Annotated in this window: 49 protein-coding genes (1 of these 49 cut by a window edge); 30 read left to right on the plus strand and 19 right to left on the minus strand. The window is 71.9% G+C overall.

All coding sequences use genetic code 11. The features are described from left to right. Positions 1–23 precede the first annotated feature (23 nt). The 4 genes from E0493_RS18765 to E0493_RS18780 all read right to left on the minus strand — a co-directional run bounded on the left by E0493_RS18765 (position 24) and on the right by E0493_RS18780 (position 4,663). Positions 24–983: an esterase-like activity of phytase family protein gene (locus E0493_RS18765; protein WP_160938792.1), complete on the minus strand. Its 960-nt coding sequence runs from the start codon at positions 981–983 to the stop codon at positions 24–26. Then, the gene (cobT, locus tag E0493_RS18770) at positions 980–2,851 is read right to left on the minus strand and encodes a cobaltochelatase subunit CobT (protein WP_160938793.1); all 1,872 of its coding nucleotides are present in this window, start codon (positions 2,849–2,851) and stop codon (positions 980–982) included. The genes E0493_RS18765 and cobT overlap by 4 nt, the downstream gene beginning before the upstream one ends. A 104-nt stretch (positions 2,852–2,955) precedes the next feature. Next, entirely contained in the window at positions 2,956–3,963 is a 1,008-nt protein-coding gene (gene cobS, locus E0493_RS18775) for a cobaltochelatase subunit CobS (RefSeq protein ID WP_160938794.1), read from the minus strand. A 91-nt stretch (positions 3,964–4,054) separates the two neighbouring features. Continuing rightward, positions 4,055–4,663 carry a J domain-containing protein gene (locus E0493_RS18780; protein ID WP_160938795.1) on the minus strand — a complete coding sequence of 203 codons (609 nt, stop codon included), beginning with the start codon at positions 4,661–4,663 and terminating at the stop codon, positions 4,055–4,057. Between the two features lie 96 nt (positions 4,664–4,759). Here E0493_RS18780 and E0493_RS18785 point away from each other — a divergent pair, with 96 nt between their 5' ends. Both E0493_RS18785 and E0493_RS18790 read left to right on the plus strand, forming a co-directional pair. Continuing rightward, on the plus strand, positions 4,760–5,044 hold the full coding sequence (locus tag E0493_RS18785) for a BolA family protein (protein ID WP_160938796.1): 285 nt from the start codon (positions 4,760–4,762) through the stop codon (positions 5,042–5,044). Between the two features lie 19 nt (positions 5,045–5,063). Beyond that, on the plus strand, positions 5,064–6,695 hold the full coding sequence (locus tag E0493_RS18790) for a tetratricopeptide repeat protein (protein ID WP_160938797.1): 1,632 nt from the start codon (positions 5,064–5,066) through the stop codon (positions 6,693–6,695). A 36-nt stretch (positions 6,696–6,731) separates the two neighbouring features. On the opposite strand, the gene E0493_RS18795 is transcribed toward E0493_RS18790, so the two are convergent. Continuing rightward, positions 6,732–7,301 carry a DUF2889 domain-containing protein gene (locus E0493_RS18795; RefSeq protein ID WP_160938798.1) on the minus strand — a complete coding sequence of 190 codons (570 nt, stop codon included), beginning with the start codon at positions 7,299–7,301 and terminating at the stop codon, positions 6,732–6,734. 110 nt (positions 7,302–7,411) lie between these two features. Further along, the gene (gene aroB, locus E0493_RS18800) at positions 7,412–9,115 is read right to left on the minus strand and encodes a 3-dehydroquinate synthase (RefSeq protein WP_160938799.1); all 1,704 of its coding nucleotides are present in this window, start codon (positions 9,113–9,115) and stop codon (positions 7,412–7,414) included. A 53-nt stretch (positions 9,116–9,168) separates the two neighbouring features. On the opposite strand from aroB, the gene E0493_RS23175 reads away from it, so the two are divergent. The 3 genes from E0493_RS23175 (at position 9,169) to E0493_RS18810 (ending at position 11,355) form a co-directional block, all read left to right on the plus strand. Next, entirely contained in the window at positions 9,169–9,315 is a 147-nt protein-coding gene (locus E0493_RS23175) for a hypothetical protein (protein ID WP_202397216.1), read from the plus strand. 25 nt (positions 9,316–9,340) lie between these two features. After that, on the plus strand, positions 9,341–10,243 hold the full coding sequence (locus tag E0493_RS18805; RefSeq protein WP_160938800.1) for a site-specific tyrosine recombinase XerD: 903 nt from the start codon (positions 9,341–9,343) through the stop codon (positions 10,241–10,243). Positions 10,244–10,398: 155 nt separating this feature from the next. Continuing rightward, entirely contained in the window at positions 10,399–11,355 is a 957-nt protein-coding gene (locus E0493_RS18810) for an acetyl-CoA carboxylase carboxyltransferase subunit alpha (protein WP_160938801.1), read from the plus strand. An 86-nt stretch (positions 11,356–11,441) separates the two neighbouring features. Here E0493_RS18810 and argJ read toward each other — a convergent pair whose 3' ends face one another. Both argJ and E0493_RS18820 read right to left on the minus strand, forming a co-directional pair. Next, on the minus strand, positions 11,442–12,680 hold the full coding sequence (gene argJ / locus E0493_RS18815; RefSeq protein ID WP_160938802.1) for a bifunctional glutamate N-acetyltransferase/amino-acid acetyltransferase ArgJ: 1,239 nt from the start codon (positions 12,678–12,680) through the stop codon (positions 11,442–11,444). A 98-nt stretch (positions 12,681–12,778) separates the two neighbouring features. After that, positions 12,779–13,717, minus strand: a complete 939-nt coding sequence (locus E0493_RS18820; protein WP_160938803.1) for a peptidylprolyl isomerase — start codon at positions 13,715–13,717, stop codon at positions 12,779–12,781. Positions 13,718–14,015: 298 nt separating this feature from the next. Between E0493_RS18820 and secA the strand changes: the two genes are divergently transcribed. Then, positions 14,016–16,751: a preprotein translocase subunit SecA gene (secA, locus tag E0493_RS18825; protein ID WP_160938804.1), complete on the plus strand. Its 2,736-nt coding sequence runs from the start codon at positions 14,016–14,018 to the stop codon at positions 16,749–16,751. 225 nt (positions 16,752–16,976) lie between these two features. Here secA and E0493_RS18830 read toward each other — a convergent pair whose 3' ends face one another. Further along, positions 16,977–18,134 (minus strand): N-acetylmuramoyl-L-alanine amidase, encoded by a 1,158-nt coding sequence (locus tag E0493_RS18830; RefSeq protein ID WP_160938805.1) that lies wholly within the window; start codon positions 18,132–18,134, stop codon positions 16,977–16,979. Positions 18,135–18,898: 764 nt separating this feature from the next. Between E0493_RS18830 and E0493_RS18835 the strand changes: the two genes are divergently transcribed. Next, positions 18,899–22,066: an Rne/Rng family ribonuclease gene (locus E0493_RS18835; protein WP_160938806.1), complete on the plus strand. Its 3,168-nt coding sequence runs from the start codon at positions 18,899–18,901 to the stop codon at positions 22,064–22,066. A gap of 49 nt (positions 22,067–22,115) precedes the next feature. Then, positions 22,116–23,120, plus strand: coding sequence for a bifunctional GNAT family N-acetyltransferase/(deoxy)nucleoside triphosphate pyrophosphohydrolase (locus E0493_RS23825; protein WP_160938807.1), 1,005 nt, complete (start codon positions 22,116–22,118; stop codon positions 23,118–23,120). A 30-nt stretch (positions 23,121–23,150) separates the two neighbouring features. Here the strand turns inward: E0493_RS23825 and E0493_RS18845 are convergent, their stop codons facing one another. Then, positions 23,151–23,894: a sulfite exporter TauE/SafE family protein gene (locus E0493_RS18845; RefSeq protein ID WP_160938808.1), complete on the minus strand. Its 744-nt coding sequence runs from the start codon at positions 23,892–23,894 to the stop codon at positions 23,151–23,153. A 149-nt stretch (positions 23,895–24,043) separates the two neighbouring features. Here E0493_RS18845 and E0493_RS18850 point away from each other — a divergent pair, with 149 nt between their 5' ends. After that, entirely contained in the window at positions 24,044–24,808 is a 765-nt protein-coding gene (locus E0493_RS18850; protein WP_160938809.1) for a competence/damage-inducible protein A, read from the plus strand. 278 nt (positions 24,809–25,086) lie between these two features. Here the strand turns inward: E0493_RS18850 and E0493_RS18855 are convergent, their stop codons facing one another. The 5 genes from E0493_RS18855 to E0493_RS18875 form a co-directional block, all read right to left on the minus strand. Further along, positions 25,087–25,986, minus strand: a complete 900-nt coding sequence (locus E0493_RS18855; protein WP_202397217.1) for an NAD(P)-dependent oxidoreductase — start codon at positions 25,984–25,986, stop codon at positions 25,087–25,089. A 15-nt stretch (positions 25,987–26,001) separates the two neighbouring features. Further along, positions 26,002–27,114, minus strand: a complete 1,113-nt coding sequence (locus tag E0493_RS18860) for an Ldh family oxidoreductase (protein WP_160938810.1) — start codon at positions 27,112–27,114, stop codon at positions 26,002–26,004. Between the two features lie 23 nt (positions 27,115–27,137). Beyond that, positions 27,138–27,815 (minus strand): RraA family protein, encoded by a 678-nt coding sequence (locus E0493_RS18865; protein WP_160938811.1) that lies wholly within the window; start codon positions 27,813–27,815, stop codon positions 27,138–27,140. Between the two features lie 96 nt (positions 27,816–27,911). Continuing rightward, entirely contained in the window at positions 27,912–28,877 is a 966-nt protein-coding gene (locus tag E0493_RS18870) for a M14 family metallopeptidase (protein WP_160938812.1), read from the minus strand. 147 nt (positions 28,878–29,024) lie between these two features. Continuing rightward, positions 29,025–29,798: a DsbA family protein gene (locus E0493_RS18875; RefSeq protein WP_160938869.1), complete on the minus strand. Its 774-nt coding sequence runs from the start codon at positions 29,796–29,798 to the stop codon at positions 29,025–29,027. An 853-nt stretch (positions 29,799–30,651) separates the two neighbouring features. Here E0493_RS18875 and E0493_RS18880 point away from each other — a divergent pair. Next, positions 30,652–32,157 (plus strand): gamma-glutamyltransferase, encoded by a 1,506-nt coding sequence (locus E0493_RS18880; RefSeq protein WP_160938813.1) that lies wholly within the window; start codon positions 30,652–30,654, stop codon positions 32,155–32,157. Between the two features lie 150 nt (positions 32,158–32,307). Beyond that, entirely contained in the window at positions 32,308–33,471 is a 1,164-nt protein-coding gene (locus E0493_RS18885) for a pyridoxal phosphate-dependent aminotransferase (protein ID WP_160938814.1), read from the plus strand. A 404-nt stretch (positions 33,472–33,875) separates the two neighbouring features. On the opposite strand, the gene E0493_RS18890 is transcribed toward E0493_RS18885, so the two are convergent. Beyond that, the gene (locus E0493_RS18890) at positions 33,876–34,502 is read right to left on the minus strand and encodes a hypothetical protein (RefSeq protein WP_160938815.1); all 627 of its coding nucleotides are present in this window, start codon (positions 34,500–34,502) and stop codon (positions 33,876–33,878) included. Positions 34,503–34,537: 35 nt separating this feature from the next. On the opposite strand from E0493_RS18890, the gene E0493_RS18895 reads away from it, so the two are divergent. The 7 genes from E0493_RS18895 to E0493_RS18925 all read left to right on the plus strand — a co-directional run bounded on the left by E0493_RS18895 (position 34,538) and on the right by E0493_RS18925 (position 42,812). After that, the gene (locus tag E0493_RS18895) at positions 34,538–35,368 is read left to right on the plus strand and encodes an aldo/keto reductase (RefSeq protein ID WP_160938816.1); all 831 of its coding nucleotides are present in this window, start codon (positions 34,538–34,540) and stop codon (positions 35,366–35,368) included. 156 nt (positions 35,369–35,524) lie between these two features. Further along, entirely contained in the window at positions 35,525–37,534 is a 2,010-nt protein-coding gene (locus tag E0493_RS18900) for a proton-conducting transporter transmembrane domain-containing protein (RefSeq protein WP_160938817.1), read from the plus strand. Then, positions 37,531–38,490 (plus strand): respiratory chain complex I subunit 1 family protein, encoded by a 960-nt coding sequence (locus E0493_RS18905; RefSeq protein WP_160938818.1) that lies wholly within the window; start codon positions 37,531–37,533, stop codon positions 38,488–38,490. The genes E0493_RS18900 and E0493_RS18905 overlap by 4 nt, the downstream gene beginning before the upstream one ends. A gap of 12 nt (positions 38,491–38,502) precedes the next feature. Beyond that, complete coding sequence (locus E0493_RS18910; RefSeq protein WP_160938819.1) at positions 38,503–39,186, plus strand: hydrogenase-4 component E; 684 nt, start codon at positions 38,503–38,505, stop codon at positions 39,184–39,186. Beyond that, positions 39,183–40,670 (plus strand): proton-conducting transporter transmembrane domain-containing protein, encoded by a 1,488-nt coding sequence (locus tag E0493_RS18915; protein ID WP_160938820.1) that lies wholly within the window; start codon positions 39,183–39,185, stop codon positions 40,668–40,670. The genes E0493_RS18910 and E0493_RS18915 overlap by 4 nt, the downstream gene beginning before the upstream one ends. After that, positions 40,667–42,169, plus strand: coding sequence for a hydrogenase large subunit (locus tag E0493_RS18920; RefSeq protein ID WP_160938821.1), 1,503 nt, complete (start codon positions 40,667–40,669; stop codon positions 42,167–42,169). Before E0493_RS18915 ends, E0493_RS18920 begins: the two co-directional genes overlap by 4 nt. 94 nt (positions 42,170–42,263) lie before the next feature. Continuing rightward, positions 42,264–42,812 (plus strand): NADH-quinone oxidoreductase subunit B family protein, encoded by a 549-nt coding sequence (locus E0493_RS18925; protein ID WP_160938822.1) that lies wholly within the window; start codon positions 42,264–42,266, stop codon positions 42,810–42,812. A gap of 240 nt (positions 42,813–43,052) precedes the next feature. On the opposite strand, the gene E0493_RS18930 is transcribed toward E0493_RS18925, so the two are convergent. Beyond that, on the minus strand, positions 43,053–43,283 hold the full coding sequence (locus tag E0493_RS18930) for a hypothetical protein (RefSeq protein ID WP_160938823.1): 231 nt from the start codon (positions 43,281–43,283) through the stop codon (positions 43,053–43,055). Between the two features lie 135 nt (positions 43,284–43,418). Next, on the minus strand, positions 43,419–43,844 hold the full coding sequence (locus E0493_RS18935; protein WP_160938824.1) for a DUF1489 family protein: 426 nt from the start codon (positions 43,842–43,844) through the stop codon (positions 43,419–43,421). Positions 43,845–44,054: 210 nt separating this feature from the next. Between E0493_RS18935 and E0493_RS18940 the strand changes: the two genes are divergently transcribed. The 6 genes from E0493_RS18940 (at position 44,055) to E0493_RS18965 (ending at position 49,300) form a co-directional block, all read left to right on the plus strand. Further along, positions 44,055–45,089 (plus strand): aspartate-semialdehyde dehydrogenase, encoded by a 1,035-nt coding sequence (locus E0493_RS18940; RefSeq protein ID WP_160938825.1) that lies wholly within the window; start codon positions 44,055–44,057, stop codon positions 45,087–45,089. Between the two features lie 124 nt (positions 45,090–45,213). Next, positions 45,214–45,507: a hypothetical protein gene (locus tag E0493_RS18945; protein ID WP_235913882.1), complete on the plus strand. Its 294-nt coding sequence runs from the start codon at positions 45,214–45,216 to the stop codon at positions 45,505–45,507. 186 nt (positions 45,508–45,693) lie between these two features. After that, entirely contained in the window at positions 45,694–46,140 is a 447-nt protein-coding gene (gene sdhC, locus E0493_RS18950; RefSeq protein WP_160938826.1) for a succinate dehydrogenase, cytochrome b556 subunit, read from the plus strand. A 10-nt stretch (positions 46,141–46,150) separates the two neighbouring features. Beyond that, on the plus strand, positions 46,151–46,549 hold the full coding sequence (gene sdhD / locus E0493_RS18955) for a succinate dehydrogenase, hydrophobic membrane anchor protein (protein ID WP_160938827.1): 399 nt from the start codon (positions 46,151–46,153) through the stop codon (positions 46,547–46,549). Between the two features lie 129 nt (positions 46,550–46,678). Next, positions 46,679–48,499, plus strand: coding sequence for a succinate dehydrogenase flavoprotein subunit (sdhA, locus tag E0493_RS18960; protein ID WP_160938828.1), 1,821 nt, complete (start codon positions 46,679–46,681; stop codon positions 48,497–48,499). 18 nt (positions 48,500–48,517) lie between these two features. Beyond that, positions 48,518–49,300, plus strand: coding sequence for a succinate dehydrogenase iron-sulfur subunit (locus E0493_RS18965; protein ID WP_160938829.1), 783 nt, complete (start codon positions 48,518–48,520; stop codon positions 49,298–49,300). Between the two features lie 94 nt (positions 49,301–49,394). Here the strand turns inward: E0493_RS18965 and E0493_RS18970 are convergent, their stop codons facing one another. Further along, a complete protein-coding gene (locus tag E0493_RS18970) occupies positions 49,395–49,667 on the minus strand; it encodes a DUF2171 domain-containing protein (protein ID WP_160938830.1) in 273 nt (90 codons plus the stop codon). A gap of 159 nt (positions 49,668–49,826) precedes the next feature. On the opposite strand from E0493_RS18970, the gene zapE reads away from it, so the two are divergent. The 6 genes from zapE to E0493_RS19000 all read left to right on the plus strand — a co-directional run. Further along, the gene (gene zapE / locus E0493_RS18975; protein WP_160938831.1) at positions 49,827–51,014 is read left to right on the plus strand and encodes a cell division protein ZapE; all 1,188 of its coding nucleotides are present in this window, start codon (positions 49,827–49,829) and stop codon (positions 51,012–51,014) included. 34 nt (positions 51,015–51,048) lie between these two features. Further along, the gene (locus E0493_RS18980) at positions 51,049–51,510 is read left to right on the plus strand and encodes a hypothetical protein (RefSeq protein ID WP_160938832.1); all 462 of its coding nucleotides are present in this window, start codon (positions 51,049–51,051) and stop codon (positions 51,508–51,510) included. Positions 51,511–51,651: 141 nt separating this feature from the next. Further along, entirely contained in the window at positions 51,652–52,605 is a 954-nt protein-coding gene (gene mdh, locus E0493_RS18985) for a malate dehydrogenase (protein WP_160938833.1), read from the plus strand. A 79-nt stretch (positions 52,606–52,684) separates the two neighbouring features. Further along, a complete protein-coding gene (gene sucC / locus E0493_RS18990; protein WP_160938834.1) occupies positions 52,685–53,881 on the plus strand; it encodes an ADP-forming succinate--CoA ligase subunit beta in 1,197 nt (398 codons plus the stop codon). A 2-nt stretch (positions 53,882–53,883) separates the two neighbouring features. Then, on the plus strand, positions 53,884–54,774 hold the full coding sequence (gene sucD / locus E0493_RS18995) for a succinate--CoA ligase subunit alpha (RefSeq protein WP_160938835.1): 891 nt from the start codon (positions 53,884–53,886) through the stop codon (positions 54,772–54,774). A 233-nt stretch (positions 54,775–55,007) separates the two neighbouring features. Continuing rightward, positions 55,008–56,242, plus strand: partial view of a 2-oxoglutarate dehydrogenase E1 component gene (locus E0493_RS19000; RefSeq protein WP_160938836.1) — the 5' end (the start) only. The gene runs 1,636 nt beyond the window's last position; only the first 1,235 of its 2,871 coding nucleotides appear in the window; the start codon lies at positions 55,008–55,010; its stop codon lies off the right edge, out of view.

Raw genomic sequence — 56,242 nt, forward strand, 5'->3', positions numbered from 1 at the left:
ATTCAGTCAGGCCGGAAACCGCTCTAGCCCAGGGTGAACAGCAGCAGCAGGCCGCGCTGGAAGAACATCTCGTTGTCGTCCGCCACCATGGCCACCCAGACGCGGCCGCCATGGCGGAAGGCGGTGACGCCCTCCCAGTTCTCGTGCGGCAGGCCGGTCAGCAGCGGCTCGGGCCGCAGGACGCTTTCCGGCGCCGGATCGGTGAGCTGCGCGGCGGGAATGTGCAGCAGACGGCCGCTGAAGCCACCCTCCCAGAGGCTGAAGCGGCGCTCGACCACCAGCGCGCCGCCATCGGGCAGCGCGCAGACATCGGTCGGGACAAAGCCGGGCGAGGGGCGGTAGCGCAGCGGCGTCCAAAGCTCCGGCGTGCCGATCCAGGCGCGCATCAACGGCCCCCGCGCCACCTCAAGCCCCTCGGTGATCGCGAGCCAGCGGCCGTTCGCCAGCACCGTCAGGCTTTCCAGCCCCGCATTGACCGGCGCGCGGCTGAGGCCGGGCGGAGCGGCCTCCAGCACCGAACAGGGGGCGCCCAGCTCGCGATAGAGGCAGATGTGGTGCCAGCGCTCGAAACCCACGAGCCAGGTGCCGTCGGGCAGCCGGGCGAGGGACTCCGCATCACGCCGCAGCGGTGCCGGGGGCGCGAAAACCGCGTCGCTGCGCAGCCGGCCGGTGCGGATCGCCTCCAGCGTCCGCGGCTGTCCGCCGGCGTCCAGCACCAGCCGCGCCTGCAGCCAGTAGCCGAGGTCGCTGATGGCCGTCAGGGTCAGGTCGTCGTCGATGTGCAGGCCGGAAAGCCCGCCGAAGCCGATGGCATGGCGGTTGATCAACAGGCCGCCCCGCGACTCCAGTCCGGATCCGGGCGGAAGCGGGAGCGGCGGCTCCGGCAGGGCGGGGTCGGAGTTGAAGCGCAGCGCGGCGCAGGCCCCCAGCCCCGCCAGCGCCAGCCCGCCGACCAGCAGGGCGCGCCGGCGGGAGCCGATCACGCCACCAGCGGCGCCCGTTCGGTGGCGGCGCGCTGGAAGGCGGTGGCGGCATCCTCGTCGAACAGTTCCGCCAGCTTCTTCATCATGGTGCCGCCCAGCTCCTCGGCATCCACGATCGTCACCGCGCGGCGGTAGTAGCGGGTGACGTCATGGCCGATGCCGATGGCGATCAGCTCCACCAGGTCGCGCTGCTCGATGTCGTGGATCACCTTGCGCAGGTGGCGCTCCAGGTAGTTGCCGGGGTTCACCGAGAGCGTGCTGTCATCCACCGGCGCACCGTCGGAGATCACCATCAGGATGCGCCGCCGCTCCGGCCGCGCCATCAGGCGGCGATAGGCCCATTCCAGCGCCTCGCCGTCGATGTTCTCCTTCAGCAGCCCCTCGCGCAGCATCAGGCCGAGGTTCTTGCGGGCGCGGCGCCAGGGCGCGTCGGCCGGCTTGTAGACGACGTGGCGCAGGTCGTTCAGCCGGCCGGGGTTGCGCGGCTTGCCCTCCTGCACCCATCGCTCCCGGCTCTGCCCGCCCTTCCAGGCGCGGGTGGTGAAGCCCAGGATCTCGACCTTCACCGAGCAGCGCTCCAGCGTGCGCGCCAGAATGTCGGAGCACATGGCGGCCACCGAGATCGGCCGGCCGCGCATCGAGCCGGAGTTGTCGATCAGCAGCGTCACGACGGTGTCGCGGAAATCGGCCTCGCGCTCGCGCTTGTAGGAGAGCGAGAGCAGCGGGTTGACCACGATGCGGGCCAGCCGCGCGGCATCCAGCGTGCCTTCCTCCAGGTCGAACTCCCAGGCGCGCTGCTGCTGCGCCAGCAGGCGGCGCTGCAGCCGGTTGGCCAGCTTGGAGACCACGCCCTGAAGGTGCGAGAGCTGCTGGTCGAGCTGCTGGCGCAGGCGCGTCAGCTCCTCGGCGTCGCAGAGGTCCTCGGCCAGGATCTCCTCGTCGAACTGCTTGGTGAAGGGGCGGTAGAGGCTGGCATCGTCGGTCGGCTGCACCTCGCGGCGCTGCTGCGGGCCGCCGGGGCGGTCCTCGCCCTCGGCGGCGACGCCTTCCTCCTCCTCCTGGCCCTCGCCCTCGTCCTCGGCGGCCTCGCCCTGCATGCTCTCGGGCTGGGCACCCAGCGTCTGGTCGGACTCGCGGGACTGGGATTCGCCCTCGGCGGAGTTGTCCTGCTGGCTGGTGGTCTCGGTGCCCTCGTCGCCGGACTCCTCATCCTCCGCCTCGGCCTCCACCTCGGCCTCGGCGAGGTCGAGCGCGGAGAGCAGCTTGCGGGCGGCGCGGGCGAAGCGGTCCTGGTCGGCCTGGCTCTCGGCCATCTCGCCCAGCGCGGCCTCGGCCTTCTCGCCCAGCGTGTCCCGCCACAGGTCCAGCACGCGCTGCGCGGCGGCGGGGGCGGGGTGGCCGGAAAGCCGCTCGCGCGCCAGCAGGGAAAGCGCCGCGGGGAGCGGCAACTGGTCCTTGCGGGTCATGCGGTCATAGCCCTCGGCCTCGCAGGTCTCGGCGAGGCGGGCATCGAGGTTGGCGGCGACGCCGGGCATGAGCGTGCTGCCCACCACCTCGACGCGGGCCTGCTCCAGCGCGTCGAACACCTCCTTGGCCTCGCGGCGGGCGGGGGTGCGGGCGGCGTGGGCGGCCTCGTCGTGATGGCGCAGGCGCAGCGCGATGGCATCCGCCGCGCCGCGCAGCCGCGCCATCTCGGCGGGCGGCAGGGCGCGCGTCGGCATCGGCAGGCGGGCGCGCTTGCCGGCCAGGCCCGAGGGGCCGGGCTGGTAGGCCACCTGCACCTCGGCGTTGCGCGCGATGGCGCGCAGCGTGCCGGCGGTGGCCCGCTTGAACTCTTCCTGGCGCGTCTGGTCCTTGTTGCCGCTCATCCGCTCCGGCTCCCCGCATCAAGAGAAAGTGGGGGCGCCGCCCCCAACGCCCCCGCCGGGGTGACAGTGCCACCCCGGACCCCGCCGTCAGTTTGGGCGCAAGCTCAGCCCTTGCGGACCATCAGGCCGGTCGGCACTTCCTCGTTGAAGCAGCGCTGGTAGTACTCGGCCACCGTGGTGCGCTCCGCCTCGTCGCACTTGTTGAGGAAGGAAAGCCGGAAGGCGAAGCCGATATCGCCGAAGATGCGCGCGTTCTCCGCCCAGGTGATGACGGTGCGCGGCGACATGACGGTGGAGATGTCGCCGGCGATGAAGCCGGCGCGCGTCAGGTCGGCCAGCGCCACCATGGCGTCGATCCGCTTCTTCGCCGTCGCGTCCTTCGGGTCGATGCCGAGCTTGGCGGCGACGATGCTGCTCTCCTGCGCGTGCGGCAGGTAGTTCAGCGTGGCCACGATGTTCCAGCGGTCCATCTGGCCTTGGTTGATCTGCTGGGTGCCGTGGTAGAGGCCGGTGGTGTCGCCCAGGCCCACCGTGTTCGCCGTGGCGAAGAGGCGGAAGGCCGGGTGCGGGCGGATCACGCGGTTCTGGTCCAGCAGGGTCAGCTTGCCCTCGACCTCCAGCACGCGCTGGATGACGAACATCACGTCCGGGCGGCCCGCGTCGTACTCGTCGAACACCAGCGCGCAGGGGTGCTGCAGCGCCCAGGGCAGGATGCCCTCGCGGAACTCGGTGACCTGCTTGCCTTCCTTGAGGACGATGGCGTCCTTGCCGACCAGGTCGATGCGGCTGATGTGGCTGTCGAGGTTGATGCGGATGCAGGGCCAGTTCAGCCGCGCCGCCACCTGCTCGATATGCGTGGACTTGCCGGTGCCGTGGTAGCCCTGGACCATGACGCGCCGGTTGAAGGCGAAGCCGGCGAGGATGGCGAGGGTGGTGTCGCGGTCGAACTTGTAGGTGTCGTCGGGCTCGGGCACGTGCTCGGTGCGGACCGAGAAGGCGGGCACCTCCAGGTCGCTGTCGATGCCGAACACCTCGCGCGCATTCACCGTGATGTCGGGCAGGTCAATGGCGCTGGTGCTGCGGGGTTCGGTAAGGGTAGCGACCTTGCTCATCGGGCTCTCTCTGCTGTCGGCACTCGTGTCGCGGTCAGTCTGAACGGCTGCCGCAGGAGCCTCAAGCAGGCGAGGCTCAAGCGGGGAGGGCTCAAGCGGCCCGGCTGGAGGAGGAGGCGGAAGGCTTCGCCGGGGCGTGCTCCGCCGCGATCGCGGCCAGCCGCTTGCGCAGCAGACTGTAGGCGCGGTTGATATCCTTCAGGCGGTCCTCGGCGGACTTGTCGCCGCCGTTCGAATCCGGATGGTAGCGCTTGGCCAGTTCCTTGTAACGGGCACGCAGCGCATCTTCCTCCAGCGGCCAGCCCAGCCCCATCAGGTCCAGCGCGGCGCGCAACTCCGGCGGCGCCTCCTTGGCGCTCTTGCGCGGCGTTGGCGGCGCCTCGCCGAAAAGGCCGAGCGGATCGCGGAAGATCTCCGGGTTCAGCTTGGTGTTGCCGAGCCGGCCCAACGGCCAGGTCGGCCGCTGCCAGCCGCTGTCCTCCCGGAGATTCTGCTCGATCTCGTCGGTGCTCATGCCTTTGTAGTAGTCCCAGGCCTGGTTGTAAGCCCGGACGTGCTCAAGGCAGAAATGATAGTAGTCGCGCAGTCGCGAACGGTCGCGAGGGGCGCGGAATTCTCCCGCGGCCTCGCAGCCGGGCGCATCGCACGGCGGGCTTTGGGAGGTGCTGTCGGATCTGGGACGTTCGCCGCGGCGGGCCATTTGTGGGTTTATGGGCGCGGATCGCGGGGGCCGCAAGCCGCCAGATGTCAAACCTTTCGCTTGGCAGGCCGCCAGCGACATGGAAAACCTCCCTGCATGTCAACACGTGCTGAACGCATGCGGAATGTCCTGATTTCGGCCTTCGCCCCGGCGGAGGTCGCCATCCTGGACGAGAGCCATCGCCATGCCGGACATGCGGGGGCGGCGCCGGGTGGCGAGACGCACTACACCGTGCAGGTGGTCAGCCCCGCCTTCGCGGGGCAGAGCCGCGTGGCGCGCTCGCGGGCCGTGCATGCGGCACTGGCGGGCGAGTTCGGCTCCGGGCTACACGCGCTTTCGCTGCGGCTGCTCACGCCCGAGGAGGCGGGCGCCGCAGCCTGACCGGGCGGCCCGCACGACAATGAAGCATTCGATCCTGTATGAGGACGAACATCTGGTGGTGGTGCATCACCCCGCCAAGGGTTCGCCGACCCTCGTCACCTTCGCCGACCTCACGTTCCGCCCGCAGGGCACGCGGATCTGGGGCGAGGACCTGGTGGCCAGGCTCGGGGTCAACGCCATCGGCTTCGTTGCCCGGCGGGAAAACTGGTACCCGACGGACTCCGTCGCGGCGGCCGCGCCCGCGGTGCGGGCGGCGCTGCGGGGGCCGGCCGTCGCCTATGGCTACAGCATGGGCGGCTACGCGGCGCTGAAGCACGCGGCGCGGCTCGGCGCCGGCTTCGCCTTTGCGGTCTGCCCGCAAAGCTCCATCGCGCCCGCCGACGCGCCCTGGGACAGCCGCTTCCACCGGTACCACCGGCCCGAGCAGCACCCCGGCATGCCGGTGCGCGCCGGCGAGGCCGGGCAGTTCAGCCTGCTGCTGGCCGATCCCTACATGCCCGAGGACCGCCGCCACGCCGAGCGCCTCGCGGCCGAGGCGGGCGTGCACTGGCTGCGCACGCCCTTCATGGACCACGCCTCGATCTGGCTGCTGGTGGACAGCGCCTTCCTGGCGCAGGTGCTGCAGCATATCCAGGCGCACGACCTGGCCGGGCTCACCCAGCTGATGCGCGACCGGCGCCACACCAGCCCGCACTGGTTCCGCCATGCCGGCAATGCCGCCTTCCGCCACGGCCATGTCGCGATGGCCAACCGGCTGTGGCAGCGCGCGCTGGAACTCGGCCTGCCCTCCATGGTGCTGGAGCAGGATATCGGGCGCCTGCTGCCGCAGCGGATGCAGGCGCTGCGGCAGGCCGGCCGGCTGCAGGCGGCGCGCGACCTGGCGCTGCAGCAGGCGGCGCTGCGTCCCGCCGACTTCACCAGCCAGGCCAATGCCGCCCATGCGCTGCTCGGCATGAACGAATCCGAGGCGGCCGAGGCGCCGTTCCGCGCCGCGCTGGCGCTGCGGCAGGACGTCGGCCACATCTTTCAGGGACTGAGCCTGGTGCTCGCCAATCTCGGGCGCCTGCCCGAGGCGGTGCAGGTCGGCCAGCGCGGCGTCGGTGCCGTGCCCGGCGACCTCGCCCTGCAGATGCATTACGGCCATCTGCTGCTGAATGCCGCCAAGGTGAACGAGGCGGAGGAGCAGTTCCGCGCCGTGCTGGAGAAGGAGCCCGCCAGCCGGCAGGCGCTGCTCGGCCTCAGTCACACGCTTGCCGCCCGCGGCAGCCGCGCCGAGGCCATCGAGGCGGCGCGGCAGGTGATCGCCGAGGGCGGGACCGATGCCGGTGCTTTTCTGTGGCTCGGCCAGCTTCTGCTCTATGTCGGCGAGCCGGCGGAGGCGGAGCCGGTGTTCCGCGATGCCCTGGCCGCCGCGCCCGAGATCGGCGCCGCGCATATCGGCCTGGCGCGCGCACTGGAGCGGACCGGCCAGCTCGAGGAAGCGCGGCGCGTCGCCGCCGAGGCCGCCCGCCTGCTGCCGCAGGACCCGAAGGTGCAGGCGATCGCCTCCCGGCTGGGGCCGCCGAGCCGGGCGACGCCCGAGCAGGCGGTCGTCCAGGCTTCGCCCGTGCGGCGCTGGCTGCATGCCTTCTTCAGCCGGGATGACGACTGAGGCCCGAAGGGGCGAGCCTGGGCCGCCCGCCCTTCCTTATTCCGCCGCCCGCGCCGGCTTGGCGTATTCCGGCCAGCGCTGCGCCACGATCGGGCTGTCCTCGCCATAGGCGAGGCAGGTGTTCAGCAGCGCCGGCGGCTTGCGCGGCCCTTCCGCGGCGGCTTCCCTTTTCCGGCGCGCCTGGCGGGCCGAATAGGTCGTCTGGAAGGCCACGGTCGCCATTTGCGCCAGCATCTCGCGCAGATGCGTGCAGCCCACCGTGCCGCCGACCCGCTCCTGCACCGCTCGGTTGAAGCCTGGCCCGATGCGCAGCCCGGCCAGCCGCGCGAAGTTCGGCGCCGCCTTCGGGCAGATGCTGTAGGGGCTGAACTCGGTATCGGCCTCGCATTCCTGGATGACGAGCTCGGCATCCACGGTCAGGCGGATCCACATGCCATGCAGCGCATCGCCGGGCGCCACATGGCGGTTCTCGGTCTCGAAGCCGTAGCTCTTGGTGTCGACCAGATGGGCCTCGATGTCGAACAGCCCATCCTCCCGCTCGAAGCCCTGCATGTCGAGGACGCGGCGGTGCAGCGGCTCACGTCTGGCGGGCGCGGAGAGGGGCATGGGCGGGTCTCCCGGCATGGTGCGGTGCGGCAGCAACCTTCCGCATATGGCACGGCCGCGCCAGGGCCAAAAGCCCGGGCATGGCTGCCATCCCGCCGCCGGGACGCGCCTCAGCCCTCGCAGCTGGCCTCCCGCAGCAGCGCCTCGACCGCAGCGGGCTCGACATCCCCCTTGGTGACGGCCTGCCCGGGGCCGTGCAGCAGCACGAAGCGCAGGCGGCCGTCGCGCACCTTCTTGTCCTTGCGCATCCGCCCCATCAGCGCCTCGACGGTGAAGCGGCGCGGCAGGTCCGCGAGCCGCGCCGGCAGGCCCACGGCCGCCAGATGCGCCTCCACCCGGCCGGGCAGCGCGGCGTCGCAAAGGCCGAGCCGCGCCGAGAGCCGCGCCGCAAGCCCCAGCCCGAGCGCCACCGCCTCGCCATGCAGCAGCGAGCCGTCATAGCCGCACTCGGCCTCCACGGCATGGCCGAAGGTGTGGCCGAGATTGAGCAGGGCGCGGCCGCCCTCGGCGCTCTCCTCCCGCTCGTCGGCGGCGACCACGGCGGATTTCAGCCGGCAGCTTTCCAGCACGGCATGGCGCAGCGCGGCGGCCTCGCCGGCCACGGCCTTCGCGCCCGCGGCCTCGCACCAGTCCCAGAGCGGCCCCTGCAGCAGGCCGTGCTTGGCCACCTCGGCATAGCCGGCGCGCAGCTCGCGGGCGGGAAGGGTGGCGAGCACGCCGGTGTCGGCCAGCACGATGCGCGGCTGGTGGAAGGCGCCGGCCAGGTTCTTGCCGGCCCTCAGGTTGATGCCGGTCTTGCCGCCGACGGAACTGTCCACCTGGGCCAGCAGCGTGGTCGGCACCTGCACGAAGGGCAGGCCGCGCAGGGCCGAGGCGGCGACGAAGCCGGCGAGGTCGCCCACCACGCCACCGCCGAGCGCGACGACCGCCGTGCTGCGGTCGATGCCGGCAGCCAGCAGTTCCTCCATCACGGCGCCATAGGTGGCGAGGCTCTTGCTGCCCTCGCCGGGCGGCACGGTCAGGCTGGCGCGGACCTCGATGCCGGCCTCCTCCAGACCCCTGCGCAGCGCGGGCAGGTGCAGGGCGGCGACGCTGGCGTCGCTGATCACCGCCACGCGACGCGCCGGCAGGGCAGGGGCGATCAGCCCGCCCGCGCGCGCCAGCAGGCCCTCGCCGATCACCACGTCATAGCCGCGCCCGGCCAGCGCGACGGGAAGGCGGGCGGGGGCGGCGTAGGCGGTGATCGCCGCCTGCACGCGGTCGGTGGTCGCTTCGGGGGCTTCTTCCATGCAGTTCACCACGAGGTCGGCTTCGGCGTAGAGGGGGTGGCGGGCGGCCATCAGCCGCTGCAGCACCGCGGCCGGATCCTGGTTCAGGAACATCGGGCGGGTGTCGCGCCCGGCGACGCGCGGCAGCAGCACGGGAATGCCGACCTGCAGCCAGACCGTCAGCGCGCCCGAGGCGCGGATGGCCTCGCGGGTCTGCGCGTCGGCATAGGCGCCGCCGCCGGTAGCCAGCACCGTCGGCGGGCCCGCCAGCAGGCGGGCGATGACGCGCCGCTCGCCCTCGCGGAAATGCGGCTCGCCATAGCGGAAGAAGATCTCGGTGATGGGCTGCCCGGCCGCCGCCTCGATTTCCGCGTCCGCGTCGCGAAAGGGCACGCCGAGGCGCTGCGCCAGCCGACGGCCGATCGAGGACTTGCCGGCGCCGGGCAGGCCGATCAGCACGATGGAGCGCAGGGGGGCCTGCGAGGCGGAGCCGGGCTCCGGCGATGCGGCGGGCGGAATTATGGTGAAGCCGAGGTTGCGTGTCACAGGGCCGGAAGGTAGCACATCAGGCTCCGCGCGCGAGGATACCCCCGGCTGTCATGTTTCGCCGTCCCCTGTTTCTCCTGATCCTGATCCTGATCGTCGCCGCCTTGGGCGGGCTGCTGGTGATGGCGGCCTTCCCGCCGTCGGTGACGCCGCAGGCGGTTGAACGCACCCTGCCGAACGACCGCTTCGGCACCCGCTGACGCCGACTCCGGGAGGAGCAGGGGGATGGATCGCCATCTCGAAGCCTTCCTGGAGATGCTGGCGGCCGAGCGCGGCGCGGCGCGCAACACGCTTGCCGCCTATGAGGCGGACCTGACCGACCTCGCCGGCTTCCTGCGGCGGCGCGAGGTCCGGCTGGCCGAGGCGTCGCCCGCGCTGCTGCGGGCCTACCTGGGGGGGCTGACCGATTCCGGCCTCGCGCCGCGCACGGCGGCGCGCCGGCTGGCGGCGCTGCGGCAGTTCTACCGCTTCCTGGCGCGCGAAGGGGTGCGCGCCGACGATCCCACCGAGCTGCTGGACAGCCCCCGCCTGCCGAAAGCCCTGCCCAAGGCGCTGCGCCCGGCGGAGGTGACGGCGCTGCTGGAGGCCGCCGCGCGCCTGTCCGGCCGGCGCGGGCCGCTGGCGGTGGCGATGCTGGAGCTGCTCTACTGCTCCGGCCTGCGCGCCAGCGAGCTGGTCGGGCTGCCCGCCACCGCCCTGGCCGAGGAAAGCCCGCTGATCCTGGTGCGCGGCAAGGGCGGGAAGGAGCGGCTGGTGCCGGTCTCGGGCCGCGCCCGCGCCGCCGCACGCGCCCTGCAGGACCCGGCGAAGCCCTCGAAGTGGCTGTTTCCCTCCTACGGCGCTTCCGGACACCTGACGCGGCAGAGCCTGGTGACGCTGGTGAAGGAGGCGGCGCTGGCCGCCGGGCTCGACCCCGCGCGCGTCAGCCCGCATGTGCTGCGGCATTCCTTCGCCAGCCACCTGCTGGAAGGGGGCGCCGACCTGCGCGCCCTGCAGATGCTGCTGGGCCATGCCGACATCGCCACCACGCAGATCTACACGCGGGTGATGGAGGAGCGGCTGCGCCAGCTGGTCGAGGCGCACCATCCGCTGGCCGCTGCGGCGGCGCCGGAGGAGCGCCCGTCCTGAGGGGTGCCGGCGGCGGGGGAACTTCGGGCCGGCGGACCGCGCCCTCCCCGCCGCCGGGGGCGCGCCTCCCCCTGGCCACGGCGCCCGGCTTGCGCTAGGCCAGCGCCGCGCGCCGCCTGCTTTCTTTCTGGCGCGAGCCACGATACGGAATCGCGATGCGTCACTTCCTGGAATTCGAGAAGCCGCTTGCCGAGCTGGAAGGCAAGATCGAGGAGCTGCGCCGGACCACGGATGCGGGCGGAATCGACGTGGCCGAGGAGGTCGGCCGCCTGTCCGACAAGGCCGAGAAGCTGCTCGCCGCCACCTACGCGAAGCTGACGCCCTGGCAGAAGGCCCAGGTGGCGCGCCACCCCGACCGTCCCAAGTGCCTGACCTATATCGAGGCGCTGATTGACGAGTTCACGCCGCTGGCCGGCGACCGCGCCTTCGCCGACGACGCGGCGGTGGTCGGCGGGCTGGGGCGCTTCCGCGGCCATGCGGTGATGGTGCTGGGCATCGAGAAGGGCACGGACACCGAGAGCCGCATCAAGCACAACTTCGGCAGCCCGCGCCCCGAGGGCTACCGCAAGGCGCGCCGGCTGATCGAGCTGGCCGGGCGGTTCGGCCTGCCCCTCCTTTCCTTTGTGGACACCGCCGGCGCCTTTCCCGGCGTCGAGGCGGAGGCACGCGGGCAGGCCGAGGCCATCGCCCGCTCCATCGAGGCCTGCCTCGATGCGCCGGTTCCCTTTGTCGCCACCATCATCGGGGAGGGCGGCTCGGGCGGCGCCATCGCGCTGGCCGCCGCCGACCGCATTCTGATGCTGGAGCACTCCATCTATTCGGTGATCAGCCCCGAAGGCTGCGCCAGCATCCTCTGGCGCGACGCCGCGCAGGCCAGCACCGCCGCCGACGCGCTGAAGCTGACGGCGCAGGATCTTGGCCGGCTGGCGCTGATCGATGCCGTGGTGCCGGAGCCGCTCGGCGGCGCGCATCGGGACGCGACGGGAACGGTGCAGGCGGTGAGCGACAAGGTCTGGGAGTTCCTGGAGCCGCTGCTGGCGCTGGACGGCGGCACGCTGCGGGCACGCCGGCGCGAGAAGTTCCTGGAGATGGGGCGGCACGGCGTGGCCTAGGCCGCGCCTTCACTCCACCGGAAAGGCCAGGCTGCAGACGGTGCCTTCCGGCGCCGCCTGCATCTCGAAACGGCCGCCGGCGGAACTCAGCTGCGGTAGGACCCGTTGATGTCGATGTAGCCGTGGGTCAGGTCGCAGGTCCAGGCGGCAGCCTTGCCGCGGCCGAGGCCGATATCCACCGCGATCTCGATCTCCCGGCCCTTCATGTGGGCGACCACGGGCGCTTCGTCATAGCCCGGCACCACGCCGCCTTCCCGCGCCATCCAGGTGCCGCCCACGGCCACCGAGAGGAGATCCCGGTCGGCCGGCTCGCCGGCCTTGCCCACGGCCATGACGATGCGGCCCCAGTTGGCGTCCTCGCCGGCGATGGCGGTCTTGACCAGCGGCGAGTTGGCGATGGCCATGGCGATCTTCTGCGCCGAGCGGGTGGTGGTGGCGCCGGTGACGTCCACCCGGATCAGCTTCTGCGCGCCCTCGCCGTCCCGCACCACCTGCAGGGCGAGGTCGAGCAGCAGCTCGTTCAGCGCCCTGGCGAAGCCGCGCAGCATGGCTCCGCCCTCGGCCGGCACCCGCGGGTGCTTCACCTGGCCGGTGGCGAAGAGCAGCACCGTGTCGCTGGTGGAGGTGTCGGAATCGACCGTGGTGCGGTTGAAGCTGGCATCCACCCCCTTCTTCAGCAGCGCCTGCAGCGCGGCGCTCGGGATCTTGGCGTCGGTGGCGATGAAGCTGAGCATGGTCGCCATGTCCGGCGCGATCATGCCGCTGCCCTTGGCGATGCCGGCGATGGTCACCTCCACCCCGCCGATCTCGGCCTTGCGGACGCAGGCCTTGGGAAAGGTGTCGGTGGTCATGATGCCGCGCGCGGCCTCGGCCCAGCCATTCTCGGAAAGCTTGCCGTGCAGCGCGGGCAGGGCGGCGGTCAGCTTCTCGTGTGGCAGCGTCTCGCCGATCACGCCGGTTGAGGCCAGGAAGACCTCGCGCGGCTTGCAGCCCACCAGGGCGGCGGCGGCCTCGGCGCTGGCCTGCACGGCGTCGCGGCCCGGCTTGCCGGTGAAGACGTTGGCGTTGCCGGCATTGACCACCAGCGCGCGGGCCTTGCCGCCCTTCAGCGCGGCGCGGCACCAATCCACCGGGGCGCCCGGGCACTTGTTGCGGGTGAACACGCCGGCCACCGTGGTGCCGGGCGCGAACTCCATGAAGGTGAGGTCGTTGCGGCCCTTGTAGCGGATGCCGGCGGCCGCCACGCCGAGGCGCACGCCGGCGACCGGCGGCACCTCCGGCATGGGAACGGCGAGAGGGGAGACGGGCAGGTCCTTACCGGCCATGGGGCGACGTCCTTCCACTGGAGCGCGGAAGCGTTACCGCAAAGGCCGCGCCGGTTGAAGCGGGCCGGGGAAGAAGATGCGTCCCCGGCCCCCCCGGCTCAGCGCCTGGGCTGGGCGGGCGGCGGGGTGGCGCCGTCCAGCAGCGAGGGAGTGGCCGGCGCGGCCGGGCGCGGCGAGCCGTCCATGTTGAAGCGCTCCACCTTGGCGGCGCCCTGGTACTTCTCGACGGCGGCGTTCACCGCCTCCTCGAAGGCGGCCTGGCGCAGCGACTCCTCGCTCTCCTCGAAGCTCGGCGCCGGCGCGGTGCGGCGCTCGACCACCTTGATGACATGCCAGCCGAAGGGGGTCTTCACCGGCTCCTTGCTGATCTCCCCCGCCTTCAGGTCGAAGGCCGCCTCGGCGAACTCGGGCACCATGTCGGCCTTCTTGAAGAAGCCGAGGTCGCCGCCCTGCTTGGCGGAGGGGCCGGTGGAGAGGCGCTTGGCCAGGGCGGCGAAGTCGGCGCCGGGCTTGCGCGCCTCGGCCAGGGCGGCGCGCGCCTCCGCCTCGCTGCCGAGCAGGATGTGCATGGCGTGCACCTCATCCTCGCCCGCCTTGCCGGCAACCTCCTTCTCGTAGCGCTTGCGCAGGGCCTCGTCGGTCAGGGCGGGGGCGATCTCGCGGCGCAGCAGGGCCTGCTGGAGCTGCTCCTCCCCGGCGCGCCGGATGGCCGCCTGCACCGCCGGCTCCTGGTCGAGCCCCTGGGACCGGGCGGCCGTCACCAGCGCCTTCTGGGCGATGAGCTGGTCGAGGATCAGCGGGAAGAGCATGGGCAGCGGCGCGCCGCGCATGTCGGGGGGAAGCTGGTTGAGGGCCGCCTGCACGTCGGAGAGGTGCAGGGGCTCGCCATCCACGCGGGCGACCACCGGGTTCTCGGCGCCGGGTGCGGCCGCCGGGGGCTGGGCCGGTGCCGGGGCGGGGGTGGGCGCCCCCGGGGTCTGGGCCATGGCGGTCGTGGCCGTCAGGAAGGCGGAAAGGGTCAGGACGGTGAAGCGCATTCGCGGGATTTGCCTTTGCGGCTGGACGGTTCAAGATGCCTGATCGGCCTGGGGCTCACAATCATGCGGGGGTGACGGAGTGTGACCGCCCCGCCGGACGGGTTTCCGGCCTGTCATGCGGCGTTTCGTTGACCCTGGCGCGGCCCCCGCCTATCTGTGCGCGTGACGCAGCCTGTTGCCCGCCATCCGTCCGGCCCGCCGGATGACCCCGGCTCTCCCCGACCCCGGCGCCACCCATGGTGGCCTCTCCCGGTCGGGCGCCGGTGCAAGGGCGGCCCACGGAGAATATCGCAGCCCCATGTTCGCCCGCCTCGCCCGCGCCGTATTCGGCACCTCGAACGACCGCGTGCTGAAGCAGTTCAGCGCCCGGCTGCCCGCCATCGCGGCTCTGGAGCCGCAGGTGGAGGGCCTGTCGGACGAGGAGCTGCGCGGGCAGACCGCCCGCTTCCGCGAGCGCCTGGCCCAGGGCGAGGGCCTGGACGACCTGCTGCCCGAGGCCTTCGCCACGGTGCGCGAGGCCTCGAAGCGGGTGCTCGGCATGCGCCACTTCGACGTGCAGATGATCGGCGGCATGGTGCTGCATTCCGGCCGCATCGCCGAGATGAAGACCGGCGAGGGCAAGACCCTGGTCGCCACTCTGCCGGTCTACCTGAACGCCCTGGCGGGCAAGGGCGTGCACGTCATCACCGTGAACGACTACCTGGCCAGCCGCGACAGCGCCCAGATGGGCCGGCTCTACAACTTCCTGGGCCTGACCTGCGGCGTCATCGTGCATGGCCTGACCGACGGCGAGCGGCGCGAGGCCTATGCGCGCGACATCACCTACGGCACCAACAACGAGTTCGGCTTCGACTACCTGCGCGACAACATGAAGTACCGCCTGGACGAGATGGTCCAGCGCGACTTCAACTACGCCATCGTGGACGAGGTGGACAGCATCCTCATCGACGAGGCGCGCACCCCGCTGATCATCTCCGGTCCCGCCGAGGACAGTTCCGACCTCTACCGCAAGGTGGACGCGGTGGTCGCCGAGCTGGTGAAGGACAAGGAGACCTACGAGAAGGACGAGAAGCTGCGCACCGTGGCCCTCACCGAGGGGGGCGCCGAGACGGTGGAGCAGATGCTGCGCGCCGCCACGCTGCTGGAGGAGGGCGACCTCTACGACTTCCACAACGTCACGCTCGTCCATCACGTCAACCAGAGCCTGCGTGCCCATACGCTCTTCGCCCGCGACGTGGACTACATCGTCAACCGCGAGGGCAAGCTCGTCATCATCGACGAGTTCACCGGCCGCATGATGGAAGGCCGGCGCTATTCCGAGGGCCTGCACCAGGCGCTGGAGGCGAAGGAGCATGTCGAGATCCAGCCCGAGAACCAGACGCTGGCCTCGATCACCTTCCAGAACTACTTCCGCCTCTACCCCAAGCTCTCCGGCATGACCGGCACCGCCGCCACCGAGGCGGACGAGTTCGCCGAGATCTACAAGCTGGAAGTGGTCGAGATCCCGACCAACGTGCCCGTCATCCGTCAGGACAATGACGACGAGGTCTACCGTTCGGCCAGCGAGAAGTACGCGGCGGTGGGGACACTGGTGAAGGAGGCGCAGGCGCGCCAGCAGCCCGTGCTGGTCGGCACCACCTCGATCGAGAAGTCCGAGCTGCTGAGCGCCCTGCTGAAGAAGGAGGGCGTGCCGCACGCGGTGTTGAACGCGCGCTACCACGAGCAGGAGGCCGGCATCATCGCGCAGGCCGGCCGGCCGGGCGGCGTCACCATCGCCACCAACATGGCCGGCCGCGGCACCGACATCAAACTCGGCGGCAATGCCGAGATGCTGGCCGAGGCGAGCTTCGACGGGCCGCGCGAGGGGCCGGAGTGGGAGGCGCATCTCGCGCAGGTCCTTGAGCAGGTGAAGCGCGACGAGGCCGTCGTGAAGCAGGCCGGCGGCCTCTTCGTGGTCGGCACCGAGCGGCATGAATCCCGCCGCATCGACAACCAGCTCCGCGGCCGCTCCGGCCGCCAGGGCGACCCGGGCGCCAGCCGCTTCTTCCTCAGCCTCGAGGACGACCTGATGCGCATCTTCGGCAGCGACCGCATGGGCGGGATGCTGCAGAAGTTCGGCCTGAAGGACGGCGAGGCCATCATCCATCCCTGGATCAACCGGGCGCTGGAGAAGGCGCAGAAGAAGGTCGAGGCGCGCAACTTCGACACGCGCAAGAACCTGCTGAAGTACGACGACGTCATGAACGACCAGCGCAAGGAGGTCTATGCCCAGCGGCGCGCCTTCATGCAGGCGTCGGACGTCTCCGAGACGGTCGAGGAGATGCGCCGCGAGACCATCGCCGCGATGGTGGCCAAGGCCATCCCGGAGAATGCCTATCCCGAGCAGTGGGACCTCGTGGGCCTGCAGCGGCAGGTGCATGAGAGCCTCGGCCTCGACCTGCCGATCGAGGCCTGGGGCAAGGAGGAGGGCATCGACGAGGTGGCGGTGCGCGAGCGCCTCGAAGCGGAGGCCGACCGGGCCGCCGCCGCCCGCGCCGCCGATATCGGCCCCGAGTTCATGCGCGCGGTCGAGAAGTCGGTGCTGCTGCAGGTGTTCGACGCGGTGTGGAAGGAGCACCTGCTCAACCTGGACCACCTGCGCCAGGGCATCGGCCTGCGCGCCTATGGTCAGCGCGACCCGCTGAACGAGTACAAGAGCGAGGCCTTCAACCTCTTCAACACGATGCTCGACGAGCTGCGCGAGCGCGTGACCTCGCTGCTGCTGCGCATCCAGATCAGCCCCGCCGCGCCGCTGCCGGAGCCCGAGCCGGTGATGGTGACCGACATGCGCCACCCCGAGCCGGACATGGCCGGCGCCGCCGGCGACCCCTGGACGCATGCGCCTGCCGATCCCGCCTTCGCGCCGGCCGTGGCCCGCGAGGTGGAGGGCGTGGATCCGCGGGATCCCTCGACCTGGTACCGCACGCCGCGCAACGCCGCCTGCCCCTGCGGCTCGGGCAAGAAGTACAAGCACTGCCACGGCCGCCAGGGCTGACGGGAAAAAGGTCGGGGGAAGGAATTCCTCCGAGCCCTCTTCTTTTTTCTTTCAAGCTTTCAGGTCGGCTCACCGCCAGAGTGTTTTTGGCAGCGCCTCCGCCTGCAGTCGCGAGAGCGGTTTCCGGTCCGGCGCGACTACGTGCGGCTAGGCACGGAAAACCGAAAAAAAGAAGAGGGGGTTCCGGGGGAGAATTCATTCTCCCTCGGTTCCTTTCCCTTCGGGTCAGCCGGTGCTGACCAGCCCCGCCTGGTGCCGCGCCAGCCAGCCGTTGACGGCAAGGGCCAGGGCCTTGGCCACCTGGGCGCGGTGCGCCGGGCGCTTCAGCGCCGCCTCGTCGCGCCGGTCGCTCAGGAAGCCCATTTCCACCAGCACGCTCGGCACGTCGGGCGCCTTCAGCACGGCGAAGGCCGCCTGCCGGTGGGTGTTCGGCAGCAGCGGCACGCTTTCGCCCAGCTCATCCACGACGAACTGCGCCAGCCGGGCGGAGCCGACCTTGGTTTCCTGCCGCACCAGCGAGTAGAGGATGCGCTCCACCTCGGGGGAGACCTCCGGCAGGTGCAGGCCGCCGGCCGCGTCGGCACGGTTCTGGGTTTGTGCCAGTCGGGCGGAAAGCGCGTCCGAGGCGCGGTCGGAAAGGGTATAGACGCTGGCGCCGCGGGCTCCCGGCGCCGAATCGGCATGCAGGGAGATGAACAGCGTCGCCTGCCGTTTGCGGGCGAACTCCACCCGGCCGTCGAGGGGGATGAAGATGTCCCGCGAACGGGTCAGGGCCACCCGGCAGCGGCCGCCGGCCTCCAGCTGCCGCTTCAGCTCCAGCGCCGCCGGCAGGGTGATGCGCTTCTCATAGGTGCCGCTGGCGCCGATGGTGCCCGGGTCCTTGCCGCCATGCCCGGGATCGATCACGACCAGCGGCAGGGTACGGGAGGCGGTGGCGGAACCGCCGGCGCGGCCCTGCGCGATGGTGCCGCGCGCCAGGCGGGCAAAGCCGGCCGCGGTGCCGGGCGCGATCTCGATGAGCAGCCCGTCGCCCTGCGCCGTGGCGCGCGGAACGGAAACCGGGCCGCTGAGGTCCAGCAGCAGGCGGCGGTTCGGCGCGTCCCACCGGGCCTGCCGAACGGGGCCGGCGCCGGCCAGCCGCAGCGGGCCGCGCCAGGCGGTGCCGGGCAGGTGCAGGACCAGCCGGGCCGGGCGCGTCTGCGCGGTCAGCCGCCAAGTGGCGGCGGCGCTGAGATCGAGCGTCAGGCGGGCATGGCGCTCCGCCCGCTGAAGCTGGGCGGCGGTGACGGCAGCCTCGGCCAGCGCGGGCGTGAGGCCGGAAAGCCCCGCCAGCAGCCCAAGCGTCATCTGCAGCAACTGCCGCCTTTGGGGTGCGAGAGACATTGTGCGACTTCCCCCTGCATCGCGGTGGCCCAGTGCCGGCGGCTGTTTCCCCCTGCCGCGCGGCACCTCTGGCGTGGCCGGCTTCCCGGCCGCGCCGCTCCTGCCGGAAAAGGCCGCCGACGCGGCCCGCCACGCCGTCCCCACGGCGCGGCCATCCCGGGTAGCGCAGGCTTTATCATGGCCTGAGAAGGGGATCACGGGATTACTTCATGTAACATCCCGGTGCAGCAATAGCTTGTGGAAGGCGAGGGGGGCGCCTATGGTGACTTGCCCCGGCGGCGAACGTTGCCGGTGGAGGTTCCGGGCGCGGCCGCCCGGCCTTGTGCTGGCCTTTCCGCTGCGCGGTGGGCTGGGCTCCGGCGCGGCCCGAAGGACTTGGCAAGGGATCGCCCCCGTTGACCCGGGGTGCCTATTCCCGCTTCGCCAGGGCCGTGCAGCCCGCTCCATCGGTGCGGAGACCATGGCGCGGAAGGGTGGCCCCGGCCTTATCGCCGGCCATTCCAGCCCGCGCCTGCCGCTGGCCCGTTCGTGTCCGATGGAGGTCGCACCGCGATGCCAGAGGCGCGCTTCCGGGGCCTGCGCGCGGCGCGCTCAACAAGGGCCCCCCTTCGGGGCGTGGCCCGCCGAGACGAGAGGTCGGAACCAGAGCCGCATGGCACACTGCACGCCAAGCCGCCTGTGCGCGACCCCGCTGCCTCGGGCCTGCCCACTTATTGCCGCCGCCGGCAGCGCGATCGCGCCGGTGGCCCGGAGCATTCCGATACATGACCAAGCGCATGCTGATCGATGCATCCCACGCCGAAGAAACACGGGTGGTGGTGCTGGACGGCAACCGGATCGATGAATTCGACATCGAGTCCGAGAACAAGCGGCCGCTGAAGGGCAACATCTACCTGGCCAAGGTGGTCCGGGTGGAGCCCAGCCTGCAGGCCGCCTTTGTCGAATACGGCGGCAACCGCCACGGCTTTCTCGCCTTCAGCGAGATCCATCCCGACTACTACCAGATCCCCGTCGCCGACCGCGAGCGGCTGCTGGCCATGCAGGCCCAGGAAGCCGCCGAGGACGAGGATGACGAGGATGAGGTGAGCGACGCCGAGGCGGAGGCCGTCGCCGCCGCCATCGAACAGGTCGCCGACGCCGACCTCGCCGGTTCCGGGAGCGTCCAGGCCGCGCCGGCTTCCAGCTTCAGCGAATCCTACGAGCCCGAGCACCCGCGCGAGATCGAGCCGGGCCAGGTGAAGCCGCGCTCGCAGCCGATGGCGATGCGCGGCGAGACCCGCTCCGCCTCGCCGGAGGAGCTGGAGGCCGCCGCGCCGCAGGACGGCGTGCAGATCGAGGAGGAGGGCCCGGCCCCCGAGACGCTGGGCGGGCGCGACAAGGACGAGGCCGAGGAGGTGCGCGGCGAGCGCCGCATCCCGCCGCGCTTCCTGCGCCACTACAAGATCCAGGAGGTGATCCGCCGGCGGCAGATCATGCTGGTGCAGGTCGTCAAGGAGGAGCGCGGCAACAAGGGCGCGGCGCTGACCACCTATATCAGCCTCGCCGGCCGCTTCTCCGTGCTGATGCCGAACTCGCCGCGCGCCGGCGGCATCTCGCGCAAGATCACCTCGGTCGCCGACCGCAAGCGCCTGCGTGAGGTGATCCAGGAGCTCGGCATGCCGCGCGGCATGAGCCTGATTGTCCGCACCGCGGGCGCCGGCCGGCCGAAGCCCGAGATCCTGCGCGACTGCGAGTACCTGCTGCGCCTGTGGGACGACATCCGCGAGCGCACGCTGGAGTCGGTGGCGCCGGCGCTGATCTACCAGGAAGCCGACCTCATCAAGCGCTCGATCCGCGACCTCTTCGGCCGCGACATCGAGGACATCCAGATCGAGGGCGATGGCGCCTACCGCCAGGCGCGCGACTTCATGCGGATGCTGATGCCGCAGAACGAGCGCAAGATCCGGCTCTACCGCGATGGCGGCGTGCCGCTCTTCGCCCGTCACGGCGTCGAGGCGCAGCTCGACGCGATGATGTCGCCGATCGTGCAGCTCCGCTCCGGCGGCTACATCGTCATCAACCAGACCGAGGCGCTGGTCGCCATCGACGTGAACTCGGGCCGCAACACGCGCGACCGGCACATCGAGGACACCGCGCTGCGCACCAACATGGAGGCGGCGGAGGAGATCGCCCGGCAGCTGCGGCTGCGCGACCTCGCCGGCCTCATCGTCATCGACTTCATCGACATGGAGTCGTCGCGCAACGACGCGCAGGTGGAGCGCCGGCTGAAGGAGGCGCTGAAGAACGACCGCGCCCGCATTCAGGTCGGCCGCATCAGCCATTTCGGCCTGCTGGAAATGAGCCGCCAGCGGCTGCGCCCCTCCGTCACCGAGCATTCCTTCATCACCTGCGCGCATTGCCAGGGCCTCGGCATCGTCCGCAGCCCGGAAAGCTCGGCGCTGCAGGTGCTGCGGCAGATTGAGGAGGAGGGCGCCAAGCGCCGGGCCTCGGAGATCTGCGTGCGCATCGCGCCGGAGATCGCCATTCACCTGCTGAACCGCCGCCGCGACCGGCTCTCCGAGATCGAGGCGCGCTACGGCATGGCGGTGCTGTTCGAGCCGGACGCGCAGCTGCACGGCCCGGCCATCCAGATCGAGCGCACGCGCGCGCCGATCGCCGCCGAGCCGGTCGCGGCCGCGCCGGCCGCGCTGCGCATGGACTACGCGCCGGAGGCCGAGCCCGAGCCGGTGGTCGCGGTGCCCGAGGCACCGGCCGCCGAGCCGGCCGAGGTCAGTGGCGAGGCTCCCGCAGGCCAGGGCGAGGAGGAGCGCGGCAACGGCAATGGCGAGCGCCGCCGCCGCCGCCGCCGCCGCCGCCGTGGTGGCCGCCGCGAGGAGATGACCGGTGCGCCGGGCGCCGAGGGCGCCGAGGCGGATACCGGCGAGGCCGAGGAGGAAGGCGAGGAGGAGGAGGCCGAGGCCACCGCGTCCGCCGCCGCCGAGCCGGAGCGCGCGCCCGAGGCCGTGCCGGAGGGCGAGGAGGACCGGCGCCTGCCGCGCCGCCGTGGCCGCCGCGGCGGCCGCCGCCGGATTGGCGAGGGGACGGAGCAGCCGCGCCCGACCTATGCCGGCCCGACGCCAGCCGACCCCTTCGCCGGCACGCTGGACGACATCTTCGACGCCATGGCGGCGGCGGAGGAGGCGGCCCAGCATGGCGCGGCCGCCAGGCCGCCCGCCCTGCCGCCGGTGGAGGCCGAGGTGGCGGCGGTCGCGCCCGTGACAACCGAGGCGCCGCCGGTGACCGAGCCTGGGCCGGCGGTCGAGCCGCAGCCCGCGGCTGCCCCGAGGGAAGCGGAGCCGGCGCCTGAGGCCGCCTCCGCGGCCGCAGTGGCGCCGGAGCAGGCGGTGACCGGGACGGTCGCCGCGGCCGAGGCCGCGGTGGCGGAGGAGGTGGCGCCGGCCAAGCCGCGCCGCACCCGCCGCGCCAAGGCCGCCGCCGCCGAGGTTCCGCCGGAGGCACCGGCAGCCGAGGCACCGGCAGCCGAGGCGCCGGTGACGGAGGAGGTGGCGCCGGCCAAGCCGCGCCGCACCCGCCGCGCCAAGGCCGCCGCCGAGGTTCCGGCGGAGGCGCCGGTGGCCGAAGCCGCGGTGGCGGAGGAGGCGGTGCCGGCCAAGCCGCGCCGCCCCCGCCGCGCCAAGGCCGCCTCCGCCGAGGTTCCGCCGGAGGCACCGGCAGCCGAGGCACCGGCAGCCGAGGCACCGGCAGCCGAGGCACCGGCAGCCGAGGCTGCGTCCCCGGCCGCCGAGCAGCCGACCGCGCCCGCTGCCGAACCGGCCGGAACGGCGCCGGAGGCCGCATCCGCGGAGCAGCCGCAGGCCACGCCGCCCGTGCAGCCGGTGCTGGTGGAAGCCGCACCGGGCGCCCCGCGGAAGCGTGGCTGGTGGAAGCGCTGAAGCCCGCGGCCCCGTGGCGCAGCGCGCCACGGGGTCCGGACCTCCCCGCATGACGGCCGATTTCGCGCCTCTCCGAACCGAGCGCCTGACGCTCCGCCTGCTGCAGCCCGAGGACGCCCCGGACCTGCACCGGCTCATCAACGACTGGGACGTGGTGCGCTGGCTCAGCCGCGTTCCTTTCCCCTATCCGCGCGAGCTGGCGGATGAGTGGATCGCCTCCACCCACCGTCAGCTCGCGGAAGGCGCCGCCTGGCACCTGGCCATTGTCGGCCAGGACGGCGATACCGAGGTGCTGGTCGGCTGCGTCGGCCTCACCCGGCAGCCGGAGACCCGCCGGGCGGAGCTGGGCTACTGGGTGGGCCGCCGCTTCTGGGGTTTCGGCGTCGCCGCCGAGGCCGCCGGGCGGCTGGCCCGCTGGGGGCTGGCCCATCTCGATCTGGACCGCATCTTCGCGCATGTGCTGGAGGAGAATGCCCGCTCCGCCGCCGTGCTGCGGCGCATCGGGCTCGCGGAGAGCGGGCGGGGCGAGGCGCAGTTCCTCGCGCGGAGCGCCAAGCTGCCGGTGCTGCTGTTCGAGGGCGGCCGCGAGGACCTGACGGCCCCTGTGCCGCTGCCCGAGCCGCCCCTCCTGGCCGAGCCGGCGCCGCCCGACTCCAAGCCGATGATGCTGGTCGCCGCCTGCGCGCTGATCGACGCCGATGGCCGCGTGCTGCTTGCCCGCCGGCCGGAGGGCAAGCCGATGGCGGGCCTCTGGGAGTTCCCGGGCGGCAAGCTCGACCCTGGCGAGACGCCGGAGGAGGCCCTGATCCGCGAGCTCAGGGAGGAACTCGGCATTGACGTCTCGGCGGCCTGCCTGGCGCCCTTCACCTTCGCCAGCCATGACGCCGGGCGCTTCCACCTGCTGATGCCGCTCTACCTGTGCCGCCGTTGGGAAGGCAGCGTCACCGCGCGGGAAGGACAGGCGCTGGCATGGGTGCGGCCGAACAAGCTGGCGGACTACGCCATGCCGCCCGCCGACAAGCCGCTGGTGGCGCTGCTGCGCGACCTGCTCTGACTATTGGGGGAGGGGCGGCGCCCCTCTCCCTCAGGCCCGCAGCAACCGCCAGATGGCGAGCCCGGCCTGGAAGGAGACCACCAGCGCCACCAGTCCGAGGACCGCGCGCTGCGGCATGATGCGCAGCAGATAACCCGCCAGCGGCGCCGCCAGCGCCCCGCCCAGGATCAGCCCCAGCACCACCCGGCCAAGCTGGCTGATGTCCAGGTGCAGCAGCAGCGTCGCCGAGATCGCCACGGTGACAAAGAATTCGGCGCAGTTCACCGAGCCGATCGCCCGGCGTGGGTCGGAACCACTGGCCAGCAGGGTGGAAGTGACGATCGGCCCCCAGCCTCCGCCTCCCACCGCGTCCAGGAAGCCGCCGCTGGCACCGAGCGGCACCAGCGGCGGCTGTCCGGTCAGCTGGAAGTGGCCGAGGGCTCGCCCGAGGATCAGCAGCGCCATGCAGACGAGGTAGGCCGCGACGAAGCCGCGGATGGCGTGCTCCGGCAGGCCGACCAGCAGGAAGGCGCCGGTCACGCCGCCCAGCACGCCCGCCACGGCCAGCGGCAGGAACAGCCGCTTCTCCACGTTGCGGTGGTAGAGGTGCGAAAGGCCGGAAAGGCCCGTTGTCACCATCTCGGCCGTATGGACGGCGGCGCTGGCGACCGCCGGCGGCAGGCCAAAGGCCAACAGGCTGGAGGAGCAGATGAGGCCGAAGGCCATGCCAAGCGCACCATCCACCAGTTGCGCCAGGAATCCGACGGCGGCGAAATACAGGAGGTCCGATCCCATGGCGGCTCCGCAGCGGGCCAGGATGCGACTCCAGCACGCGCGCGCCCTGAAAAGATAGGCAAATCGGCGCCGCCGCGCGCACCCTTCCCGGCGGCGCGACGGGGGACGATGATGCGCCAGGCCGCTCTGGCCGGACGAGGAGCCTGCCTGTGACGAATCCCACCGCCTGCCTGCTCATCATCGGCAACGAGGTGCTCTCGGGCCGCACCCAGGACGCCAACCTGAAGTTCCTGGCGACGCGGCTCGGCGAGATCGGCATCCCGCTGCGCGAGGTGCGCGTCATCCCCGACGTGCGGGAAACCATCATCGCCACCGTCAACGAGGTGCGGGCGAAGTTTGACCACGTCTTCACCACGGGCGGCATCGGCCCCACGCATGACGACATCACCGCCGAATGCATCGCCGCCGCCTTCGGCGTGCCCTGGGAGCCGAATCCCGAGGCCTGGGAGCGTCTGGCCGCCCACTACGCGCGCCAGAACCCGCCCGGCGACTTCAACACGGCCCGGCAGCGCATGGCCACCATGCCGCGCGGCGCCACGCTGATCGACAATCCCGTCTCCATCGCGCCGGGATTCATCATCGGCAACGTGCACGTCATGGCCGGCGTGCCGCGCATCATGCAGGCAATGTTCGAGGGGCTGGCGCCGAAGCTGAAGGGCGGCGCGCCGGTGATCTCGCGCGCGCTGCACGCCAACGGGCTGATGGAGGGCCAGCTTGCCGAAGGGCTCGGGCGCATTCAGGCGGAGTTCCCGGAGATCGACATCGGCTCCTACCCCTACTACCGGCCGACCGGCAACGGCGTGGCGCTGGTCGCCAAGGGCGTGGACGCGGCGCGGGTGGAGCAGGCGACCGCGGCCATCGGCGCCTTCATGGCGTCGTTGGGCTTTCCGCCGGTCGAAGGCGAGCCAGGGTGAGAGAAAGGTCGTGGGAAGGAATTCCCCCGAACCTCCATCTTTTTTCTGTCAGGCTTTGGCTCCGCCTGAGGCGAAGGCACCGGCTGATGATCCCTGCAGAGACGGTCGCCGGGGCTGCTCCAGCCCCGGCGCGAACCCACACCATCCGCGCAACAGACTGTTAAAAAAAAAGAAGAGGGGGCCTGGGGGAGAATTCATTCTCCTCCAGCCTTGCCCGCGATCCTTCCCGTGGGCGGATCGGAGGAGAGTCCCTCATTCTCCCCCGGCTTCCGCCTGTTTCACGTGAGTCCCGAAAGCTCCGCCACCAGCTCGCCCAGCGCGGAGGAATCCTTCCCGCCGCGCCCGCTGTTGACCAGCGCCTCCAGCATCTGCGCCGCCATGGCCGTGCCGGGCGCGAAGACGCCGTGGTCCCGCACGGCGCCGAGGGCCAGGCGCATGTCCTTGCGCATCAGCTCGGCGCGGAAGCCGGGCTGGGTGGCGCCCTCGATGTGGCGCCTGGCATGCGCCTCCAGCACCGCCGAGCGGGCGGAGCCGCCGAGCAGCGCCTGCCGCATCGCCTCGGGGTCGAGCCCCGCCTTGCGGCCAAGCGCCAGCGCCTCGAACACCACCTGCATCGTGCCGCTGATGATGAGCTGGTTGGCCGACTTGCAGACCTGCCCCGCGCCGGCCGGGCCGAGATGCGTGACGCTGCGCCCGACCGCGGCGAAAACGGCCTGCGCGGCCTCGAAGGCCTCCGCCTCGCCGCCGACCATGCAGGTGAGGGTGCCGTCCCGCGCGCCGGCCGGGCCGCCGGAGACGGGGCTGTCCAGCAGGAAGGCGCAGCGCTCCTCCCGCAGCCGGCGGGCGAAGCCGGCGGTGGCGCTGGCGGCGATGCTGGAGAAGTCCACCACCACCATGCCGGGCGCGAGCGCCTCCGCGACGCCGCCGGGGCCGAACAGCACGGCTTCCACGTCCGGCGTGTCGGGCAGGCAGAGGGCGATGGCGGCCGCGCCGCGCGTGGCCTCGGCGGGCGTGGCGGCCCAGGTGGCGCCCGCCTCCTCCAGCGCCGCCGCCTTGCCGCGGCTGCGGTTGTGCACGGCGAGTCCGAAGCCGGCGCGCCCCAGGTTGGCGGCCATGGATGCGCCCATCACGCCGAGGCCGATGAAGGCGAGGCGGGCGGGGGGAGTGATCGGCGGCATTCGCGTGTTTCCCTTTCAGCCCGCGTGCCCGGCGCCCGGCATGTCTTCCAGCACGTATTCGGCGCCGCAGCGGGCGCAGATGTCGCGCACATGCCGCACCAGGCTCTCCGGCACCGGGATGCCCCCGGCGCTACGCGCGGCGTGCTCCATCCGCTCGGGGTCGCCGGGGATCAGCACCGGCTGGTCCGGGCGGGCGGGCGGGGTCTGCCGCAGCGTGCCGAGCAACTCGCCGAGGTCCTGGTGGAATTCGGCGGGCGGGCGGAAGGCGGCGGGGTCGATGGCCAGGAAGAAATGGCCGATATTGTCCGGTGCGCCGGGTGGCGCGGTGCGGTTGCGCAGGAAAGGGAAGGCGCCGCCCGTCAGCGTGCCGGCCAGGATCTGCACCATGACGCCGAGGCCGTAGCCCTTGTGCCCGCCGGTCTCGACGGCGCCGCCGAGCGGCGTCAGCCCGCCTTCCGCCCGCTTGTGGAGGTAGGCCATGGCCTCGGCGGCGTCGGTGACGGGGCGGCCCTCGCCATCCACCACCCAGCCCGCCGGCATCGGCTTGCCGTTGAGGTCGTAGACCTTGACCTTGTTGGCGGCGACGGTGGTGCTCGACATGTCCAGCACGAAGGCCGGCTCGCCCTCCGCGTCCGGCGCCGCGAGCGCGATCGGGTTGGTGCCGAGGATCGGCACCGCGCCGCGCGCCGGCACCGCCGTGATGCTCCGCGCGGTGGTCATCACCATGCCCAGCAGGCCGCGCCGCGCGGCGATGCGGGCGTAGTGCCCGGCGGCGCCGAAATGGTGCGAGTTGAACACGCCGACGGCGCCGATGCCGGCGGCGAGCGCCTTCTCCACCGCCAGCGCCATCGCCATGGCGGCGACGGGATGGCCGAGCCCTGCGCCGCCATCCACCAGCGCCGTGCAGGCGTTCTGCCGCACCACGCGCGGGCGGGCCTGGAGGTTGAGCTGGCCGCCGTCGCGCAGCTTCTCGTACATCATCAGCATCGAGAGCCCGTGCGAGTCGATGCCCATGAGGTCGGTCTGCACCATGGCCTCGGCCGTGGTGGCGACCAAGTCCGGGTCCATGCCCCAGGCCAGCAGGATGCCGGTGATCTGCCGGCGGACGCTTTCGGCGGCGGCGCGCATGGCGGCTTCCCTGTCCGCCGCCGTCAGCGCACCACCGTGCAGCCCTTGGCGGCCAGCGTCTCCTCGACCCAGGCGCGGTCCCAGCCGGCGCCGCGGATGGCGGCGGTGGTGGCCGCCTCTTTGGCGGCATGCGCCTCGGCCGCGACGATGACGGTTTCGGCGGCCGCGAGCGGTACCACCACCACCCCGTCCTCGTCCGCCACGATCAGGTCGCCCGGGCTGACCACGAGGCCACCGCAGGCGAGCGGATGTCCGATCTCGCCGGGGCCGTCCTTGTAGGGGCCGGCCGGCGTGGCGCCGCGCGCCCAGACGCCGAGCTGCATTGCCGCCAGTTCCCTGATGTCGCGCACCGCGCCGTCGATCACCAGCGCGGCGATGCCGCGGGCGGCGGCGTGGCTGCACATCAGGTCGCCGGCGACGGCGATGGACAGGTCGCCGCCGCCGTCGCAGACCACCACGTCGCCCGGCTGCGCCAGGTCGATCGCACGGTGCAGCATCAGGTTGTCGCCGGGGCGGACGCGCACGGTCAGCGCCGGGCCGGCCACGCTGCGCCGCCCGCCATAGGGCTGGAAGCCGCCGCGCATGGCCTGCATGCGGTTCATGACGTCGCCGATATTGGCGGCCGGCAGCTTCGCGGCGCGCTCCGCCAATGCCGGTGCGACGCGGTCCTGCCGTTCGGCGATGCGTGATCCGATGGTCATTCCTGTCCGCTCCCCCGTGGCACCGTTCCAGTGCCGTGGCGATCAGGCTGCCCCATATGTCAACTGTCTGCAATTACCGCCGGCAGGAGGGACGGGTCAGATCTCGTCGGGCGCCAGGAAGCGGGCCAGCCGCACGGCGGTGTGGCCGCGCATGGTGCGCGGGCTCGGCATCACCAGCAGGCAATCGTCGTGCGGCGTGCGGATCTCGGCCTCGCCATCCAGCGCCAGCAGCGTGTTGCGCCCGGGAACCACGGCGCCGCCGCGAAAGGGCTGCACGAAGGCGAAGGCATGCGTGCGCGCCACCACCGTGCGCGTCACCTGCGCGACGCGGGGGGGCCAGGTGGCGCGCGCGGGCGGCAGGTCCAGGCAGCCGCTCTCGCGCAGCAGGGCGGTGGCGCAGCCTTCCAGCGTTTCCAGCGTCGCCGGCGCCCAGTGCTGGCCGCCTTCCACCAGCAGCGCCGTCCGCTGCCCCGCGGGATCGGCGAAGGCGGGGCGATCGATCAGCCGCAGCCCGGTGCTGTGCCCCTCGTCCGCCACCACCAGCGGCGGAATGCCGAGTTTCGCCCCGAGCCGCAGGGCGCGGCGCGGCGTGCCGGTGATGATCAGCGGGTCGGAGGGCCAGAGCATGCTGTGCAGGTCGAGCAGCAGGTCGGCGCTGTCGAACAGCGGGCAAAGTTCGCGCGCCCGGTCCAGCTCGCGGCTGCGGCGGTGGCCTTGCAGCACGCGGTCGCTCCAGACGCGGTTCATGTCCTCGTCGAGGAAGCGGCTGAGCGTCGGATCGGCGGGGTTGAAGCGGGCGAAAGCGGCGGGGTTGGCGAAGACCATCGTCAGCCGGCCGCGCGCCGGCCGCAGCCCCTGCTCCAGCCAGCGCGCGAGCAGCAGCGCGCCGGCGAACTCGTTGCCATGCATCAGGCTGACCAGCACGACATGCGGGCCGGGCGCGGCGGCGGTGAAACTCCAGGCCCCTTCCAGCAGGTTGCCGCGCAGCCAGGGCCGCAGGTCCGGCACCGGAAGCTGCACCGGGAAGTGCGGCAGGAAGTCCGGCGCCGCTGCCTCACTCACGTCTGGACTCCCCCGCAACCAGGCCGCGATGCATGGCCCGCCCCCGGAGGCGCATCTCCCTGCGCCGCCACGGCCATCTCCCCGCTTGTCTCCCGGAAACACTCTATACGCGGGGGCGGGATGGGCAACCGCACGGCGGCGCGAGCGTCAGCCGGGCTTTCCCGCCTGCCGCGCCCCGGCCACGAGCTGGCGCAACGTCGCCAGGTCCACCGCCCCCGGCACCAGCTTGCCGCCGACGATCAGCGCCGGCGTGCCCTCGATCCCGAGGGCCTGGGCCAGCGCCACATGGTCCTGCAGGCGGGCCTTCAACGCCGGGTCCTGCATGTCGCGCTGCAGGCGGGGCCAGTCGAGCCCGGCGCGCTGCGCCTCCGCCTGCAACGCCGCCTCGGTCGGCTCGCCGCGCAGCCGCATCAGCGCATCCTGCAGGGCCGCGTACTTGCCCTGCCGCTGCGCCGCCAGCAGGGCGCGGCTGGCGAGCACGCTGTTGGGGCCGAGGATCGGCAGGTCCTTCATGACCACCCGCACCTGCGGGTCCTCGCGTAGCAGCGCCTCCATCGTGGGGTGCAGCGCCTTGCAGTAGCCGCAGCGGACGTCGAAGAACTCGACGATGGTGACGTTGCCGCGCGGGTTGCCCTTCACCGGATCGGCCGGGTCGCGCAGCAGCTTCTCCTCGTGCGCGGCGATGGCGGCGCGCTGGCCGGCGCTGCGGTCGTCCTGCTCCGCCTGCTGCAGCGCCACCAGCGCGTCGCGCAGGATGGAGGGGTCCTTGCGCAGCGCCTCCCGCAGGATACCCACCACCTCCTCCCGCTGCTGCGGGGAGAGTGCCTGCGGGGAGAGCGCTTGCGCGGCGAGCGGCGGCGCCGTGCCGAGCAGCAGGGCGGCGCCGAGGGCGAGCCGCGTCGCCTTGAACCGGGTTCGCATCACGTCGTCTTCGTCTCCGTCGTTGGGCCCGTTCGGCTTCGCGCCGTTCCGGCATCGGGTTTCCCGGCCGCACCGCCTCGCGCGGATGCGGCGCCCGCGGCGCGGCCGGGCCTTCTCCGCCCGGGCCGTCCCCGCGCCGCGTCCGACGGATGCGAGGCGAAGCCGGCCTCGCGGTCAAGCGCCAAGCTGGCCTCCCGCTGCCGCGGGCAATAGAGCAGATCCCGTTCCGACGGCATCGTCGGGACGGGTGAAGATTCTCATCAAAACAAACGGCCTGAGCATTTCCCGTGAGCCAGAGCGAACGGAAAATGCTCTAGCGTGGGCGTGCCGAACTCCACCATCACATGCGCATGTGCCGGCGATGCGCTCCTGAACAAAGGTCATCCGGCCCCGCGGGCGGCTCAGCGGTTGCTCCGACCCCCGCTCCGGCCATTGCCGGAGGGGAAGGTGGGGGAGGGTGGCCCGGCACGCCGCCGCCTCCGCGGCATGGCGGGCCGCATCGGCTCCAAGCTCCGTGCCAGATGGCCGCCGGCCATGGGACCGCTCTCCTGTGCCGGGCACGCCCGCCGGGTCCGCCGCCGAATCAGCCCGCCGGATCAGGCCCGTATGGATGAAGAGTCGGTTGCCGGTGGTGACGAAGGCGTTTATGGCCCGGTTCTGGATCAGCGTAATGCGCACCCCCCTGTTCCGCGCCCCTGGATCCATCCTGGCGGCGCGGAGCGGAGGGTGCGGGAAGTCGCGGGTCATGCTTTCCGTCTCGGCGCCCCCGATCACCGGGACGCCGCAGCCGCCCTGGTTCCCTCGCCGGCCCCGCACGGCCCGGACGAGCAGCAACGGAGTGAAGAACGCCAGCATGAGCAGCAGCGCGCGGAACAGGGCCGACAGGCTTCGCATGGCCGGCGGCCTAGCCCGGGGCGGGCGGAAGCGGCCATCATCCTGGCCTGCTTTGCTGGCGGCCGGCTTTTTCGGCCTTTCCGGCTGCGGCACCGTCGGCAGCGCGGTGAACAGCGTGGTGGGCAGCAACGCGCCGCCCGAGGGGCAGCAGGGCCATGTGCGTGGCTTCCTCGGCGGCGTGGTGGCGGATGAACCGCGCGCCGCGCTGGTCGGCCGCGAGGTGCTCTCCGCCGGCGGCACGGCGGTGGACGCGGCCGTGGCGGCCGGCTTCGCCATGGCGGTGACGCTGCCTTCCCGCACGGGGCTTGGCGGCGGCGGCGCCTGCCTGGTCTTCAACCGTGAGCGCGGCAGCACCGAGGCGGTGCTTTTTCCTGCCACCGCTCCCTCTCCGGCCGGGCCGGTGGGCGACCGGCCGGCGGCGGTGCCGATGCTGGCGCGCGGCCTCTTCGCCCTGCACACGCGCCTGCCGGGCCGCCCCTTCAACGAGCTGATGGCGCCCGCCGAGCAACTGGCCCGCTTCGGCGCCACCACCTCCCGCGCCCTGGCGCAGGACCTCGCGGCGGTGGCCGGGCCGCTGCTGGCCGATCCGCCGGCACGCGCCGTCTTCACCGGTCCCAACGGCCAGCCGCTGGCCGAGGGCGAGCAGCTTGTGCAGCCCGATCTCGGCGGCGCGCTTTCCGCGCTCCGCGTCGCCGGCGTGGGCGATCTCTACCAGGGCGCCATGGCGCGCCGCCTCGTGGAGCTTTCGGCCCGGGCCGGCGGCCCGTTGACGCTGGAGGACCTGCGCCCGGCCGTGCCCGTGGTGGCGAAGCCGCTGGAGATGCGGGTGGGCTCCGACCTGCTCGCCTTTCTGCCGCTGCCGGCCGATGGCGGGCTGGCCGGCGCCGCCGCCTTCCAGGCCCTGCAATCCGGCGCCGGCGTGGACGCGGCCTCGCAGCGCGGCCTTGCCGTCTCGCGCACCTGGCGCGAGCGCGGCGGAGAGGCCGCCAGCCTGCTCGCCAACCCGCCGCCGCTGGACGGGCCGGTGCCGGCCCTGCCGGCTTCGGCGAGCCTTGTCACGCTGGACAAGGACGGCAACGCCGCTTCCTGCGCCTTCACGCTGAACAACCTGTTCGGCACCGGGCGCGTGGTGCCGCAGCTTGGCTTCGTCATGGCCGCCGCGCCCAACCGCGGCCGCGTGGAGCCGCCGCTGCTCGCCGCCGCCCTCGCCTACAACGCCAACCTGCGCGCCTTCCGCTATGCCGGGGCCGCCACCGGGCAGGGCGCGGCGCCGATCGCGCTGGCACTGCCGGCGGCGCGGGCGTTGCTGAACGGCTCCCCGGTCGCTGAGGCGGTGGCTGCCGTCCCCGCGCCGGGAAGCGCCAACGCCATCAGCTGCCCGCGCTACCTGCCGGGCAGTGAAAGCCGTTGCACCGCCGCCGCCGACCCTCGCGGCTTCGGGCTGGCGCTGATCGGCGGACAGTAAAAAAAGTCCGGGGGAAGGAATTCCCCCGGGCCCCCGTCTTTTTTCTCCGAGTTCCCCGTGCTGGTGGAACGCGCAGCGCCAAACTGACAAAAAAAGAAGGGGGTTCGGGGGAATTCATCCCCCCGACCTTGCCTTTCCGGGACGATCCCCATGCTCAAGACCGGCCGAGGCGCCGAGGCGCCGCCCTTCCTGGTGATGGACGTCATCGCCGCCGCCAATGCCACCGCGCTGAGCCTGCCGCCCGGCGCGCCCGGCGTGCTGCGCATGGAGGTGGGCCAGCCCTCCACCGGCGCGCCGCGCGGTGCGGCCGAGGCGGCGGTCCGCGCCCTCCAGGCCGGCGCGCCGATGGGCTACACGGAGGCTTTCGGCCTGCGCTCCCTGCGCGAGCGCATCGCCCGCCATTCCGGGGAGAAATACGGCACCGCCGTCGCGGCGGAGCGGGTGGCGGTGACGGTGGGGGCCTCCGGGGCCTTTCCGCTCGCCTTCCTCGCGGCCTTCGACCCGGGCGACCGCGTCGCCATGGCGGCGCCCTACTACCCGCCCTATGCGAACATCCTGACCGCCCTCGGCATGGTGCCGCAGCAGCTGCCCTGCGACGCCACGACGCGGTTCCAGCCGACCATCGCCATGCTGGAGGCGCTGGACCCGCGGCCGGACGGGCTGATCGTCGCCTCGCCCTGCAACCCGGCCGGCACCATGCTTTCACCGGAGGAGCTGGCGGCGATCGCCCGCTGGTGCCACGAGCATGGGGTGCGGCTGATCTCCGACGAGATCTATCACGGCCTCTCCTACGGGATGCCGGAAAGCACCGCCGCCGCCTTCAGCCCGAGCGCCGTGGTGGTCAACAGCTTCAGCAAGTATTTTTCGATGACAGGCTGGCGCATCGGCTGGCTGGTGCTGCCGGAGGACCTGGTCCGGCCGGTGGAGTGCCTGGCGCAGAACATGTTCATCAGCGCGCCGCACGTTTCCCAGGTGGCGGCGGAGGCCGCCTTCGACTGCACGGCGGAGCTGGAGGCCAACAAGGCCGCCTATCGCCGCAACCGCGACGCGCTGCTGGCCGGCCTGCCCGCCGCCGGCCTCGACCGGCTCGCCGAGGCGGACGGCGCCTTCTACCTCTGGGCCGATGTCAGCCACCTGACCAACGACAGCGTGGATTTCGCCGCGCGCATGTTGGCCGAGGCCGGCATCGCCGCCACGCCGGGCGTTGACTTCGACCCCGCCCGCGGCCGGCGCTTCATGCGCTTCTCCTATTGCGGCGCGGAGGCGGCGATGGCCGAGGCGCCGGAGCGGCTCCGCCGCTGGCTGCGGCGCTGACGCGCCAGGGAAAGGCGCCGCGGCGGCTGCCGGTGGTCCGCCGCCGCCGATTGGCGGCGGCGCGACGCGGCTGCCGGAACTCCCCCAGGACTGGCCGCGCCGGACCGGTGGCACCATCGGCCCGCCGCTGATCCCGCGCTGCGCCCGGTGCGGGGGCGGGAGCCCGCAACCCTTGACCTGTCCGTTTGTTCACCCCGCGGGGCGGTGACCGGCCGCCCCGCGCCAGTTGGGGAGACGCATCATGATGACCATGGGCAGCGGCGGCCCACAGCGCCTGCCGGGCTTCCTCACGCGCCGGCACTTCCTGCGGCATTCGAGCGGCGGCATGATGGCGGCAGGGGCGATGACCACCACGCGCACAACAAGGCCACCCGGTTCCGAAGCCGCGGAACGGCAGGCGCGCGCTACTGCGGCGAAAAGAAGAAGCGTTGCAGGCGCTGGATCATCTCGCGAAGGTTGAAGGCGGGCGGCGGGGTTTCGGCCTGCTCGGGCGGCACCTCGGCGCGGAAGGCGGTGAGCGCCGCCGCAGTCTGCGAAAGCGCCAGCTCGCGCGGCGGGGACTCGGTCGTGGCGCTGCCGAAGCCGAGAACGCGCACCAGCACCTGTTCGGCCTTGGGCAGTTCCTCCGCGGCGCGGGCGGCATCCTCCGGGCGTGGCGCGCAGACCACCGACCTGCCCTCCAGCCCGCAGGGCATCTCGAACAGCGGGTTGGGCGGGAAGCGGAGCTGCGCCGTGCCGGCCAGCGCCAGCAATCCGCGCAGCGCGCCTTCCAGGTTGAGGTCACGCGCCGTCACCACCGGCACCAGCAGGCCTCGCCGTGGCGCGACCTCCAGCGCCAGGGCGGGCATGTGCTCCGTGGCAGGCTCCACCGGCTGCGCATGGGTCATGCGGCAGGTGGACTGGTCCGTCATGGGGTCGGCGGCGCAGTTCAGGATCCAGGGGCCGAACTGGTCGGGTGCCGCCTGCGCCGGCACGGCGGCCAGCAGCGCGAGGGCGGCGATCGTCGGCAGGGTGGTGGCGGTTGTGCGCATGGGGCGCAAGATAAGAAGGGCATCGGGAGCTTGCCATGAACACTGTCACCTTTCCGGATGAAACCAGCGTTCCCGCGCTCGGCCAGGGCACCTGGAAGATGGGCGAGCGAGGCTCCGACCGGGCCGCCGAGGCCCGCACGCTGCGACTCGGCCTCGATCTCGGCCTGACCCTGATCGACACGGCGGAGATGTATGCCGAGGGGGGCGCCGAGGAGGTGGTGGCCGAGGCGATCGCGGGCCGGCGGGACGAGGTCTTCCTCGTCACCAAGGCCTATCCGCAGAACGCCTCCCGCAGCCGGCTGCCGGAGGCCTGCGAGCGCAGCCTGAAGCGGCTGCGAACGGATGTGATCGACCTCTACCTGCTGCACTGGCGCGGCAGCGTGCCGCTGGCCGAAACGGTGGAGGCGATGGAGAAACTGGTCCGTGACGGCAAGATCCGCCGCTGGGGCGTCTCCAACCTCGACGTGTCGGACCTGGAGGAGCTTGGCTCCACCCTTTCCGGCTGCGCCACCGATCAGGTGCTCTACAACCTCGAAGCGCGTGGCGTGGAATTCGACCTGCTGCCTTTCGCGGCCAGGCTGAAGATGCCGGTCATGGCCTATTCCCCGGTGGGGCAGGGCGGCGACCTGTTGCGGCACCCGGCGCTGAAGCGGATCGCGGCGCGGCAGGGCATCTCGCCCGCGCAGGTGGCGCTGGCCTGGACGCTCCGCGGAGGCGGGGTGATCAGCATCCCCAAGGCGTCCGACGAGGCGCATCTGCGCGAGAATGCCGACGTCTGGAAGGTGGTGCTGACGCCGGAGGACCTCGCCGAGTTCGACTCCGCCTTTCCGCCGCCCAAGCGCAAGCAGCCGCTGGAGATGCTCTAGGCCGGGCGCGAGGATGAGCATCCGGCGGAGGCGGCGCTTCCGGCCTCGCTGCGCCGCAACCGCCGCCGGAACCGCGACGGGGCGTGGCCGGAACGCCGCTGACAGGATTGCGCCTTCCGGCCCGGCAGGGCTCTGCCTATCCTGCGCACCGTGACCGTGGCACTCGCCTTCCTCCTGCTCGGCCTCCTGCTGCTGGCGCCGCTCGGTGCGCTGGCCGGGAGGGGCGCACGGCTCGTGCATGGGGGCGGGATCGCCGCCTCGGCCGGCTTCGCGCTGCTGGCGGTCGCGGAACTCGCGCTCGGCGGCGGCGGCGTGCTGCTGCTTCCCGTGGGTCCGCCCTGGGCGCCGCTCACCCTGGCGCTGGACGGGCTTTCCGCCTGGTTCCTGCTGCTGCTCGGCCTGGTGGGCGTCGCCTGCGGCCTCTATGCCTGGGTGCACGAGGCCGCCGCGTCCCCGCGCCGGCTGGTGCCCTATCCGCTGTTCCTCGCCGGCATGGCGCTGACGCTGCTGGCCGCCGACGGCTTCACCCTGCTGCTCGGCTTCGAGGCCATGTCGCTTGCTTCCTGGGCGCTGCTCGCGGCTCGGCGGGGCGAGGCGGAGCGCGCGGCGGCGCGGCTCTATCTCGGCTTCGCGCTGTTTGGGGCCGCTTGCCTGATCCCGGCCGTGGGGCTGCTGGCGGGCCTCACCGGGGACCTCTCCTTCGCCGGCATGCGCGCCGCCCCGCCACAGGGCTGGGTGGCGGCCATGGTGATGGTGCTGGTGCTGCTCGGCGCCGGCTCCAAGGCGGGGCTGGTGCCGCTGCATGGCTGGCTGCCCGTCGCGCATCCTGTGGCGCCCAGCCATGTCTCGGCGCTGATGTCGGGCGCCATGACCAAGGTGGCGCTCTACGTGATCGCCCGGCTGGCGCTGGACCTTGGCGGGCCGGCCCAGCCGCTCGGCTGGGGCGTGCCGCTGCTGGTGCTGGGCGCGGCCTCCGCCCTGCTCGGCGCCCTGCGCGCGACGCAGGAAACCGACAGCAAGACGCTGCTGGCCTGCTCCACCATTGAGAACATCGGCGTCGTCGCCATGGCTTTCGGCCTTTCCGCAATGCTGCGCGCGGCCGATCTCGGGCCGCTCGCCGCGCTGGCGGCGGGGGCGGCGCTGCTGCACGCGCTGGGCCATGCGCTGTTCAAGACTCTGCTCTTTCTGGCCGCGGGCGAGGTGCAGCATGGCGCCGGCGCGCGCCATCTGGACCGGCTGGGCGGCCTGATCCACGCCATGCCTGTGGTGGCGGCCTGCGCCCTGGCCGGCGCCGCCGCGGCCGCCGCGCTGCCGCCGCTGGCGGGCTTTGCCGGCGAGTGGCTGCTGCTGCAGGCGCTGCTCTCCGCCTGGCGGGTGGGGGCGCTCGGCCTGCAGGTGCTGGTGGCCGCCTGCACGGCGGTGGCGGCGCTGTCCGCCGCGCTGGGGGCCGTGGCGATGCTGCGCCTCTGGGGCCTCACCTTTCTCGGCCGCCCGCGCACGCCCCGTACCCTGGGCGCGCAGGATGCCCATCCGGTCAGCCGCGCCGCCCTGATGGGGCTGGCCGGGCTGGTGGCGGTGGTCGGCCTGCTGCCGGGCGCGCTCCTGGCGCTCGGCGCGCCCGCCGTGGCGCGGATCAGCGGGCATGACGGCGTCGCCGAGGCCTCGCTTTGGCTGGTCGGCCCCTCGGCCTCCGGCTCGGGCTACCGGCCGCTGGCGCTGGCCGTCGTGCTGGCGCTGCTGCTGTTCGGGCTGGTGGCGCTGGTGCGGCACCTGTCGCCAGGCCCGGCGGCGCGCGGCCCGGTGTGGGATGGCGGCTTCATCGCCCCGCCGGCGCATCTGCCCTTCGGCGACCCTGCCACCCAGGCCAGCGCCGCGGGCTTCGCCCAGCCGCTGCGCCGAATGCTGGGCACCCCGCTGCTGGCGGCGCGCGAGGCCGTGCGGCGCCCGCCGCCCGGCAGCACGGAGGCGGCGCAACTGGAAAGCGGCTTCCACGATCCCGTGCTGCCGGCGCTGCTCCGCCCGTTGCTGCGGCTGCGGGATGCGCTGGCCATCGCGGCGGAGCGGCTGCGCGACCTGACCATCCGCCAGTTCCTTGGCCTCAGCTTCAGCACGCTGGTCGCGCTGCTGGCGCTGCTGGCCTGGCTTGGCGCGGGGGTGGCGCAGTGACGCTGCTGCCCTCTCTCCTCGCCCAGCTCCTGCACCTGGCGCTGATGCTGGCCGTCGGGCCCTTGCTGGTGGGGCTGGTGCGCTGGCTGAAGGCGCGGCTGATGGGCCGGCAGGGGGCGAATCCCCTCCAGCCCTGGCGCGACCTGCTGAAGCTGCTGCGCAAGCAGCCGCTGCTGGCGGAGAACGCTTCGGTGGTCTCGCTGGCCGCGCCCTACGCCGCCCTGGGCGCCACGGCGGCGGCGGCGGCGCTGGTGCCGGGCTTCACGCATGGCATGCTGCTGGCGCCGATGGCGGACCTGATCCTGATCGCCGGGCTGCTGGCGCTGGCGCGCTTCGCCCTGGCGCTGGCGGCGATGGATGTCGGCACCGCCTTCGGCGACCTCGGCGCGGCGCGCGAGATGAGCTTCGCCGCCTTCACCGAGCCGGCCTTCATGCTGGCCGTGCTGGCCTTCGCCATGCTCGCCGGCACCACCAACCTGGACGCCGTCGGCAGCCTGCTGCAGGAGGGGATGGTGGGGCTGCGCGTCACCCTCGGCCTGGCGTCGCTGGCGCTGCTGGCGGTGGCGCTGGCCGAGAACGGCCGCCTGCCGGTGGACAACCCCGCCACCCATCTGGAGCTGACCATGGTGCATGAGGCGATGTTGCTGGAATCCTCCGGCCGGCAACTCGCGCTGTGGGAAATGCAGGGCGCGCTGCGGCTGGCCTTGTGGCTGAGCCTGCTGGCCGCGCTGTTCCTTCCCTTCGGCACTGCGCCGGCCGATGCGGGCCCGCTGGCCTGGCTGTTCGGCCTGCTGGCCTGGGCGATCAAGCTCGGCCTGCTGGCGGTGGCGCTGGCCATCCTCGAGAGCGTCATCGCCAAGATGCGTGTCTTCCGGGTCCCCGAGTTCCTCGGCGCGGCGCTGCTGCTGGCGCTGCTGGGGGCGGTGTTCCTTTTCCTCTCCACCGGCCTGGCCTGAGGGGCGCGCGGCATGGGCTTCGGGCAGCTTTCCTATGACGTGGCGCACCTGCTGGCCGGAACCGTGCTGCTGCTTTCCTTTCTGCTGCTCTACCAGCGGCGCATCAGCGCGGTGATCAGCACCTTTGCCGCCCAGGGCGCGGCGCTGGCGCTGGCCGTGGCCTGGCAGGGCTGGGCGCAGGGCGCGCCGGGGCTCTACGTGACGGCTCTCGTCGCCGCTACCGCCAAGGCGGTGCTGATCCCGTTGGCGCTGCGCGCGCTGGTGCGCCGCTTCGGCCTGCACCGCAGCGTTGAGCCCGCGCTCGGCATCGGGGCCGGCTTGATCGTCGGCGTGGGGCTGGTGGCGCTGGCCATCCTCGTGGTGCTGCCCGCCACCACCGGCGCCGGGGCCCTGGCGCGGGAGGACCTGGCGATGGCCCTTTCCGTCGTGCTGCTGGGCATGCTGATGATGATCACCCGGCGGCAGGCGATCAGCCAGGTGATTGGCCTGCTGAGCCTGGAGAACGGGTTGGTGCTGGCCGCCGCCGGGGTGCGGGGGCTGCCGCTGGTGGTGGAGCTCTCGACCGCCGCGCTTGTGCTGGTGCTGGCGGGGATGGCGGGCTTCTTCGCCTTCCACCTGCGTGCCAGCTTCGCCAGCCTGGACCTTTCCCTGCTGCACCGCCACCGCGGCGAGCGCGCCGAGGCGGAGCGCCCATGAGCGCCTGGATGCCGCCGGACCTCGCCCTGCCCCTGCTGCTGGTGGCGCTGCCCTTCCTGGGCGGCGCGGCGCTGGCGGCCATTCCCTCGCTGCGGCTTGCGGCGCTGCTGAACATTGCTCTGGCGCTGGCCGGCTTCCTGCTGGCCCTCGGCCTGCTGGCGCTGCCACGAGGCCAGGGCGAGGCCGCGTGGCTGCTGCACCTCGACGCGCTGAACCTGCCGCTGCTGCTGCTCGGCGCCCTTGTCGGGCTGACCACCGCCTGCTTCTCCGCCGCCACGGTGGGCGGTGAGGGGTTCAGCCCGCGCGCCGGGCGTGCCTACCACGCGGCCTTCCAGGTCTTCCTTGGCGCCAACCACCTGGCGCTGCTGGCCGACAATCTCGGGCTGATGTGGGTGGCGATCGAGCTCGCCACCTTCGCCACCGTGCTGATGGTGGCCTTGCACCGCACGCCGGCGGCGCTGGAGGCGGCCTGGAAGTTCCTGATCCTTTGCGGCGTCGGCATCGCCCTGGCCTTGTTCGGCACCATCGTGCTGGCCATGGCGGCGCTGCCCTTCGCCGGTGATGGCGGGGCGGCGCTCTCCTTCTCCATGCTGATGCGGGTGGGGCGCGAGGCCGATCCCGGACTGCTGACCCTGGCCTTCATCTTCCTGCTGGTCGGCTACGGCACCAAGGCGGGATTGGTGCCGCTGCATTCCTGGCTGCCCGATGCCCATGCCGAGGGACCCATGGCGATCTCCGCCGTGCTCTCCGGCCTGCTGCTGAACGCGGCGCTGCATGCGGTGCTGCGCGCCAAGGCGGTGGTGGCGCTGAACCCGGGCCTGCTGCCGCCGGGCGCCCTCATGATGGCCATGGGCCTCGCCTCGCTGCTGCTGGCCGCCCTTTCGCTGTGGCGGCGGCGGGATGCGCGGCGCTTTTTCGCCTGGAGCAGCATCGAGCACATCGGCCTCGCGGCCTTCGCCTTCGGCCTGGGCGGGCCGGCGGCGCTGGCGGGGATGCTTCACCTGCTCGGCCATTCCCTGGTGAAGAGCGCCATCTTTTTCGGCCTGGGACGGGCGACGGTGCTGCGCGGCAGCCAGCAGCTTGCCGCGCTGGGTGGGCTGGTGGCGACCCATCCGCGGCTCGGCTGGTCCCTGGTGCTGGCCATGCTGGCCATCGCGGGGCTGCCGCCCTTTTCCATTTTCGCCAGCGAGTTCCTGCTGATGCAGCAGACGGTGGCGCGGATGCCCTGGCTGGCGCTGCCGCTCGGCCTTGGCCTGCTGCTCGCCGCGCTGGCGACGGTGCAGGCGATGCAGGCCATTGGCCTCGGGCCGCCGCCGGCCGCGGTGACGCTTCGCGCGGTGCCTTCCCTGCTCGGTCCGCGGCTGGATGCCTGGGCGGCGCTGGCACCGCTGCACCTGCACCTGCTGCTCGCCCTGCTGCTCGGCCTGGCGCTGCCGGCGCCGCTGCTGAGGATGCTGCTGGACGCCGCGAGGATCGCCGGATGAGCGGCCCCGCCACCCGCCTGATCCTTTCCGGCACGGCGCGCACGCCGTTCCGCCGCGAGCTGGAGCCGGCCGCCTGGGCCGGGCTGCCGGGGGCGCTGCGCCAGCAGCCCGACCTGGAGCTGCTGGCGCTCTGGGCGGAGATCGGCGCCGTGCATGCCGCCTTCCGTCCGTCCGGCGGCGGCTCGCTGCTGCTCGCCAGCACGGCGGCGGAGGGCAACTACCCCGCGCTCTCGCCTGCCCGCCCGGCGGCCTCCTGGTTCGAGCGCGCCATCGCCGACCTCTGGGGCCTGCGCGCCGAAGGCGGGGTGGACGGGCGGCCCTGGCTGGACCATGGCCGCTGGGGCTTCGCGGCGCCGCTTTCCGCCCGGCCTCTCGCGCAGGCCAGCGAGCCGCCGCAGCCGGAGTTCCTGCCCGCCGAAGGGGAGGGGGTGCACCAGATCCCGGTCGGGCCGATCCATGCCGGGATCATCGAGCCCGGGCATTTCCGCCTCCATGTGCAGGGCGAGGCCATTGTCCGGCTGGAGGCGCGTCTGGGCTACGCGCACAAGGGCACGCTGGGGCTGATGCGTGGCCGGTCGCCGCGCTCGGCGGCCCGGCTGGCGGCCCGGCTTTCCGGCGATTCCACGGTGGCGCATGCCTGGGCCTTCGCTCAGGCGGCGGAAGCGGCGCTCGGCGTCGCGGTGCCGCCACGCGCGGCGCTGCTGCGCGGGCTGATGGCGGAGCTGGAGCGGATCGGCAACCACCTGAGCGACTGGGGCTCCCTTTGCAACGACGCCGCCTTCGCCTGGCCGCATGCCCGTTGCGGGGCGCTGCGCGAGGGGGTGCTGCGCGCCAGTGAGGCGGCTTTCGGCCATCGGCTGCTGATGGACCGCGTGGTGCCGGGCGGCGTCTCGATCGACATCGCGCCTTCGGGCGTGGCGGCGATCCGCGAGGCGCTGGCGCTGGTCGCGGCCGAGATGCCGGCGCTGCGGCGTGTCACGGAAGACCATGCCAGCCTGCAGGACCGGCTGGCCGGTACCGGCGTGCTGCGCCCGGACTGGGCCGCGGCCTTCGCGGCGGGAGGCTTCGTCGGCCGCGCCTCGGGGCGCGACTTCGACGCCCGGCGGGACCTTCCCTACGCGCCCTATGATGCGCTGCCTTTCACGGTGCCCGTGCTGCAGGCGGGCGATGTGGAGGCGCGGCTGAGCATCCGGCTGGAGGAGCTGGCGCAGAGCCTGGCGCTTGTCGCCGCGCTGCTGGAGCGGCTGGAGCCAGGCGACACGCTGGTTTCGCTGCCGGTGCGGAGCGGCGAGGGGCTGGGCGTGGTGGAGGGCTTCCGCGGCGAGGTGCTGTGCTGGATGGCGCTGGGCGAGGACGGGCTGATCCGCAGCGCCTTTCTGCGCGACCCTTCCTGGCTGCAATGGCCGCTGCTGGAGGTGGCGGTGGAGGGCAACATCGTTGCCGACTTCCCGCTCTGCAACAAGTCGTTCAACTGCTCCTACAGCGGGGTGGACCTGTGACGCCGCCGCCGCGCCGCGCACCGGCGGAAGGACGACGGGGCTCCGGGGGAATCCCCTGCCGCGGCCTTTCCCCTTTTCCCGCGAGGGCGCTCCGATGCTTTGGCCGAGCCTGATCCGCAGCCTGTTCCGCCGCCCGCTGAGCGAGCCGGCGCCGTCCCCCGCAGAGGCCACGGTCACCGCCCTGGCGGAGCGCCTGGAAGCCGCCGCGCAAGTTCGGCTGGGGCGCAGCCTGGCCATCCGGCACGTCGATTCCGGTTCCTGCAACGGCTGCGAGCTGGAGGTGAACGCGCTGTCCGGCGTGGTCTATGACCTGGAGCGGTTCGGGCTGCGCTTCGTCGCCTCGCCGCGCCATGCCGACGTGCTGCTGGTCACCGGCCCCGCCTGCCACAACATGGCGGAGGCGATGCAGCGGGCCTTCCTCTGCACGCCGGACCCGAAATGGGTGGTGGCGGTGGGTGACTGCGCGCTGGATGGCGGGGTGTTCCGCGACAGCTATGCCGTGGCGGGCGGCGTGGACCGCGTGCTGCCGGTGGACCTGGTGATCCCGGGTTGCCCGCCCAGCCCGGCGATGCTGCTGGAAGGTCTGCTCTCGCTGCTCGCCGTGCAGGAGGAGGCGGGCGAAGACGAGGTGCCGGGCAACTGAACAGGAAGCGGGCCGGCAGGATCTTCCTGCCGGCCCGCAACGCCGCGCTGCCGCGGGAAACCCTCCGGGAGCCGGCGGACCGGGCGGTGCCTCACCGGGGAAGAGGCGGCCGCCCAGTATCCCCCGGTGTGGCGCCTTAGAGCAGATCCCGTTCCGATGGCATCATCGGGACGGGTGAAGATGCTCGTCAAAACAAACGGCTAGAGCGTTTCCCGTGAGCCAGTGCGAACGGAAAATGCTCTAGCCGACCGGACGGTGGGTGCGGCGGGCGCGGGCGGCGTGCCGCGAAGGGGTCTTGTGCTTCACGGCCGCATGGCGGCGGTGGTGCGACGTGTGCGCCGCCGCGTGCTGCGCCGAGCGGGCGCTCCTGTGCTGCGGGGTCGCAGCCTCGGCGGTGCCGGAAAGGCCGGCAAGGGCGAGCGGCGCGGCCAGCGCGAAGGCGGCGAGCAGAAAGCGGAACGACCGGAGCATGTGTGCGGATTTCCTGATGCGGGGAGCCGTGATCTCGTGGCCCCTCATCGCCAGCATGCCGGACGGCACCTCTCGGCTGCATGAGCCGTGCCTGAAATCGCCGTTAGCTTTGGCCTGGCCGGAGGGGGCGGGACCTCAGAGCAGCGCCAGCAGCTGCAGTTCGCGCCGCAGCTCGGGCGGCAGGGCGGCGATGCCGGAGGCATCCTCGGAGGGCGCGGCAAGGTCGGGCGGGGCGGTCTCCGCCTGCAGGTAGCGCCAGCCCTGAAAGGGCTTCATCGGCCGCGCGGCGACGGCGATCAGCTCCGGATGCAGCACCAGCGCGGCATGGGGGGCGCCATCCGAGGCCTGCTCGGCGCGGATGTCGAGGATGCGCTGGCGGACGCAGACGAAGCCGGCGACCACCCAGTACAGCGAGCCGCCCTCAAGCACCTCCTCGGCCCGCTTCGGGGCCATGCGGGTGAGGTGCCGGAGCGGCGGGTCGAGCCGGGCGCGGCGCTCCTGGCCGGTGCGAAGGGTGGCCACGTCGCGCGGGCCGACGCAGAGCTTGATGAGGTGCAGCACGGCCAGAGATGTACGCCGCCGGGGCGGTGCCGCAAGGGGCCGGGCCGGCCGCGGCGGGCCGGCGGGCCGGCGGGAGAGGCGCCCGCGTAAGGGGCGCCCGCGTAAAACAGTTGCGCATGCCGCCGCGCGGGGGGTAAGGCAGCCCGTTTTCACGCCCGCCCGCGTGGGCGCCGGGCACTTCAATGTCACTTCAATGTAAGGAAGAGAGCGATGGGCTATCGCGTCGCGGTCGTCGGCGCCACCGGCAATGTCGGGCGCGAGATGCTGAAAACCCTCGCCGAGCGGGAGTTCCCGGTCAGCGAGGTGGTCGCGCTGGCTTCCGGACGCTCGGCGGGGCAGGAGATCTCCTTCGGCGAGAAGACCGTGCTGAAGGTGCAGAACCTGGAGAAGTTCGACTTCACCGGCACCGATATCGGCCTGTTCTCTCCGGGCGCCTCGGTCTCGGCGGTGCACGCGCCGCGCGCCGCGGCGGCCGGCTGCGTGGTGATCGACAACACCAGCCAGTTCCGCATGGACCAGGACGTGCCGCTGGTGGTGCCGGAGGTCAACCCGCAGGCGCTGAGGGGCTTTCGCAAGCGCAACATCATCGCCAACCCGAACTGCTCCACCATCCAGATGGTGGTGGCGCTGAAGCCGCTGCACGAGGTGGCGCGGATCCGGCGGGTGGTGGTCTCCACCTACCAGTCGGTCTCCGGCGCGGGGAAGGAGGCGATGGACGAGCTGTTCACCCAGACCCGCGGCGTCTACGTCAACGACGCGGCGGCGCCGGAGGTGTTCACCAAGCCGATCGCCTTCAACTGCATCCCACATATCGACAAGTTCCTCGACGACGGCTTCACCAAGGAAGAGTGGAAGATGGCCGTCGAGACCCGGAAGATCCTCGACCCCGACATCCAGGTGGTGGCGACCTGCGTGCGCGTGCCGGCCTTCATCGGGCATGGCGAGGCGGTGCATGTGGAGTTCGAGGCGCCGATCACCGAGCGCCAGGCCTGGGATGCGCTGCGCGAGGCGCCGGGCATCACCGTGCTCGACCGGCGCGAGGATGGCGGCTACGCCACCCAGGCGGACATCGCCGGTGAGGACCCGGTCTTCGTCTCGCGCCTGCGCCGCGACCCGACGGTGCCGAACGGGCTGGCCTTCTGGTGCGTGGCCGACAACCTGCGCAAGGGCGCGGCGCTGAACGCGGTGCAGATCGCCGAGGAACTGGTGCGCTCCGGCCTGCTGGAGCACGCGGCGGCGGGCTGAAGCGCGGCCTTTCACGCAAGCTTGTTGGATTGTGGCGGGGGTGACATGCCGCCGCCACGCCGCGGACCTGCATCCTGCCCTCGCCTCCTGACGTTCCAAAGGAACAAACAAGGAGGATCGAGCGATGCGAAAGACCATCATGCGGCTGGGGCTGGCGGGCGGCGTCATGCTGGGTCTGGCGGCCTGCGGCGACCCCTACAGCCCGGGCCAGCGGGCGGTTGGCGGCGGCCTGCTGGGCGCGGGCGTGGGCGCCGGCGTCGGTTCGCTGTCGGGCAATGCCGGCACCGGGGCGCTGCTCGGCGGGGCGGTGGGTGCGGCGGGCGGCGCGCTGACCACGCCCGAGCGCCCGCGCGAGCCCGCCTATGGCGCTCCCTACGGCGCGCCTCCGCCGGGCGCCTATCGCGGCTACGGGTACTGAGCGCGGGCCCGGAGAACCCTGGCGGCGGGGCGCGCCCGCCGCCACGGCCGGGGCATCGCGGCTCCCAAAGCCCCGGGGCGCGTTGACGCTGCGGGGCACCGCACCATAAAAGATGCCCCACTGCCTCGCCCGCCGCTGCCCCGGCGGGAATCGGGGCGTTTGGAAATTGCGGAGCGGGATCGGTCCATGTCGATTGAGAACAATGCGCGCGACGCGACCATGGTGGGCCGCCGCACGGACGGGACGGCCTTCCGCCGCCCCCTGTCGCCCCACCTGCAAGTCTACGACATGTTCCAGATCACCAGCGGCATGTCGATCGCGCATCGCATCACCGGCACGATCTGGGCGGTCGGGCTGCTGTTCCTGGTGTGGTGGCTGGTGGCGGCCGCCTCCGGGCCGGACGCCTTCGCCACCGCGCAGTGGTTCTTCAGCTCCTTCATCGGCATCCTGGTGCTGTTCGGGCTTTCCGCGGTGGCCTGGTACCACACATTGGCCGGCGTGCGGCATCTGATGTGGGATTCCGGCTACGGCTACGACATCCCCACGGTCCAGAAGACCGGCCGCATCGTGCTGATCGCCACCGGCGTGATGACGGTGCTGACCTGGTTCATCGCCATCATCGCCTGGGCCTGAGGAGCGGATCATGAGTGACGTCTCGAAGGTAACCGTCCGCCAGCGCTCCGCCCTGGGGCGCGTGCGCGGCATGGGCTCGGCCAAGCAGGGCTCGCACCACTGGTGGGTGCAGCGCATTTCCTCCATGGCGCTGCTGCCGCTGATGCTGTGGTTCGTGATCTCGGTGGCGAGCCTCGCCGGGCACAGCTACGCCGACACCATCCTGTGGATTGGCCACCCGTTCAACGCCACCCTGCTGCTGCTGACCATCGCCATCGGTTTCCAGCACACCGCCTCCGGCCTGCAGGTCGTGATCGAGGACTATGTCGCCGACGAGATGTCCCGCATGGCCGCTGTGCTGGCGGTGAAGGCGGCCTGCACGCTGTTCGGCGTGCTCGCGGCCCTGGCCGTGCTCAAGATCGCGGTCTGAGGCGCGCGGCGCGCATGGCGGGGTGAGGGGCTTGCAGGCTACAACCCCGCCCTAACTTCAGGCTGACAGCTTTCTGCAAAGGCGGCGCCCTCCTCTGCGCGCCGCGCAAGTGACGGACGGATCGGGACGATGAACGCGATCACCATGCCTTCCTCGGGGCCTTCCTCGGGCGCCTACCGCGTCGTGGACCACACCTATGACGTGGTCGTCGTCGGCGCCGGCGGGGCCGGGCTGCGCGCCACCTTCGGCATGGGCGCCGCGGGGCTGAAAACCGCCTGCATCACCAAGGTCTTTCCCACCCGCTCGCACACGGTCGCCGCCCAGGGCGGCGTCGGCGCGGCGCTCGGCAACATGGGCGAGGACGATTGGCGCTGGCACATGTACGACACCGTGAAGGGGTCGGACTGGCTGGGCGACCAGGACGCCATCGAGTACATGTGCCGCGAGGCGGTGCCCTCGATCATCGAGCTGGAGCACTTCGGCGTGCCCTTCAGCCGGACCGAGGACGGCAGGATCTACCAGCGGCCCTTCGGCGGCCACATGCAGGACTACGGCAAGACCCCGGCGATGCGCGCCTGCGCCGCCGCCGACCGCACGGGCCATGCCATCCTGCACACGCTCTACCAGCAGTCGCTGAAGCACCAGTGCGAGTTCTTCGTTGAGTATTTCGCGCTCGACCTGATCATGGAGGAGGGTGCCTGCCGCGGCGTCGTCGCTTGGTGCCTGGAGGACGGCTCCATCCACCGCTTCCGGGCGCAGACCGTGGTGCTGGCCACCGGCGGCTACGGCCGCGCCTATTTCTCCTGCACCTCCGCCCATACCTGCACGGGTGACGGCGGCGGCATGGTGCTGCGCGCCGGCCTGCCGCTGCAGGACAACGAGTTCGTGCAGTTCCACCCGACCGGCATCTACGGCTCGGGCTGCCTGGTCACCGAGGGCGCCCGTGGCGAGGGCGGCTACCTGACCAACTCCGAGGGCGAGCGCTTCATGGAGCGCTACGCGCCGACCGCCAAGGACCTGGCGAGCCGGGACGTCGTCTCCCGCGCCATGTCCATGGAGATCCGCGAGGGGCGGGGCGTCGGCCCGCACAAGGACCACATCCACCTGCACCTGGAGCACCTGGGCGCCGACCTGCTGCACGAGCGGCTGCCGGGCATCTCCGAGACCGCGAAGATCTTCGCCGGCGTGGACGTGACCAAGGAGCCGATCCCGATGCTCCCCACCGTCCATTACAACATGGGCGGCATCCCCACGAACATCCATTGCGAGGTGCTGGCCGCGACCGGTACCGACCAGGACCGGGTGGTGCCCGGCCTGATGGCGGTGGGGGAGGCGGCCAGCGTTTCCGTGCACGGCGCCAACCGGCTCGGCACCAACTCGCTGCTCGACCTCGTGGTGTTCGGCCGCGCCGCCGCGCTGCGCGCCGCCGAGACCATCAAGCCGGGCGCCAGCCAGGCGCCGCTGCCGCCCAAGGCCGGCGAGATGGCGCTGGACCGGCTGGACCGCGTCCGCCATGCCAAGGGCGGCACCGCGGTGGCCGAGCTGCGCGGGCAGATGCAGCGCACCATGCAGACCCATGCCGCCGTGTTCCGCACCTCCGAGCTGCTGAAGGAGGGCGTGGAGAAGATGGCGAAGGTGGCGCAGGGCTACAGCGACATCCGCATCGCCGACCGGGGCCTGATCTGGAACAGCGACCTGATGGAGGCGCTGGAGCTGGACAACCTGATCGGCAACGCGCTGACCACCGTGGTGGGCGCCGAGGCGCGGCACGAGAGCCGTGGCGCCCATGCCCACGAGGACTACCCCGAGCGCGACGACCAGAACTGGATGAAGCACACCCTCGCCCGGGTGAACGAGAAGTACGAAGTCTCGCTCGACTACCGCGACGTGAAGATGCGGACCCTCACCAACGAGGTCCAGGTCTTCCCGCCCAAGCCGCGCGTGTACTGAGCAAGGAGCGGGGACACCATGGCCACTTTCACGCTTCCGAAGAACTCGACGATCGGCGCCGGCAAGACCTTCAAGGCCGAGCCGGGCGCCAAGAACGTCAAGAGCTTCAAGATCTACCGGTTCGACCCGGATACCGGCGAGAACCCGCGCTACGACACCTACGAGATCGATCTCGACAAGTGCGGCCCGATGGTTCTGGACGCGCTGATCAAGATCAAGAACGAGGTGGACACCACGCTCACCTTCCGGCGCTCCTGCCGCGAGGGCATCTGCGGCTCCTGCTCGATGAACATCGACGGGATGAACACCCTCGCCTGCCTGAAGCCGATCGAGGACGTGAAGAAGGACGTCCGCATCACCCCGCTGCCGCACATGCCGGTGGTGAAGGACCTGGTGCCCGACCTGACCCACATCTACGCCCAGCTCCGCTCCATCGAGCCCTGGCTGAAGAGCGACACCCCGCCGCCGCCGGATGAGGAGCGCCGCCAGTCCAAGGAGGAGCGCGCCAAGCTGGACGGGCTGTGGGAGTGCATCCTGTGCTTCTGCTGCTCGACGGCCTGCCCCTCCTACTGGTGGAACGGCGACCGCTACCTGGGTCCGGCCGTGCTGCTGCAGGCCTATCGCTGGATCGCCGACTCGCGCGACGAATACACCGGCGAGCGCCTCGACAACCTCGAGGACCCGTTCCGCCTGTATCGCTGCCACACCATCATGAACTGCGCCGCCACCTGCCCGAAGGGGTTGAACCCGGCGCAGGCGATTGGCGAGATCAAGAAGCTGATGGTCGAGCGGCAGGGCTGAACCGCCCTTTCGCCATGGAAAACGGCCCGCCGGGGAAGCCCGGCGGGCCGTTTTCCGTGGAACGGGGCCGAGGAATTCTCATCCTCGGCCCCGTTCAGGAGCCGGTGACGAAATTGCTTCCCGGCTCGCCGGCCTCCGGGCTGTCCTGCAGCAGGGATTGCGCGGCGGTGTGGTTCATCAGGGTGGTCAGCTTGTCACCCTCCTGGTCCGCGATGGCGCTGGCGGGGAGGTAATGGTGGCGCCCATCGGCGGAGTCGGACTTCGTCAGCTTGATGAAGTCGCCCTCCACCCCGTCCACGGTTCCGATATGAACGCCGTCGGAGCCGACGATGGCGGTGTGCGGCGTGATCTGCGACTTGTCGATCATGGCGGTGGTCCTCGCTGCTTCGGAGCTTAACGGCTGGCAGTTCGTGCGGATGCACAGGCAAGCGGCGGAAGTGTTTGGCGCCTAAGGCTACGCTGCGGTGCGAAAAGGCCGCTGATGCCCGGTTGTCGGGTCGCGCATTAACCTTTAATCCGCATGGCGATGGATGGCCCCATGAAGCCGGGGCAGGCCGTGGGCCTGCCCTGTTCCGCCGACGGTCCGCTGCCCGCCTACCGTGCGAAGGTGGCGGCGGGCGAACTGCGTTCCGACCCTGTCCAGGCGCAGGCCGCCGAGATCCTGCAGGACCTTTGGCGCAGGCTGCGCGGCTACGAACCGAAGCAGGAACCGCCCACGCCGGAGGGCGGCGGCTTCATGAGCCGCTTCTTCCGCCGCAAGCCGGTGGAGGAAGCGCCGGGCAACGCGCCGCAGGGCCTTTATCTCGTGGGCGAGGTAGGGCGCGGCAAGTCCATGCTGATGGACCTGTTCTTCGCCTGCGCCGACGTGCCGCGGAAGCGGCGCATCCATTTCCACCAGTTCATGCAGCAGTCGCACCAGCGCATCCATGCCTGGAAGAAGCAGCATGGCGACGGCACCGACCCCATCCCGCCGCTGGCCGACCAGGTGACCGCCGAAGCCGCGCTGCTCTGCTTCGACGAGTTCCAGGTGCACGACATCGCCGATGCGATGATCCTGGGCCGGCTGTTCGAGGCGCTGTTCGCCCGCGGCACGGTGGTGGTGGCCACCAGCAACACGGCACCTGACGACCTGTTCAAGGGCCGCCCGGGGCGGGATGCCTTCCTGCCCTTCATCGCGCTGATCAAGCAGCACGTCGCGGTTCTGCACCTGAACTCCTCGCAGGACTACCGGCGCGGCCGCATCCAGGGCCTGCCCACCTGGCACTCGCCGGTGGACGGGCGGGCCGAGCGGGCGCTGGATGCCGCCTTCAAGGAGCTGACCGGCAAGGCGCATGGCGAGAAGCAGGTGCTGACGGTGCTGGGCCGCCGCGTCGAGGTGCCGCAGGCGGTGGGCGGCGTGGCGCGGGCGGATTTCGAGCAGCTCTGCGGCCTGCCGCTTGGCCCGGCGGACTACCTGGCGCTCTCCACCCACTTCCACTCGCTCATCCTGGATGGCGTGCCGCGGCTGGGTCCGGACAATTTCGACAAGGCCCGCCGCTTCATCACCCTCGTGGACACGCTCTACGAGCACCGCTGCAAGCTGGTCGCCTCCGCCGCGGCGGAGCCCGACCGGCTCTACGAACAGGGCGAGAATGCGGCGATGTTCCAGCGCACCGCCTCCCGCCTGATCGAGATGCAAAGCCACGACTATCTCGGAATGCCGCACCTCACCTGAGGGGCGGGCGCCGCAACCGGAAGAAGGAGCTGCCATGCGACGACTGATCCCGCTCTGCCTGCTCGGCCTCCTGAGCATCGCGCTGGTGCCGACGGCGGAGGCCGCCTCCGGCCGCCGCGAGAGCCATGCCGCGAGCAGCAAGTCGGCCAAGGCCGGCTCGCATAGCCGCACGGCCGCAGCCCGGCCGGCCGCGCAGCCGCAGCGCAGCGCGTCCCGCCAGTCTGCCGCCAACGGGTCTGCCGCCAACGGGTCTGCCACCAGTGGGTCTGCCGCCAGCCTGCGGACCGCGAAGGCCAGGCCGGCGCAGATCCTGCGCAAGGGCCAGGCGCAGCGCACCGCCGCCCGCGTGGCCCAGCGCCCGGCCGCCGGCCCCCGCCTGACCTCCTGGCAGGCCGGCCTGCCCGCCGCCACGGGGGAGCAGCGGGAGTGCCCCGTTGGCACCATGTCCACCCTGGCGCGCGGCCATGACGATGTGGTGCGCTGCCTGCCGCTCTGAGGCCCCGCCGCCCGGATCTGCCGCCCCGGCCGCCGAATAGGCTCCCGCCCCGCCTTGCCGGGGCGGTTGGGCAAGAGTAGGTAGCCGGTGCAAAATCTCCCAATTCCGCCTTCGTTCGCAAGCTCGGGAAGGAGCCTCCTCATGGCCCGCAAGAAGATCGCGCTGGTTGGCGCAGGGAATATCGGTGGCACTCTCGCCCACCTGATTGGCCTCAAGGAGCTGGGCGACGTCGTGATGTTCGACGTCTTCGCCGGCGTCGCCGCCGGCAAGGCGCTCGACATCATGCAGTCCGGCCCGGTGGACGGCTTCGACAGCAAGATGGTCGGCACCAGCGAGTACTCGGCCATCGAGGGCGCCGACGTGGTGATCGTCACCGCCGGCTTCCCCCGGATGCCGGGCATGAGCCGTGACGACCTGCTGACCAAGAACGCCGGCGTCATCGGCCAGGTGGCCGAGGGCATCAAGACCTATGCCCCGAACGCCTTCGTCATCTGCATCACCAACCCGCTCGACGTGATGGTGTGGGTGCTGCAGCAGAAGTCCGGCCTGCCGCCGGAGAAGGTCGTCGGCATGGCCGGCGTGCTGGACAGCTCGCGCTTCCGCCTGTTCCTGGCCGAGGAGTTCGGCGTCTCCGTCGAGGACGTGACGGCCTTCGTGCTGGGCGGCCATGGCGACACCATGGTGCCGCTGACCCGCTACTCCACCGTCGCCGGCATCCCGGTGCCCGACCTGATCAAGATGGGCTGGACCACCCAGGAGAAGATCGACGCCATCGTGGCGCGCACCGCCAATGGCGGCGGCGAGATCGTCAAGCTGCTGGAGAAGGGCTCGGCCTTCTACGCTCCGGCCGCCTCGGCCATCGCCATGGCGGAGAGCTACCTGAAGGACAAGAAGCGCGTCCTGCCCTGCGCCGTGCTGCTGCGCGGCGAGTACGGCATGAGCGACTTCTATGTCGGCGTCCCCGTGGTGATCGGCGACAAGGGCGTGGAGAAGATCGTCGAGGTCCAGTTCACCCCCGAGGAGAAGGCCGCCTTCGACAAGTCCTGCGACGCGGTGAAGAAGCTGATCGCGGACTTCAAGAAGCTCGGCGTCTGATAATCCGGGGCCGGGGCGGGCGCCCCGGCCCCCGCCCCGGCCGCGTTTTGGCCGTCCAGCCCATGCAAAGGGTGAACGGATGAACATCCACGAGTATCAAGGTAAGGAGCTGCTGCGGCGCTATGGCGTCGCGGTGCTCGACGGGCATGTGGCCTGGACGGCCGACGAGGCGGTCGAGGCGGCCAGGAAGCTGCCCGGCCCCGTCTATGTCGTGAAGTCGCAGATCCATGCCGGCGGCCGCGGCGCCGGCCGCTTCCAGGAGGACCCGAACGGCAAGGGCGGCGTGCGCGTCGTCAAGTCGGTCGAGGACGTGAAGGCGGCCGCCGAGGCGATGATCGGCAGGACGCTGGTGACCAAGCAGACCGGCCCGGCCGGCAAGGTGGTCAGCCGCGTCTATGTCGAGGACGGCTGCGACATCAAGCGCGAGCTGTATCTCTCCCTGCTGGTGGACCGCGAGACCTCCCGCATCACCATCATGGCCTCCACCGAGGGCGGGATGGAGATCGAGGAGGTGGCCGAGAACCACCCCGAGAAGATCTTGAAGGTCGCGGTCGATCCGGCCTCGGGCATCTCCGGCTGGCACGCCCGCAAGCTGGCCTTTGGGCTGGGCCTGGAAGGCAAGCAGGTCGGCGCCTTCGGCAAGTTCGTGGCGGCCATGTACCAGGCCTTCACCGAGCTCGACTGCGCCATCGTCGAGATCAACCCGCTGGTGGTGACCGGCGCGGGCGACGTCGTGGCGCTCGACGCCAAGGTCTCCTTCGACGACAACGCGCTGTTCCGCCACAAGGACCTTGAGGGGCTGCGCGACGAGTCCGAAATGGACCCGAAGGAGCTGGACGCCACCCGGCACGACCTGAACTACGTCGCGCTGGACGGCGAGATCGGCTGCATGGTGAACGGCGCCGGCCTGGCGATGGCCACCATGGACATCATCAAGCTCTACGGCTCCAGCCCGGCGAACTTCCTCGACGTCGGCGGCACCGCGACCGCCGAGCGGGTCACCGAGGCGTTCCGGATCATCACCTCCGACAAGAACGTCAAGGCGATCCTGGTCAACATCTTCGGTGGCATCGCCAAGTGCGACATGATCGCCAACGGCGTCGTCGCGGCGGCGAAGAACCTGACCCTCTCGGTGCCCCTGGTGGTGCGCCTGGAGGGCACGAATGTTGAACTCGGCAAGAAGATCCTGGCCGAATCCGGCCTGAAGATCATCCCCGCCGACAATCTGGCCGACGCCGCCGAGAAGGTGGTCCGCGCCGTGAAGGAGGCCGCGTAACCATGGCCATTCTCGTCGACGCGAACACCAAGGTGATGACCCAGGGCTTCACCGGCTCGCAGGGCACCTTCCACGCCGAGCAGGGCATCGCCTACGGTTCCAAGTATGTGGGCGGCGTGACGCCGGGCAAGGGCGGGCAGACCCACCTGAACCTGCCGGTGTTCAACACCGTGGCCGAATGCGTTGAGGCGACCGGCGCCGATGCCTCGGTCATCTACGTGCCGCCGCCCTTCGCCGCCGACTCCATCCTGGAGGCGATCGACGCCGAGGTGCCGCTGATCGTCTGCATCACCGAGGGCATCCCGGTGATGGACATGATCCGGGTGAAGCGGGCGCTTTCCGGCTCGAAGTCCCGCCTCGTGGGTCCGAACTGCCCGGGCGTGATCACGCCGGACGCCTGCAAGATCGGCATCATGCCCGGCCATATCCACAAGCGCGGCTCGGTCGGCATCGTGTCTCGCTCCGGCACCCTGACCTATGAGGCGGTGGCGCAGACCACGGCGGCCGGTCTCGGCCAGTCGAGCTGCGTCGGCATCGGTGGCGACCCGGTGAAGGGCATGGACTTCGTGGACGTCCTGGAGCTGTTCCTCAAGGACGACGAGACCAGGCAGCTCATCATGATCGGCGAGATCGGCGGCCAGTCCGAGATCATCGCGGCCGAGTTCCTGGCGCGCGAGAACAAGCCGGGCTCGGCCAACTACAAGCCGGTCGTGGGCTTCATCGCCGGTGCCACGGCGCCTCCGGGCCGCCGCATGGGCCATGCCGGCGCGGTCATCTCCGGCGGCAAGGACACCGCGGAAGCCAAGATGGACGCCATGCGCAAGGCCGGCATCCATGTGGCGGAGAGCCCGGCCGCGCTCGGCTCCACCATGGTGAAGGCCCTCAAGGGCTGATGCATGCTGCGCCGCAGCAGGGACTGGTGCATGCTGCGGCGCAGCAGAATGCGGCAATGAGGCCGGCGCGCGGGTCTGGCATGCAGGCCCGCCGCAGGTCGTCGCAATGTTGCGCAAATAACCTCTGTGTTAATCAGCGCCGTCCCTATATCGGGGGCGGCGCTGCATTTTGTGACGCCCGTTGGTGAGATGACGCCGCCATGCCTGGGTGTGGCGCGGGCGAGGAGGAGCTGATGGCCGGTATCGACATCCTGGCAAGCGCGATGACGGGGGCGAACGCCACCTTCCTCGCTGACCTGTATGCGCGCTGGGTGGAAAATCCGGACAGCGTGGACGCCTCGTTCCAGGAGCTGTTCGCCGCGCTGAACGACGACGCGCGCGCCGTCCTGCACGATGCCACGGGCGCCTCCTGGGCGCCCCGCCCGCGCGGCGCCTTCGCGCCGGAGGAAGCGCCCGCGCCGGACAGGAAGGGCAAGGCCGCCCCGGCCGCCGAGGCAGGGATCGGCCGCCAGCAGGTGCTCGATTCGCTGCGCGCCCTGATGCTGATCCGCGCCTTCCGCGTGCGCGGCCACCTGGAGGCCCAGCTCGACCCGCTGCACCTGCAGAAGCCGAAGCCGCACCCGGAGCTGGACCCCAAGACCTACGGCTTCGCCGAGGCCGACCTCGACCGGCCGATCTTCATTGACGGCGTGCTCGGCAAGGAGACGGCGACGGTCCGCGAGATCCTGCAGATCCTGCGCGCCACCTATTGCGGCCCGATCGGCGTTGAGTTCATGCACATCCAGGACCCCGGCCAGAAGGCCTGGATCCAGCAGCGGATGGAGGGTGCGCCCTGGACCCGCGCCTTTGATGCCGGCGCGCGCCGCGGCATCCTGCAGCAGCTGACCGAGGCCGAGGGCTTCGAGGCCTTCTGCGCCCGCAAGTATGTCGGCACCAAGCGCTTCGGGCTGGAGGGCGGCGAGGTCACCATCCCCGCCCTGCAGACCATCATCGCCACGGCGGTGGATGGCGGCGTGAAGGAGATCGCGATCGGCATGCCGCACCGCGGCCGCCTGAACACGCTGGTCAACGTCGTGAAGAAGCCCTTCACCCAGGTCTTTTCCGAGTTCAAGGGCACCCCGGCGCACCCGGACGACGTGCAGGGCTCGGGCGACGTGAAGTACCACCTCGGCACCTCGACCGATGTCGAGATCAACGGCCGCCAGGTGCACCTGTCGCTGCAGCCGAACCCCTCGCACCTGGAGGCGGTGGACCCGGTGGTGGCCGGCAAGGTGCGCGCCCGCCAGGACATGGCCGGCGACACCAAGGGCCGCCGCAGCGTCATGGGCATCCTGCTGCATGGCGATGCCGCCTTCGCCGGACAGGGCGTGGTCTATGAGACCCTGGCGATGAGCCAGCTCATCGGCTACCGCACCGGCGGCACCGTGCATGTGGTGGTGAACAACCAGATCGGCTTCACCACCGTTCC

It is taken from the genome of Teichococcus coralli (genome assembly GCF_009829925.1).
Taxonomy (GTDB): domain Bacteria; phylum Pseudomonadota; class Alphaproteobacteria; order Acetobacterales; family Acetobacteraceae; genus Pseudoroseomonas; species Pseudoroseomonas coralli.

Excerpts from the sequence above, each read along its gene's own strand:
- mdh (WP_160938833.1), top strand. The coding sequence starts at position 51,652 with ATGGCCCGCAAGAAGATCGCGCTGGTTGGCGCAGGGAATATCGGTGGC.
- E0493_RS23825 (WP_160938807.1), top strand. The coding sequence starts at position 22,116 with ATGACGGCCGATTTCGCGCCTCTCCGAACCGAGCGCCTGACGCTCCGC.
- argJ (WP_160938802.1), bottom strand. The coding sequence starts at position 12,680 with ATGGCCGGTAAGGACCTGCCCGTCTCCCCTCTCGCCGTTCCCATGCCG.
- E0493_RS18980 (WP_160938832.1), top strand. The coding sequence starts at position 51,049 with ATGCGACGACTGATCCCGCTCTGCCTGCTCGGCCTCCTGAGCATCGCG.
- E0493_RS18835 (WP_160938806.1), top strand. The coding sequence starts at position 18,899 with ATGACCAAGCGCATGCTGATCGATGCATCCCACGCCGAAGAAACACGG.
- E0493_RS18965 (WP_160938829.1), top strand. The coding sequence starts at position 48,518 with ATGGCCACTTTCACGCTTCCGAAGAACTCGACGATCGGCGCCGGCAAG.
- E0493_RS18970 (WP_160938830.1), bottom strand. The coding sequence starts at position 49,667 with ATGATCGACAAGTCGCAGATCACGCCGCACACCGCCATCGTCGGCTCC.
- cobT (WP_160938793.1), bottom strand. The coding sequence starts at position 2,851 with ATGAGCGGCAACAAGGACCAGACGCGCCAGGAAGAGTTCAAGCGGGCC.
- E0493_RS18805 (WP_160938800.1), top strand. The coding sequence starts at position 9,341 with ATGGATCGCCATCTCGAAGCCTTCCTGGAGATGCTGGCGGCCGAGCGC.
- E0493_RS18830 (WP_160938805.1), bottom strand. The coding sequence starts at position 18,134 with ATGTCTCTCGCACCCCAAAGGCGGCAGTTGCTGCAGATGACGCTTGGG.
- E0493_RS18855 (WP_202397217.1), bottom strand. The coding sequence starts at position 25,986 with ATGCCGCCGATCACTCCCCCCGCCCGCCTCGCCTTCATCGGCCTCGGC.
- E0493_RS18845 (WP_160938808.1), bottom strand. The coding sequence starts at position 23,894 with ATGGGATCGGACCTCCTGTATTTCGCCGCCGTCGGATTCCTGGCGCAA.
- E0493_RS18940 (WP_160938825.1), top strand. The coding sequence starts at position 44,055 with ATGGGCTATCGCGTCGCGGTCGTCGGCGCCACCGGCAATGTCGGGCGC.
- E0493_RS18820 (WP_160938803.1), bottom strand. The coding sequence starts at position 13,717 with ATGCGCTTCACCGTCCTGACCCTTTCCGCCTTCCTGACGGCCACGACC.
- sucD (WP_160938835.1), top strand. The coding sequence starts at position 53,884 with ATGGCCATTCTCGTCGACGCGAACACCAAGGTGATGACCCAGGGCTTC.
- sdhA (WP_160938828.1), top strand. The coding sequence starts at position 46,679 with ATGAACGCGATCACCATGCCTTCCTCGGGGCCTTCCTCGGGCGCCTAC.
- E0493_RS18785 (WP_160938796.1), top strand. The coding sequence starts at position 4,760 with ATGTCAACACGTGCTGAACGCATGCGGAATGTCCTGATTTCGGCCTTC.
- E0493_RS18865 (WP_160938811.1), bottom strand. The coding sequence starts at position 27,815 with ATGACCATCGGATCACGCATCGCCGAACGGCAGGACCGCGTCGCACCG.
- E0493_RS18925 (WP_160938822.1), top strand. The coding sequence starts at position 42,264 with ATGCTTTGGCCGAGCCTGATCCGCAGCCTGTTCCGCCGCCCGCTGAGC.
- E0493_RS18875 (WP_160938869.1), bottom strand. The coding sequence starts at position 29,798 with ATGCGAACCCGGTTCAAGGCGACGCGGCTCGCCCTCGGCGCCGCCCTG.
- E0493_RS18895 (WP_160938816.1), top strand. The coding sequence starts at position 34,538 with ATGAACACTGTCACCTTTCCGGATGAAACCAGCGTTCCCGCGCTCGGC.
- E0493_RS18910 (WP_160938819.1), top strand. The coding sequence starts at position 38,503 with ATGGGCTTCGGGCAGCTTTCCTATGACGTGGCGCACCTGCTGGCCGGA.
- E0493_RS18945 (WP_235913882.1), top strand. The coding sequence starts at position 45,214 with ATGCGAAAGACCATCATGCGGCTGGGGCTGGCGGGCGGCGTCATGCTG.
- E0493_RS23175 (WP_202397216.1), top strand. The coding sequence starts at position 9,169 with ATGTTTCGCCGTCCCCTGTTTCTCCTGATCCTGATCCTGATCGTCGCC.
- zapE (WP_160938831.1), top strand. The coding sequence starts at position 49,827 with ATGGATGGCCCCATGAAGCCGGGGCAGGCCGTGGGCCTGCCCTGTTCC.
- sdhC (WP_160938826.1), top strand. The coding sequence starts at position 45,694 with ATGTCGATTGAGAACAATGCGCGCGACGCGACCATGGTGGGCCGCCGC.
- E0493_RS18810 (WP_160938801.1), top strand. The coding sequence starts at position 10,399 with ATGCGTCACTTCCTGGAATTCGAGAAGCCGCTTGCCGAGCTGGAAGGC.
- E0493_RS18860 (WP_160938810.1), bottom strand. The coding sequence starts at position 27,114 with ATGCGCGCCGCCGCCGAAAGCGTCCGCCGGCAGATCACCGGCATCCTG.
- E0493_RS18790 (WP_160938797.1), top strand. The coding sequence starts at position 5,064 with ATGAAGCATTCGATCCTGTATGAGGACGAACATCTGGTGGTGGTGCAT.
- E0493_RS18890 (WP_160938815.1), bottom strand. The coding sequence starts at position 34,502 with ATGCGCACAACCGCCACCACCCTGCCGACGATCGCCGCCCTCGCGCTG.
- E0493_RS18920 (WP_160938821.1), top strand. The coding sequence starts at position 40,667 with ATGAGCGGCCCCGCCACCCGCCTGATCCTTTCCGGCACGGCGCGCACG.
- sucC (WP_160938834.1), top strand. The coding sequence starts at position 52,685 with ATGAACATCCACGAGTATCAAGGTAAGGAGCTGCTGCGGCGCTATGGC.
- E0493_RS18915 (WP_160938820.1), top strand. The coding sequence starts at position 39,183 with ATGAGCGCCTGGATGCCGCCGGACCTCGCCCTGCCCCTGCTGCTGGTG.
- E0493_RS18885 (WP_160938814.1), top strand. The coding sequence starts at position 32,308 with ATGCTCAAGACCGGCCGAGGCGCCGAGGCGCCGCCCTTCCTGGTGATG.
- cobS (WP_160938794.1), bottom strand. The coding sequence starts at position 3,963 with ATGAGCAAGGTCGCTACCCTTACCGAACCCCGCAGCACCAGCGCCATT.
- E0493_RS18930 (WP_160938823.1), bottom strand. The coding sequence starts at position 43,283 with ATGCTCCGGTCGTTCCGCTTTCTGCTCGCCGCCTTCGCGCTGGCCGCG.
- E0493_RS18795 (WP_160938798.1), bottom strand. The coding sequence starts at position 7,301 with ATGCCCCTCTCCGCGCCCGCCAGACGTGAGCCGCTGCACCGCCGCGTC.
- E0493_RS18880 (WP_160938813.1), top strand. The coding sequence starts at position 30,652 with ATGAGCAGCAGCGCGCGGAACAGGGCCGACAGGCTTCGCATGGCCGGC.
- E0493_RS18780 (WP_160938795.1), bottom strand. The coding sequence starts at position 4,663 with ATGGCCCGCCGCGGCGAACGTCCCAGATCCGACAGCACCTCCCAAAGC.
- secA (WP_160938804.1), top strand. The coding sequence starts at position 14,016 with ATGTTCGCCCGCCTCGCCCGCGCCGTATTCGGCACCTCGAACGACCGC.
- sdhD (WP_160938827.1), top strand. The coding sequence starts at position 46,151 with ATGAGTGACGTCTCGAAGGTAACCGTCCGCCAGCGCTCCGCCCTGGGG.